A 55,490-nucleotide genomic window follows, 5' to 3' on the forward strand; every position below is an offset into this window, starting at 1 on the left:
GGCACGATCTCGTCGCGGTAGGCCTGCAGGTTGCCGAACGCGGCCGGGCTGTCGCGCGACACGATCGCCGAGCCGGCCGTCATGGTCAGCGCCATGCCGCCCTTCGCCTTTTCGGCGTGGTAGAGGCGGTAGCGCTCCTTGGGCATGCCGTCCTCGGAATAGGCCGGCTCGTGGCTGCTCGACATGACGCGGTTCTTCAGCGTCAGGTGCTTGAGCCGGAAGGGCTGGAGGAGCGGATCGCTGGTCATCGGGTTCGCTCCTGCTCGGCGGCCGTCCCGAGACCTTGATTGCAATGGGCTCGCAGACCTATTCGCACTGGAAACGGCTCAGCGCCCAGTCCTTGGACATCGAGATCATGTCGGAGATGCGCCAGGTCTCGCCGATCTGCCTCAGACGCCACTGGACTGCCTGCTCCTCGCCTTCGGCCATGAACTTCGCGACGACCGTCGCTTCCGTTCCGCTGACGAGTTCCTCGAGCTTCAGGCTGCCGGCGACTTCGGCCGGGTCGAAATTGGTGTCGTTGAACGGAAGCGACGGGTCGAGGCAGCCCTCCTCCCCGCCCTGCCTGATCGCGTCGTTCTGGATGAGTACCTTGCGCGCCGGATCGATGAAGTAGGAGCGGCTCGACTGTTCGAGTTCCAGCCCCGGCTGCAGGTAGAACCGCTTCACGACATCGCTCGGCGCTTCGGCGGCGGCCGCCGACGCGGTCGACATGACTATTCCGATCCCGATTCCGATCCCACCCCGCATGGCGCCCTCCTCCAGGAAGCATCCGCTGAGACTAGTTCAGGGGCAGGCGGCGGTAGCGGCCTGCCCTTCCCGGATCGTGAAAATGCCCCATCGGTCCATGTTCGGTAAAGTGGGTCGCCCACTTCTTCATCGCGGCCGGATCGAGTTCGACGCCGAGCCCCGGCCCTTCCGGCACCCGCACGGTGTTGTTGACCTGCCGGAACGGCCCGTCCCTGATGACGTCGCCCACCTGCCAGCGGAACAGCGACTGCGACGCCTCGGTGATCCACTGCGTCGCCGCCGTCACGTGCAGATAGGCGGCGGTCATGATGCCGAGATCGTTCGAGTAGCACCAGAAGCCCTTGCCCATGGCCTCGCAGGCGGCGATGAACTTCAGCGTCTTGGACAGGCCGCCGAGCGCCGCGAAATTGCACACGAACGTATCGGGCGCGCCGAGCGCGACAGCCCGCCTGAGGTCGGGCACATGCGTCGAGAACGGGATGCGCGAATGCTGCCTTAGCGCCGCCATCTCCTCGAAGGTGGCGACCGGATCCTCGTAGTTGCGGATGTTGTAGGGCTCGATCTCCCGCAGGATCCAGCGCGCCGCGGTCAGCGACCACTGCATGTTGGAATCGAGCTTGATCTGCGGCCCCTCGCCCAGCGCCTCGCGCAGCATCCTGACGGTCCTGATCTCCAGCGCCGGATCGCCCATGATCAGCTTGCCCTCGAAAATCGTCGAGCCGTGCTCTTCGCGCATCCTCAGGCAGTAGTCGACGATCGCTTCCGGCGTCATCTCGCCGCCGGCGCCGCCTTGCTCCGGGCGGAAGGCGAAATATTCCGAGAACGGGATGTCCTTGCGCACCGCGCCGCCCAGCATCTTGTAGAGCGGCTCGCCCTGCACCTTGCCGCGGATATCCCACAGCGCCAGTTCCACCGACCCGAAGGCGACCGAGGACGCGTTTTCGCCTGTGTTCGCCGTGATCTGCCACGGCGGCACGCAGCGGCTTTCGCAGTCGGCGATGTCGAGCGGATCGGCGCCGATCAACGCCGGTGCGATCTCCGCCTTGATGACCTCGCCGAAATGCCACCACGGCGCCTCGCCGAGACCGACCACGCCGGCGTCCGTCTCCACCTCGACGATCGATTTCGACGCGCCGCCATAGAGGCCGGCGGTCCACCAGAACGGCGCATCGAGCGGCACGTTGACATGGGTGACCTTGACGCCGGTGATCTTCATCTCAGTACCACGCGTCCGCCATCGACGCCTTCTTGCGCGCGATGAAGTCCTTCAGGGCATCGTCGATCGCCGCGTCGAGCGGCGGCGGCTGGTACTCCGCCAATGCCTGCTTCCAGCGCCTGTTGGCGCGGGTCGCCGCATCCTCCGAGCCCGCCGCCTCCCACTTCTCGAACGGCTCGTTGTCGGCGATCTCCGAGCCCCAGAAGGCGGTTTCGTAGTTCTGGATGGTGTGGGAGCAGCCGAAGAAATGGTTGCCGGGCCCGACCTCCAGGAAGGCGTCGAGCGCAAGCTGGTTGTCGTCCACCTTCACGCCGTCGAGATAGGTGTGCAGGGCGCCGCAGAAATCCGCGTCCATGACGAACTTCTCGTAGGACATCGACAAAAGGCCATCGAGGAAGCCGGCCGAATGCAGGATGAAATTCGCCCCGCAATGCACCGCCGCCAGCATCGACATCGTGCCTTCGTTCATGGCGTGGGCGTCGGGCAGCTTCGACGTCGTGAAGTTGCCCGAGCAGCGCAGCGGCAGGTTCAGGCGCCGCGCCAGCTGCCCGACGACCATCGAGCCGATCGCCGGTTCCGGCGTCCCGAAGGTCGGCGACCCCGATTTCAGGGACATCGACGACAGGAAGTTGCCGAAGACCACCGGCGCGCCGGGTCGCTCCAGTTGCGTCAGGGCGCAGCCGGCCATGGTTTCGGCGAGCGACTGCGCGATCGCGCCGGCGTTGGTCACCGGGCCCATCGCGCCGCCGAGGATGAAGGGCACGATCACCGCCGCCTGGTTGGCGCGGGCATAGGCGCGCAGCGCCGTGGTCATCGTCGCGTCCCAGACCAGCGGCGAATTGACGTTGACGTTGCCGAGGATCACGCAGTTCTCGTCGACGAAGCTCTCGCCGAAGACGATGCGCGCCATGTCGACCGAGTCCTCGGCGCGGCTTTCGGCCGTCACCGAGCCCATGAAGCCGCGGTCGGAATAGCGGATATGCGCGTAGACCATGTCGAGATGGCGCTTGTTGACCGGAACGTCGACCGGTTCGCAGATCGTGCCGCCGGAATGGTGCAGCCAGGGCGACGACTGCGCCAGCTTCACGAAATTGCGGAAGTCCTCCATCGTCCCGTAGCGTCGCCCCCGGTCGAGGTCCATCACGAAGGGCGACCCGTAGGCCGGCGAAAAGACGACGCTTTTGCCGCCGATCAGCACGGAATTTTCGGGGTTGCGCGCATGCTGCGTGAACGCGGTCGGCGCGCTTCGCAGGATCTCGCGCAGCATGCCCGGCTCGAACTTCACCAGCGCGCCATCGATGCTGGCGCCGGCCCGCCGCCAGTGGTCCAGCGTGGCCGGATCGTCGCGGAACTCGATGCCGATTTCGGCCAGGATGCGGTCGGCCGCCTGTTCGATACGGACCAGGTTTTCCTCGGAGAGGATATCGTAGGTCGGAATGTTGCGGACGATATAGGGGCGGCCAAGCCCTTCCGCTCCGTGCGAGCGCAGTTCGCGACGGGCGACGCGCCCTCCGGCGCGCTCGCGCCGCTTGCCCGCATCAACGCCTTGTCCGGCCGCAACCACTTCCATTCGACGTCTCCCTGGCTGGGAACGCTCGCACGGTAGCCCGCCCTGCGGCTTCGGGATTTCCGTTTCGCGCCCAACTCTGCCTGTTAAGCGACGCCGGCGGCGTGCTGCGGGGCTGGCCGTGCTATCCTGCGACAGGCGCGTTCCGTCTTGACGGGGGGAGTTGCATGGACACCGACGTCCTGATTGTCGGGGCCGGACCGACCGGCCTCATGCTGGCCAACCAGTTGGCGCGGCGCGGCGTGCGGGTCGAGATCGTCGACCGCCACGACGGACCCGCCCGCCAGACCCGGGCGCTCGGCGTGCAGGCCCGCACGCTGGAAATCTACGCGCATCTCGGCATCGTCGACCGCGCGCTCGAACTCGGCAAGCGCGGCACGGGAGCGACGCTCTGGGCGCAGGGACGGCGCATGGCGCATGTGCCGCTCGGCGACGCCGGCCGCATGACCACGCCCTATCCCTTCGTGCTGGTGCTCGGCCAGGACGACAACGAGATGATCATGGGCGAACGGTTGGCCGAACTCGGTGTTTCCGTTCGGTGGAACACGGAACTGATCGACTTCACGCAGGATGCGGACGGCGTGACGGCCGTGCTGACGACGCCCGGCGGCCGCATGCGCAGCCTCACCGCCGCCTACGTCGCCGGCTGCGACGGCGCGCACAGCGCCGTGCGCAAGATCGCGGGCATCAGCTTTCCCGGAGCGCCCTACGAGCATGTCTTCTTCGTCGCCGACGTCGAGATGACCGGCACGATGGTTCCGGACGAGGTCAACGTGTACCTGTGGCGGACAGGCTTTCACCTGCTCTTCCCGATGCGCGGACGAGACCACTGGCGCATCGTCGGCATCGTCCCGCCCGAACAGCGGGGCGCCGGCGAAATCGACCTCGACGCGGTCATGCCCTCGCTCCGCGACGAGGCCGGGGCCGAACTCTCGATCACGCGCTGCAGCTGGTTCTCGTCCTACCGCATCCACCACCGGGCGGCCGAGCGTTTCCGCGACCGCCGGGCATTCCTGCTCGGCGACGCCGCGCACATCCACAGCCCGGCCGGCGCACAGGGCATGAACACCGGCCTGCAGGACGCCTACAACCTGGCCTGGAAGCTGGCGCTGGTCTGCGGCGGCGAAGCCGATCCGGCCTTGCTCGACAGCTATGGCGGCGAGCGCCTGCCGGTCGCAAGGCGTCTACTCGCCACCACGGATCGCGCCTTCAAGCTTGCCGTGGCCGACGGGTGGTTGGCCGGCCTCATGCGAACCCGCGTCCTCGCCCGCATCGCCGCCTTCGCCATGTCCGTCCCACGCATACAGGACCTCGCCTTCAGGACGGTTTCGCAGACGGCCATCCGCTACCGCGCAAGCCCGCTCTCCGCGAACGTCGAGGCGTTGCCGGCCGCCGCACCGCAATCCGGCGACCGCTTTCCCTGGCTTCGCCTGCGGTTGCGCGACGGCGGGCCGGTGGAAGACCTTTTCCAGGCCCTTGACGACACCTGTTTCAATCTTGTCGCATTTGGACAGGGCGCACCCACCGCCGACGCGATCGGCTTCGGCGACCGCGTCCGGACGTGGACGGTGCCCCACGATCCGCACAACGACGCCGAACTGGCGCGCCTGGCGATCCCGCGCCCCTCGTTCTACCTGATCCGGCCGGACGGCCATGTCGGCCTCTGCGGCCGGACGGCCGATGCTGCGGCGGCAAGGCGCTACCTTGCCGGAACCGTGGGCCTGCGCGCCAGGCCGGCGGGATGACGCAAGGAAATGCGGGCCGCCGCATGATCATGTGATCATCGGCTTGCGGTCGCTACGCGGCCATCCGAATCCCTGTATAATCGGCGAATGCCGATCCGACAGCTTTCAGAAACGATGATCAACCAGATCGCCGCCGGCGAGGTCATCGAGCGACCGGCAAGCGTCGCCAAGGAACTGGTCGAGAATGCGCTCGACGCCGGGGCCTCCCGCGTCGAGGTCGCCACCGGCGGCGGCGGCCTTTCGCTGGTGCGCGTGGTGGACGATGGCGCGGGCATCCCTGCCGGAGAGCTGGCGCTCGCCGTTTCGCGCCACTGCACCTCCAAGCTGTCGACCGACATCCACGACATCCGCTCGCTCGGATTTCGCGGCGAGGCCCTGCCGTCGATCGGCTCCGTCTCCCGGCTGGCCATCCGCTCGCGAACCGCCGATGCCGACGCGGCCGCCGAAATCTCCGTCGAAGGCGGCGACGTTTCTGCAATCCGGCCCGCCGCCGCCAATCGCGGGACCTCGGTCGAGGTGCGCGACCTCTTCTTCGCGACTCCGGCCCGCCTGAAGTTCATGAAGGGCGAGCGCGCGGAAAGTTCGGCGATCACCGACGTCGTCAAGCGCATCGCCATCGCGTTTCCGGCGGTTCGCTTCACGCTCTCCGGGACCGACCGTTCGACGCTCGACCTGCCGGCGAACGAAGCTTCCCCCCACGGGCAGCTGGCCCGGATCGCCCAGGTCATGGGGTCCGATTTTCCCGACAACGCCATTGCGGTCGACGCCGGTCGGGACGGCGTCGGCCTGACCGGCTACATCTCTATCCCCTCCTACAACCGCGCCAACGCCCTGCAGCAATATGCCTATGTGAACGGCCGGCCGGTGCGCGACAAGCTGATCGCCGGGGCGATCAGGGGCGCCTACGCCGACGTGCTGCCGCGCGACCGCCACGCCGTCACCGTTCTCTTCCTGGCGCTCGATCCGGCGCTGGTCGACGTCAACGTCCACCCGGCCAAGTCCGATGTGCGCTTCCGCGACCCCGGCCTTGTGCGCGGGCTGATCGTCGGCGCGCTCAGGCAGGCGCTGGCCGCTGCCGGCATCCGTTCGGCCACCACCGGCGCGGCCGGCCTGGCCGACGCATTCCGTCCGAGCACGGCCGCCAGCGGCCAGGGCGCGGCCGCCGGCTGGGAGGGCGGCAGCAGCCGGCATTTCGACGGCGCCGCCGGCTTCAATGCCGCGAGGTCCCCCTACCGGCCGCTCGACCTCGGCTTCGGCGAAGCCCCCCAGGCGGCTTTCGGCGGCGCGCCGATGCCCAGCGCGGACGCCCGCGCCGGCGTCGGAACCGCCGACGATGCGTTGCTCGGCGCGGAACTCGGAGCCGCCCGGGCGCAGGTGCACGAAAACTACATCGTCGCGCAGACCCGGGATTCGCTGGTCATCGTCGACCAGCACGCGGCGCATGAACGCCTCGTCTACGAGGCGCTCAAGCAGGCGCTCCATTCGCGGCCGATCCCCGCGCAGATGCTGCTGATGCCTGAGATCGTGGACCTCCCCGAGGAAGACGCCGACCGGCTGGCCACGCATGCCGAAACGCTGGCCCGCTTCGGCCTCGGCATCGAGCGTTTCGGCCCGGGCGCGGTCGCGGTGCGCGAAACGCCCTCGATGCTCGGAGAGACCAATGTCGGCGATCTCGTGCGCGACCTCGCCGACGAGATTGCCGACAACGACACCGTCGACACGCTGAAGGACCGGCTCGACCGCATCGCCGCCACGATGGCCTGCCACGGATCGGTGCGCTCGGGCCGGCTGATGAAGGCCGAGGAGATGAACGCGCTGCTGCGCCAGATGGAGGCGACGCCCGGCTCGGGCACCTGCAACCACGGCCGCCCGACCTATATCGAGCTCAAGCTCGCCGATATCGAGCGGCTGTTCGGCCGGCGGTAGCCTGCGCAGACGCCCGATGTAGCGGCGGCGGGCCAGTGCTTCGCCCGCTTGACCTGCAAGGGGTTTTGTGGCGGAAGAAGGCGATGATGAACCGTTTCGAGGGCCCTGGCGCCAGGGAAGCCCGCATCCGCTATCTCGACGGAGACTTCCAGGTGACGAGCCCGGGGTCGTTCGTGCGCTGCGCCGTCACCGGCGAGTCCATCCCGATCGACGAGCTGAAATACTGGAGCGTGGCCCGCCAGGAGGCCTACGTGAACGCAGCCGCATCGCTGAAGCGCGAGATGGAGGCGAACCCGGAGCTGCGCCGCGGGTGACCGCCGGACGTAGCTAGGTGTCGAGCCGGCGCTCGCGCCAGGCGTCCTGCGCTTCCTCGATGATGCGCCTCGTCGCGTTGGCGTTCTCGAACACCGCGTCGATCTCCAGGACATTCAGCTTGCCGAGCAGTCCGGCCGGCGTGATGCTGTTGCGCAGCCTGGCCACGTCCTTGGCCGTTGTGACAAGTTCCAGGTCGGCCGCGGCGGCCGTCTGGACGAGTTCCCTCAGCTCGTCGTTCGAATAGAAATGATGGTCCGCGAAGGGGCGCGCCATCACCACTTCGCCGCCGGCCTGCGCCACCGTGTCGAAGAACTTGTCCGGGTGGCCGATGCCGGCGAAGGCAAGAAACCGCCGTCCGGCGATCTTTTCCACGCCGACCGGGCGCTGCCACGCCTCGAAGATCGGCCGGCCCGCCCGCGCCGCCTGCCTGACGACCGCCTCGCCCGCCTTGTCCTCGCCCATCCGCACGATGCCGGTCGCATAGCGCACCTGGTCGATCAGCGGCGCACGCAGCGGTCCGGCCGGCAGAACATGGCCGTTGCCGACGCCATAGCGTCCGTCGACCACCACCAGCGCATAGTCCATGTGGATCTGCGCGCTCTGGAAGCCGTCGTCCATGATCAGCAGGTCGCAGCCCATCTGCATCAGCAGCCTGGCGCCGGCCACCCGGTTCGGCGTCGTCGCCGTCAGCGCGTGGTCCGACAGCAGCAGCGGCTCGTCGCCGACCTGCCGGGCGCTGTCGCGCTTGCCGTCGACCACATGCGGCTCGTGAATGCTGCCGCCATAGCCGCGCGACAGGAACCCCGGCGTCAGGTGCATCTTCTTCGCCTGCCTGGCGAGCGCGATGGCGACCGGCGTCTTGCCGGTGCCGCCGACCGTGAAGTTGCCGACGCAGATCACCGGAACGTCGAGCTTCTCGCGCCGCGCATCGATCAAGCGTCGCCTGGCGACGAACCCGTACACCGCCGAGAGCGGGTAGAGCCCGTAGGCGCGCCAGTCGGGCTTTTCCCACCAGAACGGAGGCGCCTCGCTCGCCATCAGCGCACGCCCTTCAGCCGTGCCTTCACGACCAGCGGATGGATGAACGGCTCCAGCGCCTTCAGCGTCTTTCCCAGCGCGCCGCGCATGTCCTCGACCGTCGCCGCGCCGGCCGCCATCATCTTGCGGCGCGTGGCGTCGTTGAGGAGCAGGAAGTTCACGGCGCCGGCCAGCATGTCGCGGTTGGCGACCAGCTTTGCCGCGCCGCCGTCGATCAGCCGCTGGTAGGCCTCGCGAAAATTCTGGACGTTGCGGCCGGCGAGGACCGCCGTCTCCAGCATCGCCGGCTCCAGCGGGTTCTGCCCGCCCTCGGCGGTCAGCGAGCGGCCGACGAAGGCGATCTCGGTCAGCCTGAGGTAGAGCCCCATTTCGCCGATCGTGTCGCCGAGCAGGATGTCGGTGTCCGAGCGGATGCGGTCTCCTGAGCTGCGCGTCACGGAGCGCAGCCCCATCGCCGCGAACTCATCGGCGAGCGCCGCGGCCCGTTCGGGGTGGCGCGGCACGATGATGGTGAGCAGGCCCGGATGGCGCGAGCGCAACATCAGGTGGATTTCCGCCGCCATGCGTTCCTCGCCCTCATGCGTCGAGACCGCGGCCCAGGTGGGACGCAGGCTGAGCTGGCGCGAAATCGCGTGCAGCGCGCGCCCGTCCACGGGCGGCGGGTTGGTGTCGACCTTGAGATTGCCCGACACCGTCACCGGCCGCGCGCCGAGCGCCTCGAACCGCTCGGCGTCGACCTCGGATTGCGCCACGACATGCGACAGGTTCTCGAACAGCGCCTCGGCGATGTTTGCCCGCTTCTTCCAGGACTGGAAGGACCGCTCGGACAGGCGGCCATTCACCAGGACCTGCGGAATCCTGCGGTACCCGAGTTCCATGATCGTCATCGGCCAGATCTCGGATTCGGCGATGATGGCGAGATCGGGCTGCCAGTGGTTGAGAAAGCGGCCGATCGCCGGCTTGAGGTCGAGCGGCACGAACTGGTGGATGATGCTGTCGCCGAGGCGTTCCTCGGCGACCTGCGCCGAGGTCACCGTCCCCGTCGTCAGCACGACGTTGACGCCGTAGCCGAGGATGCTCTCGATCAGCGGCACGATGGCGATGGTCTCGCCCACGCTGGCCGCATGCGCCCAGATCAGCGGGCCTTCCGGACGTGGCTTGCCGGCATAGCCGGATCGCTCATAGCGCCGGGTGGGGTCTTCCTTCCCCTTGGTGGCGCGCCATGCCACGTAGGGGCCGACCAGCGGGAAGGCCGCAGCACCCGCGAACCGATACGCCGCCAGCACGGTTCGCGCCCAACGCTCGCTCATCGCACACCGTCGGCGAGCGCGTAGGCCTTCTCGGTGGCGGCATTGAGGGTGTCGGTTAGATGTTGGCGGATGCGCTCCATTTCCGCCTCATCGGCGTTCTTGGGCACATGGACCAGGTCGCCGACCGCCACTGCGCTGCGCCCGAAGGGCAGGCTGATGGTCGTCTTGTCCCAGCTCTGCTCGAGCACCTTGCGGCGGCTCGTCGCGATCGCCGCGGGGATGATCGGACGACCCGAAAGACGAGCCAGAAGAATGATCCCCATGCCGGCGTCGCGCGGCTTGCCGTGCGGTATGTCCGCTATCATGGCGACGTTCTTGCCCGCATCGAGCGACTTTTTCAGGGCAATCAGGGCCTTGGCGCCGCCCTTGTCGAGATGGCGGCTGTCGTGGCGTCCGCCGGAGCCGCGCACCGCCTCGATGCCGAACTTCTCGACGACCATGGCATTCAGTTCGGCGTCCGCGCTCCGCGACACCATGGCGACCAGCCGGCGCTTGCTCGGATAGAACACCGGCGCGAGCAGGTGCTGGCCGTGCCAGAGCGCGATGATGCCGGGCTCGTCGGCCTCATAGGCTCCGGCGAGCCTCGCCGACCCGGCGACCACCGGGTTGGTCAGCCTGATGAAGCGAAGCGCCTGTGCAAACAGCGAGGTCACGACCGCCTTGGCGACGCGCGACTGCGCAAGCGGTTCGCGGATGCGCACCCAGAGGGCCTTTGGCCGTGACACGTTCTTATCCTTGGCCGCACGCCGGACGGCCGGCTGCGTTGCGGTCTGCTCGTCCATGCTTATTCCGATCCGGAACCCTTCAGCTCCGGCTCGAGCAGCCGGTGCAGGTGGACGACGTAGTAGCGCATGTGGGCGTTGTCCACGCTGGCCTGTGCCTTTGCCTTCCATGCGGCGTGCGCCGTCTTGTAGTTCGGGTAGATGCCCACGATGTCGAGCGCGTCGAGATCCCGGAACTCGTTGCCGCCGAGCTTCTTGAGCTCGCCGCCGAATACCAGATGGAGAAGCTGCTGTTCGCCGTCTTTGCCGGACATTTTTCGCAACCTTGTCTTCGGTTTCGTCGCCTGTCTAACGCATCGCCGGGGGAATCGGAATCGAATTCTGGACGTTACGTTCCGCCAACCCCGCCTCCCGCAACGTCAGCCGGCGGGCCGCCGGATGAACGCCGCTTCGGCCGGAAACGCCGGGCCGCGCAGCAGGCCGGGGGCCGCTCAGTCGCCGGCGCGGATGGTTTTCGCCATCGCCTCCAGAAGCGCGCCGCTTCCGCAGACCATGGCGCCGTGCAGTGTATCCCATGCGCCGTAGGTCGGCGCCATCCCCTGCACGTCGAGAATCCGGCCGCCCGCCTCGTGCAGGATCAGGTCGGCGGCCGCAAGGTCCCAGTCGCGCGAGTTCGGCTTGATGAAGGTCGCGTCGAGCGTCCCGTCGGCCACAAGGCCGATCCTGTAGGCCAGCGACGGAATGTAGGGGCTGCGCCTGACGCTTGCGCGCATCGGCTTCGGCAAGGCGCCGACCATGGTGACAGGACCGCCGACCAGCGGGCTGGCGCGGGTTTCCCCCACGGCAAGGCGCGCGCCGTTCTTGAAGGCGCCGCCGCCGAGCGTCGCCGAATAGGTCTCCCCCCTCGCCGGGCATTCCAGGACCGCGGCGATCGAGCGCCCGCCCTCGACCACGGCGGCCGACACGCACCATTCGCTGCGGCCGTCGAGGAAGCCGCGTGTTCCGTCGATCGGATCGACGATGAAGGTGCGGCGCATGCCGAGCCGCGCGGCGTCGTCGGCGGTTTCCTCGGAGAGCCAGCCGTATCCGGCGCGCGCGGCGAGCAGGGTTTCGCGCAGGTAGCTGTCCGCGGCATAGTCTGCCTCGCTCACCGGCGAGGTGCCGCCCTTCAGCCAGACCTCGGGATCGCGCCGGAAGTAGCGCATCGCGATGCGCCCGGCTTCGCGGGCCGCTTCGACCAGGAGCGCCAGTTCGCCGGCCAGGTCGGCGTCTTCGAGGGGCTCAACTGCCGGCAAGTGTCATGCCTTCGATGAAGAGCGTCGGGCTCGCCGTGGCGAAGTTGCGGTCGAGATCGCTCGCCGGCGTCATGCGCAGGAACATGTCCTTCAGGTTCGAGGCGATCGTCACCTCCGATACGGGATGGGTCAGTTGCCCGTTCTCGATCCAGAAGCCGGAGGCCCCGCGGCTGTAGTCGCCGGTGACCATGTCCACGCCCTGCCCGAACACTTCCGTCACGTAGAAGCCCGACTTCATCGACCTGATGATCTCGTCGGGGTCCCTTTCGCCGGGCTCGATCGTGAGATTGGTCGACGACGGCGACACCGACGACCCGCCGCGCGCCCCGCGCCCGTTGGTCGCCAGGCCGAGTTCCCTGGCGGTCGAGGTCGACAGGAACCAATGGTTAAGGACGCCCTTTTCGACCATCACCAGCTTCTCGCCGCCGACGCCCTCGCCGTCGAACGGTCGTGACGCCTGGCCGCGCAGTTTCATCGGTTCGTCGATCACCGTTATCGCCGCCGAGGCCACCTGCTGGCCCATCCGGTCGCGCAGGAAGCTGGTCTTTCTGGCGACTGCGGCGCCGTTGATCGCGCCTGCGAGATGGCCGGCGACGCCGCGCGCCACGCGCGGATCGAAGACGACGTCGACCGTCCCGGTCCTTGCCTTGCGCGCGTTCAGCCGGCGCACCGTCCGCTCGCCGGCCTTCCGCCCAATGTCCTCGGCTGCCTCGAGGTCCACGAAATGCAGGCGCGACGAGTATTCGTAGTCGCGTTCCATGCCGGTGCCCTCTCCGGCGATGACGCTCGCCGAGCGCCCGAAGCGCGAACCGACATAGTGGCCGACAAACCCCTGCGAGGTCGCGAGCACCAGGCCGGCGAGCCCCGCGCTGGCGCCGCTGCCACCCGAATTGGTGACGCCGGGCACTGCAAGCGCGGCCTCTTCGGCGGCCAGCGCCGCCTCGCGCAGCTGATCGGCCGTAACCTCGGTCGAATCGTAGAGATCCAGGTCGCGAACCGTCTTTACGAGGAGTTCGGCGTCGGCGAGCCCCTGGAACGGATCTTCGGGCGACACCCTTGCCATGGCGACCGCCCGTTCGGCCAGCGCAGCCGGGTCCGAAGACGCCGTCGCCGAGATGCTGGCGACGCGCTTGCCGACGAACACCCGAAGCGACATGTCGTCGCCTTCGGCGGCGTTGGTCGATTCCACCTTGCCGAGGCGAACAGACACGCTGGTCGAGCGCCCGCGCACGGCGACGGCGTCGGCGGCGTCCGCGCCGGCCTTCCGGGCGGCCTCGACGAGGGCCGCGACACGGTCGGTCAGTCGCGCGGCGTCGGGTGCATCGGTCATCGTCAGTCCTGATCGTTCATGGGGGTCGGCATCGGGGAACTTCCGTCCTCCCATCTATTGTCGCTGCGCCGCTTCTGCAATGGCGCGGGGCCGGTTGGGTCAGGCCCGGGCTCGGGCCCGGGACGCCATCGCCGCCTCCACCGCGCGCTTCACCTCGTCCTTGATCGAGGCGGTCTCCGACATCAGCGCATCGATCTTCAGGAAGTCGAGCGCCCGGTACTTGGATACCGGCGGGCGCAGCAGGATGTCGGGGGCGCACTGCTCGACCTTGTGGGCGATGATCGACTGCATGAGGATCTGCGTGGAGCCGAACATCAGGTCGATCGATGTCGGCTTGCGTCCCTCCACCTCCTCGGGCGCGCCGACGACATCGATGGCCATGACGATGTCGGCGAGCCCCTTGAGCAGGTCGAACGGCACCGGATTGTAGATGCCGCCGTCGATATAGGTGCGCCCGTCGCGGATGACCGGGGAGAACACGGCCGGGATCGCCGCCGACGCCGCCAGGGCCGGGCGCAGTTCGCCCTCCGAAAACACCTTCACATGGTGCCCGTAATAGTCAGTCGCCGTCACCTGCAGGGGAATGGCGAGGTCCTCGAAGCCGTGCGGGATCTGGTGCGGCAGGAAGGCGTGCAGGATGCGCTCGATGCTGAACTGCGACACTTTCAGCCCGCCGACCATTTCGGTGAACGACGTCGGCCTTGCGCTCCACATGCGGCCGATGAACTCGGCCCGGCGCGACAGGATCGACCGGGCATAGTCGCCGATCTGCCTGCCGGTCATGCCGGCGGCCATGCCCGCGCCCATGATCGCGCCGATCGACGTGCCGGCGATCGCCACCGGGCGGACGCCCAGTTCGTCGAGCGCCTCGATGACGTGGATATGCGCGAGCCCCCGCGCGCCGCCGCCGCCGAAGGCGACGGCTACGGTCGGCCCCGCCTGTCCGTCGACCACCGTGGCGCTCATCCCTTCGGTTCCGGCGTGGCTGGCGGACCGACCACCAGCACGGCCGGTTCGGCGTTCAGCAGCCTGCGCGCCGCCGCCCTGACCTGCTCGATCGTCACCGCATCGATCTGCGCCACCCGCTTCTGCATGTAGTCGATGCCCAGGTTTTCCTCCTGCAACTGCAGCAATGTCGTCGCGATGGCGCCGGAAGTATCGAGGTTGTTCATGGCATAGGCGCCGATGACATACTTCTTGGCGGCCGCGAGTTCGGCCTCCGTCGGACCGTCCTCGGCCATCTTGTGAACCACGTCGCGGATGACGTCGAGCGTCTCGCCTGCCCGGTCGGAGCGGGTCGCCGTGGAGACGACGAGACCCGAGGAGTATTTGTTGGTGACAAGGTAGGAGGTCACGCTGTAGGCGAGGCCGCGCTTCTCGCGCACCTCGTCGAACAGCCGCGAGGTGAAGGTGCCGCCACCGAGAATGTGGTTCATCAGGTGCGCCGCGAAGAACTCCGGGTCGGAGCGCGGCACGCCCGGATAGGCAAGCTGCAGCGAGGTCTGCGGCAGATCGTAGTCGAACCGCACCTCCTGGCTGAGCTTGGGGGCGACCGTCTCGACAGGACGCAGGTTCGACGTCTCCGGCAGGTTTCCGAACAGGTCGTCAAGCTTGCGCTTCAGCGTCTCCGCGTCGATCGCCCCGACCACGGCGACCTTCAGCGTGTCACGGGCGAACACCGCCTTGTGGTAGGCGCGCAAGTCGTCGGCGGTGATGGCCGCCAGCGAGGCCTCCGTTCCCACTTCCGGCCGCGCATAGGGGTGGTCGCCGTAGAGCGCAACCTGCCATCTCCGCTGCGCCGCCGTATCGGGATCGCGCTCGGAGGCGACGATGCCCGCCACGATCTGCGCCCGGATGCGGTCGATCGGCGCGGCGTCGAAGCGCGGCTGCTCGACGGCGAGCCTGAGCAGGTCGAACGCCTCGTCCTTCGTGTCGGCCAGCGTCCGCATCCAGCCGTACACCGTGTCGCGATCGGCCCCGAAGCGCATTTCCGCGCCGCCCTCGTCGAGTTGCGTCTGGAACGCGTCCGAATCGAGGTCGCCTGCCCCCTCGTCGAACAGGCCGCTCATCAGTTCCGACAGGCCCTCCTTGCCGGGCGGGTCCTGGGTGTGACCGCCCTGGAAGGAGAAACGGATCGTCACGATGGGCACCGAATAGTCCTCGACCAGCCAGGCGGTGATGCCCTTGCTGCTGGTGACGGGCTGGATCGCGACCTCCGCCCCGACCGGCGACGCCAGGAAAGTGGCGGCGGCGAGGAAGAGGGCTGCGGCGAAAACGCGAGTCTTCCCAAGGCAATCTGTCATGACGCTCATCTCAGTTCTGAACCGGTTCTGCCGGCAGCAGGTAGCCGGTCACGGATCCGCTCGAGCGCAGATACTTGGCGGCGGCCTTGACGAGGTCGGCTGACGTGACCTTCCTGATCCTGTCCGGCCATCCCAGGATGTCGTCCACGGTGCCGCCGGTCGCCAGCGCGGTGCCGTAGATGTTGGCCATCGACGACTGGCTGTCCTGGGCGAAGATCATCGAGCGCAGGAAGCGGTTCTTGGCCGCCTCAAGTTCCTCCTCGGTCACGCCGTCCTTCACCACCGCCGCAATCTCCGCGTCGATCGCCGCCTGCACCTCTTCGAGCTTGGCGTCGCCGCGCGGCGCGCCGTAGACGACGAAGGAGCCGGTATCGAGCTTGGTGCCGTCGTAGTAGGCGCCGGCCGTCGAGGCGATGCCGGCCTTCACCACCAGCGCCTGGTAGATGCGGCTGCGCACCCCGCCGCCAAGGATCTCCGAAAGCAGGTCCAGCGCCTCGCCCTCGCCCGGTTCGGCCGTATTGTAGGACGGCGCCAGCCAGGACTTCGAGAAACTCGGCGTCGTGACGCGCGGATCGCTCAGCGTCACCGTGCGGGCGGTGTTCTGCTCGGGCTCCTGCGGGCGCAGGCGCGGCGGCAGGTCCGGCCCGCGTGCAACCTTGCCGTAGGTCGCCTCGGCCAGGGTCCGCACCGTGTTCGCATCGACGTCGCCGGCGACGACGAGGATCGCATTGTTCGGCGCATAGTAACGATCGTAGAAGGCGACGGCGTCGGCGCGGTTCAGCTTCTCCATCTCGTGCATCCAGCCGATGACCGGGATGCGGTAGGGATGGTTCTGGTAGAGCGTGGCGTCGATCTCCTCGGCCAGCAGCGCATCCGGGCTGGTTTCGATGCGCGACCGGCGTTCCTCCAGCACCACGTCGCGTTCCGGCCCGATCACGGCGTCGGTCAGGATGAGGTTGCGCATCCGGTCGGCTTCGTAGTCCATCATCGTGCCCAGCGCATCCGGGCTGACGGTCTGGAAATAGGCGGTGAAGTCGTCTGAGGTGAAGGCGTTCTCGCTGCCGCCGATCTCGGCGATCTTCGCGCCGAACTCGCCGGCCTTGTGCTTCTCGGTTCCCTTGAACATCAGGTGTTCGAAGAAATGCGCGATGCCCGACTTGCCGGGCGGCTCGTCGGCGCTGCCCACCTTGTACCAGACCATGTGCGTGACGATGGGCGCGCGATGGTCGGGGATGACGACGACTTCCATGCCGTTGCCGAGCAGGAAATGGGAGATTTCCTCGCCCGCCGGCTTCTTGCCGGCGTCGGCAAAGGCCGGACCGGCTGCCAGGACGAGCGCAAGCACAACGCCCCTGAGGACGCGCCGTGTGTTCGTATTCAACTTCATGTGCTCCGATGACTCGCGGCCAAACTACACGGGCAACCCGCGCGCCTTAAGTTAATTGTTGGTCATCTGGAGGCCAAAAGCGGCCGAATTCCGGGCGGCTAGGCGCCCGGCGCCATGATGAAGCGGACCACGGTGTCGCCGTAGCTGCGCTGGTCGACCTCGGTGAAGCCGTCGCCGCAGGCGAATGGCGCTGCCGCGGCCTCCTCGACAACGCAGAGCGCACCGGGCAGCAGCCAGCCGCCCGCGAGCGCGGAGCGCAGGGCCAGTTCGCCGAGCCCCCTGCCATAGGGCGGGTCGGCGAACACCAGTCCGAACGGCTGGATCGTGCCGGCATCGCCCAGTCCGGTCGCGTCGCGCCGGAAGATCTTGGTCCGCCCCTGCAGGCCAAAGGCCTCGACATTGGTGCGGATCAGGCCGCGGCCTTCCGCCGATTCCTCGATGAACAGGCAGTGGGCCGCGCCGCGCGACAGCGCCTCGAGCCCGAGCGCGCCGGTGCCGGCGAACAGGTCGAGCACGCGCGCACCATCGAGCTTTTCGGGAAAGCGGTGCGCGAGCACGTTGAAGACGGCCTCGCGCGTGCGGTCGCTGGTCGGGCGGATGGACTGGGTGCGCGGCGCCGCCAGCGGCCGGCCGCGAAAGTCACCGCCGACGATCCGCATCCCTGCCCCGTGGTCCGCCCCTGCCTCCGCTCGGCCGGTCGCCGCGCGGGCGCTCCTGCCGGTCGCCATGCGGCTTTCCAGGCTTCCCGCCCGGCTTGCCGTGCGCCTTCCTGGCCGCCCGCTTCGCCTCGACCTCGGCCTTTTCGGCCGCCGCCCTGCCTGCCCCGATGGGGCGCGCGCCGGGCGCCATCCAGACATTCGCCTTTCGCTGGCCCGGCGGGTCCATGGGCCGTTCCGGCTTGCCGCCGCGCATCGGCTTGCGGTCTGCGCCCTGCGCGAACGTGTCGGGCCGGTCGCCGCGACGCGGCGGCCCCCTGTCGGATCGCTCCGGCCGCGTCGAAAGCTTGCCGAGCGCCTCGTCGCGCGCACCCTCGCGCCGGTGCCGCTTCTTGATCAGGCCGCCCTCGCCGATCCTGCCGCGCTCGCCGTCGCGCGTCACCCGTGGCCGTTCGGTCGGCTCGGGCTTCGCTTCCGGCGCGCGCTTGACCGGCTGGTTGGGGAACTGGCTGACGACGGGCGCCTCGAAATTGGCGCCCGCCTCTTCGATCAGGCGCTCGCCGAGCTGGTCGCGCAGCATGCGGCCCTTGATCTCGAGCACGTGCCCCTCGGGCAGGTCCGCCAGCTGGAACGGGCCGTAGGAGATACGGATCAGCCTGGACACGTCGAGCCCGAGCGCGCCCAGGATGTTCTTCACCTCGCGGTTCTTGCCCTCGCGCAGGCCGATCGAAAGCCAGGCATTGGTGCCCTGCTCGCGATCGAGCGAGGCTTCGACCGCACCGTAGAACACGCCATCGACGGCGATGCCGTCCTTCAGCGCCGCCAGCGCCTTCTCGTCGACCTTGCCGTGGACGCGCACCCGGTAGCGCCGCAGCCAGCCTGTCGCCGGCAGTTCCAGCACGCGCGAAAGCCCGCCGTCATTGGTGAGCAGCAGCAGGCCCTCGGTGTTGATGTCGAGCCGGCCGATGGTCATCAGGCGGGGCAGGTCGGCGGGCAGCACGTCGAAGACGGTCTTGCGGCCCTCGGGATCCCGGTTGGTGGTGACCACGCCGGCCGGCTTGTGGAACAGGAAGAGCCGGGTGCGCTCGATTGCGGGGATCGCGGTGCCGTCGACCTCGATCCGGTCGTCGGCCGTCACGTTGAACGCCGGCGAATCCAGCTTGCGTCCGTTGACGCTCACCCGCCCGGAGGCGATCAGTTCTTCGGCGTCGCGGCGCGACGCGATGCCGGCCCGCGCGAGGCGCTTGGCGATCCGCTCGCCGGCCTCCGTTTCGGCAGCCTCGGCCCGTTTCCGGAATGGCGCCTTCGCCGCGCCGTCGCCATGGCTTTTCATGCCGGCAGGGCGTTCGCGACGCTTGAAGCCTCCGTCGCGCGGCGCACCGTCATCGCGCCTGAAATCGCGCTTCGGCCTTTCGCCGTCCTCGCGACGCTCGAACGGCTTGCGGTCGCCCTCGGCGCGCCGGACGAACGGCTTGCGCCCCTCGCCGTCCTCGCGCTTGGCAAAGGGTCGGTCGCCGCGCGGTGGTCCCTTGCCCGCCGGTCCTCCGGCCGGGCGTTCGCGACGCTTGAAGCCTGCGTCGCGGCCGGCGCCGTCATCGCGCCTGAAATCGCGCTTCGGCCTTTCGCCGTCCTCGCGACGCTCGAACGGCTTGCGGTCGCCGTCGGCGCGCCGGACGAACGGCTTGCGTCCCTCGCCGTCCTCGCGCTTGGCAAAGGGTCGGTCGCCGCGTGGCGCCCCCTTGCGGAATGGCTTTGGCCCGCCCGCCGGTCGCTCGGAACCGTCCCGCGACGGGCGCCCGCCGGCCGCGAAGTCGCGCTTCTTCCGCTCGCCGGGCTCGCCGCCGGCCTCCGGTCCACGCTTGGCGTAGGGCTTCTTGCCGACGGGGCGCGGCGCGCCGTCGCCATGTCGGCGCGGGCCGCCCGGCTTGCCGCCGGTCCTGCGCGGAGGTTTCTTTCGATCGTCGTCCATGTGGCCTTTGCCTCTTTGCGCGCGTAGATATCAGGATCGTTTCAGGCTTGCGAGGAAATTGAATTGAGTTCGCGCGCGGATTTCATGGGGGCGGCGCTCGCCGAGGCTGAAGCCGCCGGCGCCCGCGGCGAAGTCCCGATCGGCGCGGTGCTGGTCGTCGGCGGCGAGATCGTCGCCCGCTCCGGCAACCGCACGCGCGAGCTTTCCGACGCCACCGCGCATGCCGAAATGCTGGTGATCAGCGAGGCGTCCCGCAAGCTGTCCGCCGAACGGCTCGGCGAAGCCGACCTCTACGTCACGCTCGAGCCCTGCACGATGTGCGCGGGCGCCATCTCCTTCGCCCGCATCCGCAGGCTCTATTTCGGGGCGACCGACGAAAAGGGCGGCGCGGTGGTCAGCGGCGTGCGCTTCTTCGCGGCGCCGGCCTGCCACCATCGCCCGGACGTCTATCCCGGCCTCGGCGAAAGGGAAGCAGCGGAAATCCTGAGGCGATTCTTCCGCGACCGGCGGACGGCCTAGGCTTCGCCGGCGCGGGCGTCGAGCCGCGCGCGGCCTAGAGCCAGGGGATGAGGTCTTTCCAGCTCTTGCTGCCGGACGCCTTGCGCGCCTCGGCCTTCAGCCTGCGCTGCTTCTTGAACTCGTCCTCGCCGAGCTCGTCGGTCGGCGCGGACTCGGCCGGCTTGCGATAGTCGAGCGGCGGCTCCGACAGCGTGCGGCGCACGGTCGGGCTGCCCTGCTTGGTCATCGCCAGTTCCTGCTTGAACTGGGCGCCCTTCTTGTTGAGGTCTTCGCCGCCGCCGGCCGGCGCCACGCCGGACTCCGAGCTGCGGGACGACGAGCCGAACTTCGGCTTGTTTGACGACTTGTCGACGCTCAGGTCGTTGATGACCTCGGGCGACCACCCGGCAGTATCGCGATTCTCGGTGGCGTCGGCGCGGATGCGCGCGCGGCGCTGCTCGGGCGACTCGGGCCATTGGGAGGCGTCGGCGGTGACGATGTTCTCCTGCGGAGCCGGCAGGTCGGTCGTCCCCTTGGTCGGCTTCACCAGTTCGGGCCGAGGCGTATAGTCGGAGGCGAACTGCTTCTTGGGCTTCAGCGAAAACATGCTGCTGAGATCGGTCGTCAGCTGCTCGTTCTGCGACACGCCGGTGCCGTAGGTCGGCGAACTCATGCAACCGGAGACAAGCAGGCCGGAGACGACAAGCGGCGCGACAGCGACGACGCGCCCGCTATTTCGATTCTTCATCGATACAAGTCCCACTGAAACCACCTCTCCGTCGCCCGGACGCTGTCCAGCCACGCGTCTTTTGCATATCGGACGGAAATCCGGCCACAATTTGTCGGCCGGATAGTCCCCTATTTACCTTAAGCGTCCGTCAAGAGCAACGATCGGCGGGAAACCCCGCCGATCGCGGCCGTCAAAGGCGGCCGAGCCGCGCCAGTTCGTGCAGCACGCCGGCGTCGCGGGCCGAAACGTCCGGATAGGCCGGATCGCTGCCGACATCCGCGGTGTAGCGCCAGGACCGCGCGCATTTTTTCAGGCCCCGCGCCTCCGCGCGCTCCACGACGACGGCTACGCCCGCGACGTCGGGCAGCGTGAACGCACCCGCCGGCGCCTCGCCATCGGCGAAGTCGACGCCGCTGGTGATGGCGATCTCCGCCATGTCGAGGCCGCTGATGGCCTCGCGGTGCGCGGCGTCCGCCAGATAGACCACCGGAACCGCCTCCAGCGACGCACCGATCGTCTTGCCGGCGCGGGCGATTTCCAGCGCGCCGGTGACGACGCGGCGGACATCCCTGACCTTGCGCCACTTCTTTTCCAGCGCATCGTCGCGCCAGGCGGCGGGCACCGCAGGAAACTGCTCCAGATGCACCGAATGCCGGTCCGGATAGCGATCGAGCCATGCCTCTTCCGTGGTGAAGGGCAGCATCGGCGCAAGCCAGGTCAACATGCATTCGAACAGGTGCCGGACCACCTGCACCGCCGCCTTGCGCTTCAGGCTCGACGGTCCTTCGCAGTAGAGCGCGTCCTTGCGGATGTCGAAATAGAAGGCGCTGAGCTCGACGTTCATGAAGTCGGACAGCGCGCGCGCCACCCGCTTGAAGTCGAAGGCGTCGTAGCCGGCGCGGACCAGCTCGTCCAGTTCGGCCAGCCGGTGCAGCATCAGCCGCTCCAGCTCCGGCATCGTCTCCACCGGCACCGTCTCGCCGTCGTCATGCGCCAGCGTGCCGAGCATCCAGCGGATGGTGTTGCGCAGCTTGCGGTAGGCGTCGATGTTGGTCTGCAGGATGGTCTTGCCGAGCCGCTGGTCCTCCCAGTAGTCGGTCGTCACCACCCAAAGGCGCAAAATGTCGGCGCCCGACTGCTTGATGACGTCCTGCGGCACCACCGTGTTGCCGAGCGACTTCGACATCTTGCGGCCTTCCTCGTCCATGGTGAAGCCATGGGTGATGACCGCGTTGTAGGGCGCCCTGCCCCTGGTGCCGCAGCTTTCCAGCAGCGACGAGTGGAACCAGCCGCGATGCTGGTCGGATCCCTCGAGATAGACGTCCGCCGGCCATTTCAGGTCCGGCCGGTCCTCCAGCGTGAAGGCATGCGTCGAGCCCGAATCGAACCAGACGTCGAGGATGTCCTTCACCATCGACCACTTCGCCGGATCGTGGTTGCCGAGGAAACGCTCCTTCGCGCCTTCCGCGAACCAGGCGTCCGCGCCCTCGGCCTCGAAGGCCTCGACGATCCGCAGATTGACCGCTTCGTCCTTCAGCACGTTGCCGTCCTCGTCGACGAAGACGCAGATCGGCACGCCCCAGGCGCGCTGGCGCGACAGCACCCAGTCCGGGCGCTCCTCGATCATCGCCCGCAAACGGGTTTGCCCGGCCGCCGGCACGAACCGCGTGTCGTCGATCGCCTTGAGCGCGCGCGAACGCAGCGTCGTGCCGTCCTTGAGGTCGTAGTCCATGTGGACGAACCACTGCGGCGTGTTGCGGAAGATGATCGGCTTCTTCGAACGCCAGCTGTGCGGATACTGGTGCTTCAGCCGCCCGCGCGCGAACAGCATGTTCTTGGCGATCAGCGCCTCGATGACGGCCTTGTTGGCGTCGCCCTTCTTGCCGTTGTCGTCGATGACGCGCGCCGCGCCGCCCTCGCGGTCGGGGCCAAAGCCCGGCGCGTCCTTGGTGAAATAGCCGGCGTCGTCGACCGTGAACGGGATCAGCGTCTCGATGCCGCGCGAGCGCAGCTCCGGCGCCGCGTCCATCCAGGCGTCGAAGTCCTCGCGGCCGTGGCCGGGCGCGGTGTGCACGAAGCCGGTGCCGGCGTCATCGGTGACATGGTCGCCTGCGAGAACCGGAACGTCGAAGTCGTAGCCGCCTCCGAGCCCGCGCAGCGGATGGGAAAGCACAAGGCTTCCAAGCTCTTCCGCCGAGACGTTGCGGAGGCGATTCAACGTTACCTTCGCCTTGGCCGCCGCCTCCCCCGCCAGCGCGTCGGCGAAGACAAGCTTTTCGCCAGGCTGCGGCCCGAAGTCGTTTTCTGCTTCGGTCACCTCGTAGAGCCCATACTCCACGCGTGGCGAATAGGCGACGGCGCGGTTGCCGGGGATGGTCCAGGGCGTCGTCGTCCAGATAACGATCAAGGCTCCTTCGCGGACAAGCGGAGGCGCAACTTCATCTTCTGTCGGCAGACGGCGGTCAACATAAGCTTCAGCAGGCCGCCGACTTCCGCGAACAACAGGAAACTTCACCCAGATCGTGTCGCTCTCGTAGTCGTCATACTCGATCTCGGCCTCGGCCAGCGCCGTGCGCTCCACCACGCTCCACATCACCGGCTTGGAGCCGCGATAGAGCTGGCCGCTCATGGCGAATTTCAGGAGTTCGCCGGCAATGCGGGATTCCGCGTGGTAGGCCATGGTCAGGTACGGGTTGTCGAAGTCGCCGACCACGCCGAGCCTCTGGAACTCCTCGCCCTGCACCGTGATCCACTTTTCCGCATAGGCGCGGCACTCCTTGCGGAACGCCACCATCGCCGCCGGGTCGGAGAGGTCGGGCTTCGACTTGCCCTTGGAGCGATAGTTCTCCTCCTCGATCTTCCATTCGATCGGCAGGCCGTGGCAGTCCCAGCCGGGCACGTAGTTGGAATCGTAGCCGCGCATCTGGAAGGAGCGCGTGATGACGTCCTTCAGCACCTTGTTCAGCGCGTGGCCGATATGGATGTTGCCGTTGGCGTAGGGCGGGCCGTCGTGCAGCACGAATTTGTCGCGGCCGGCCGCGTCCTCGCGCAGCTTGCGGTACATGCCCATCTCCTGCCAGCGCTTGACGATCGCCGGCTCCTTCTCGGGCAGCCCGGCGCGCATCGGGAAATCCGTCCGCGGCAGGTTCAGCGTCTTCGAATAGTCGAGTTTGTCGGTCGTGTCGGTCATACGGCTTGCCATGAGATTTGCCCGTCCACGGACGGTCCGGGCGTTGAACTATCACGATTTCGGAAAAGCGCGAGGTTTTTGCGCGCACAGGCTCCCGGCGGCTCCGGCGGCGCTCAGGCCGCCCGGAACACCGGGCCGGTAATTCGTATCGCCGAAGCGAGGCTGCGCATGGGGCGCGTCATGGCGCTGCGTCTAGCCGAAACCGGCGCCGGAATAAAGCGCTTAGTGGCGCCGCCGGCCGGGCCGATTGACGTTCGCGACCGTTCCGCTAGGTTCATGCCGACGCGGTCGCCAGAGCCGCGCGGGGATAGGGAGACGCGGCATGATCCTGTCCGGAGCAATCCTGCTCGGCCTTCTGGCCCTTTGGGTCGTGGCCGCGGCGTTCGAGGCGCACCGGCTGGGCATCGGGCTGCGGCAGGCCTTCCTCTACCTTCCCTTCAGGCTGGCCTACCGGATCGACGATTCCAGGCTGCGCGCCGTCGCCAGGGCCGAAGCGCCTGTCATCTACGTGGTCTGGCACCAGTCGCGCCTCGATCCGGCCCTCATGCTGTCGCTGCTGCCCGAGCAGACGCTGCACATCCTCGACGAGGAGGCCGCCAAGTCGATCTGGCTCGAGCCGTGGCGCGAGCTTGCCCGAACGATCACCTTCAACGCCAAGCATGTGTTCGTCAGCCGCCGCCTGGTCAGGGTGCTCAAGGGCAAGGGGCGCATCGCCGTCTACATGCCCGACGAGGTCGAGCCGGACGTCAAGACGTTCCGCCTCTACCGCGCCGTCGGGCGCATCGCCGCGCAGGCCGGAGCGCGGGTCGTCCCCGTCTTCGTCTCCGGCGGACGCTTCGTGCATGGCTCGCTGACGCCCCGACAACAGGCGCCGCGCCGCTGGTTCCCGAAACTTTCGATCGCGGCGCTGTCGCCGATGACCATCGCCGAACTGGTCGAGCGGTCCGGCGGCCCTTCGGCGATCACCGCGTCCAACGCGCTGTTCGACAGGATGGCCGAGGCGCGGCTCGCCGGGGCCGATCTCGACCGCAGCCTGTTTTCGGCGGTGCGCGACGCCGCCTTGCGATTCGGGCCGTCGCGGACGATCGTCGAGGATGTGCTGACCGGCGCGCTCAGCTACCGCCGCCTGCTGACCGGGGCGCGCGTGCTCGGCAAGCGCTTCGAGGCGATGACCAGCCCCGGCGAGGCGGTCGGCGTGCTCCTGCCCAACACCAACGGCGTGCTGCTGTCGCTGATCGGCCTCTCCTCGGCGGGCCGCGCCGCCGCCATGATGAACTACACGGCCGGCCCGGCGAACCTCGCGGCCGCGACGCAGACCGCTGCGATCCGGGTCGTCGTCTCCTCGCGCGCCTTCGTCGAGAAGGCCGCCCTCGCCGACATCGTCGAGGCGATCGAGAAGGCCGGCGCCAGGCTGGTCTGGCTCGAGGACGTGCGCGCCGGCGTCGGCGCGCTGGAAAAGCTTGCCGCGGCGCTTCTGTGGCGCGTGCCCATCGCCCGCCAGTCGGCGACCGATCCGGCTGTCATCCTGTTCACCTCCGGCTCGGAAGGCACGCCGAAGGCGGTCGTGCTGTCGAGCAGGAGCCTGATCGCCAACGCCATGCAGGCAGAGGCGCGCGTTTCCTTCTCGCCCGCGGACCGGCTGCTCAACGTCCTGCCGGTCTTCCATTCGTTCGGCCTGACCGGCGGCGCGATCCTGCCGCTCATCAACGGCGTGCCGCTGTTCCTCTATCCCTCGCCGCTGCACTACAAGATCATCCCGGAGATCGCGCGCAAGGCGCGGCCGACCATCATGTTCGGCACCGATACCTTCCTCGCCGCCTATGCGCGCACGGCCAAGGACGACGATTTCTCGAGCCTGCGCTTCGTCGTCGCGGGGGCCGAGGCGGTCAAGCCGGACACGCGCAAAACCTGGCGCGACCGGTTCGGCGCCGAGATCGTCGAAGGCTACGGGTTGACCGAGGCCGCGCCCGTGGCGGCCGTCAACAGCGCGTCGCACGGCCGCGACGGCACCGTCGGGCGCCTGCTGCCGGGGATGCGCAAGCGCACCGAACCGGTCGAGGGCATCGCCGAAGGCGGCAGGCTGTGGCTGTCCGGGCCGAACCTGATGACCGGCTACATGACGCTCGACCGTCCGGGCGAACTGCAGCCGCTCGCGGACGACTGGCTGGACACCGGCGACATCGTCTCGGTCGATCGCGAAGGCTTCATCACGATCAGCGGCCGGGCGAAGCGTTTTGCAAAAATCGCCGGCGAGATGATCTCGCTCGGCGCCGTCGAGATGATGGTCACCGCGCTGTGGCCGGAGCACAACCACGCGGCGGTCGCGGTCCCCGACAAGCGGCGCGGCGAACGCATCGTGCTCGTCACGACGGCGGAAGGCGTCGATGCGGACGCCCTGCGCCGCTGCGGCAAGCAGGCCGGCGCGGCCGAAATCATGATTCCCGATGGCGTCGTCAAGGTGACGGAGATGCCGCTGCTCGGCTCCGGCAAGACCGACTACGTCGCGGCGCGAAAGATGGCGATGGAAAGCCTGGGGCTCGGGCTGGCGGCCTGACGCCGGCAGCCTCGCACCCCTAGAGCTCGGCCTGCTCGCCGTCCGGGCCGGCGACGTCCGCGGGCGCTTGCGCGGCGGCCGCCTTCGCCTCCTCGATCACGCTGCGCTTCGCGTAGGCGCGCGCCGACAGCGGCAGGAACAGCAGATAGGCGATGACGCCGGCCGACAGCGTGTGCCACGGATAGCTGAACAGCAGCAGCAGCACGAGCGCGACGGCGAGGATCAGCGGCAGCACGCGGTCGCGGCGCACCCTCAGCTTCTTGCCGGAATAGACAGGCACGCGGCTGACCAGCAGGAAGGCGGCCAGCACCGTGAAGCCGCTGGCCGCGAGGGCCGCGACGCGGCCAGGCTCGTAGGCGCCGAGGAAACCGAGATAGACCGGCAGCAGCACCAGCACCGCGCCGGCGGGCGCCGGCACGCCGACGAAATACTCCGACTGCCAGGCCGGGCGCTCCAGATCCTCGTCGAGCACGTTGAAGCGCGCCAGCCTGAGCCCGCAGGCGATCGCGAACAGAAGCGCCGCGATCCAGCCGGGCGAGCCGGCGCGATCGAGCAGGAACGCATAGAGCACCAGCGCAGGCGCGACGCCGAAATTCACGATGTCGGCCAGCGAATCCATCTGCGCGCCGAATTTCGAGGTCGCCTTCATCATGCGCGCGAGCCGGCCGTCGATACCGTCGAGGAAGGCCGCGAACAGCACCATCGCGATCGCCGTCTCGAACCTTCCCTCGAAGGCGAGGCGGATGCCCGACAGGCCGGCGCAGATCGCCAGCACCGTCACCAGGTTGGGCAGCACCATGCGCAGCGGGATCTCGCGGATGCGCGGTCCGCCCTGCCCGTGTGGCGGGAAGCGTTTGAAGCCCATCAGTCTATGCGCACCAGCGGCGTCGCCGCATGGCCGCCGAACTCGGCGATCACCGTTTCGCCCGCCACGGCGGTCTGGCCGACCGCAACGCGCGGCGTCGCGTCCTTGGGCAGGAACACGTCGACGCGCGAACCGAAGCGGATGAGGCCGAAGCGCTCGCCGACCGCGATGTTCTCGCCGGCCTGCGTCCAGCAGACGATGCGGCGCGCCACGAGACCCGCCACCTGCACGGCGGCGACCGTCCCGTTCGGGCTGTCGATGACCAGGCCGTTGCGTTCGTTCTCCTGGCTCGCCTTGTCGAGCTCCGCGTTGAGGAACTTGCCCGGCCGGTATTCGATGCGCGTGATCTTGCCGCGCACGGGCGCGCGGTTCACGTGGCAGGAGAAGACGTTCATGAACACCGAGATGCGCGTCAGCTCGGCGGTTCCGAGGCCGAGCTCGCGCGGCGGAACCGCGGGGCCGACGGTCGACACCACGCCGTCGGCCGGGCTGATCACCAGCCGGTCGTCGGTCGGCGTGACGCGCACCGGGTCGCGGAAGAAGTAGGCGCACCAGCCGGTCAGGATCACGCCGATCCAGAACAGGTTGGTCGAAAACAGCCCCAGCAGCAGCGTCACCACGGCGAAGGCGCCGATGAACGGGTAACCTTCCTTGTGGACGGGTACGAACGCGTTCTTGATCGTGTCGACCAGGTTCATGTCTCGGGGCTCATCGTTCGGGGCCGGGGTTCGCGCCTCATAAAGGAAACGACCCGCGCCCGCAACGCGCGATCGGCCGCGCCGGCCCCTGGGCAGGGCCAGCCGCCCCGGTCGGCAGCCGCGCCCTTTGCTATCCCTGAGAGTTGCCTATCCAGCTGCCGCCGTCGTTCCCGCGATCGGCGCATAGGTGCCCATCTCGGCGGAAATGCCGAGGCGCGCCATCGTCTCGCGCGCATCGAACCCCATGCGCGCGTGCGCCGCGCGGACCACCGGCACGACGCGCTCGACCGTTTCCCTGCTATCCCACTCGACCAGCGTCACGATGACGCTCGCTCCCGCATCGCCCGGTCTTTCGAGCAGCAGGTCGCGGATGAAGCCGTCCTGGGTTCGCAGGATGTCGTGGGTCTGGCCGACGCGCATCAGGAACTCGTCGCGGGCTGCGCCGGGAACGACGAACCGGTCGAGCCGGACCACCGCGCACCGCATGTTCCTGTCTTGTAAACCGTCCATGACCGCCTCCGTGCGACGCGGCCGCCGGGCCGCGAACCAGTGTCGCCCGGATGCGTAAGACCTCTACCTAAGTTGAGGTCAAGCGGCTATTCGCCGGGCGCCACCTCCGGCGTGCGGCGGCGCACGATCACGCCTTCCTCGTCCTCCTCGCGGGCGATGCGCAGGCGCTCCTCCGCTTCGCTCGCCTCGCGCTGGCGGTTCCACATCGACGCGTAGAGCCCGCGCTCGGCGAGCAGCGCTGCGTGGCGGCCGCGCTCGGCGATCTGGCCGTCTTTCAGCACGATGATCTCGTCGGCCGAGACGATCGTCGAAAGCCGGTGCGCGATGACGATCGTCGTGCGTCCCTTGCTGACCAGGTCGAGAGCCGACTGGATTTCGCGCTCCGTGTGCGAATCCAGCGCCGACGTCGCCTCGTCGAGGATCAGGATGGGCGGCGCCTTGAGGATCGTCCGGGCGATCGCCACGCGCTGCTTCTCTCCGCCAGACAGCTTCAGCCCGCGCTCGCCGACCGTGGTGTCGTAGCCATCGGGAAGGCGCTGGATGAAGGCGCCGATCTGCGCGAGGTCGGCGGCCTGCCTGACCTCCTCCGGCGCGGCGTCGACGCGGCCGTAGCGGATGTTGTAGGCGATCGTGTCGTTGAACAGCACCGTGTCCTGCGGCACCATGCCGATCGCCGCGCGCAGGCTGTCCTGCGTCACCGCGCCGATCTCCTGGCCGTCGATCAGGATGTTCCCGGACTGCACGTCGTAGAAGCGGAACAGGAGGCGCGAGATGGTCGACTTGCCCGCGCCGGACGGGCCGACGATGGCGACCGTCTTGCCGGCCGGCACCTCGAAGGAGACGCCTTTCAGGATCGGCCGCTCGGGATCGTAGGCGAAACGGACGTCGCGGAACTCGACCCGCCCGCTCGTCACCTCGAGTGGCACGGCATCCGGCCGGTCGAACACCTCGCGCCGGACGGCGAGCAGGTCGAACATCTTCTCGATGTCGGTCAGGCCCTGGCGGATCTCGCGGTAGATCATGCCGATGAAGTTGAGCGGCTGGGCGAGTTGCATCAGCATGGCGTTGACGAAGACGAAGTCGCCGACCGTCTGCGTGCCGGCCATGACCTCGCGCGCCGACAGCACCATGATCGCGGTCATTCCGCCGCCGAAGATGACGCCCTGGCCGAAGTTCAGCCAGCCGATCGACACCCAGGTCATAGTCGCCGCCTTCTCATAGCGCGCCATGGAGCGGTCGAAACGCTCGGCTTCCATCTTCTCGTTGTTGAAATACTTGACCGTCTCGTAGTTCAGGAGCGAGTCGATCGCCTTGGTGTTGGCCTCGGTGTCGCTGTCGTTCATCTCGCGGCGGATGCCGATGCGCCAGTCGCTGACCTTCACTGTGAACCACACGTAGAGCCACACCGTGACCGCGATCACTGCGACGTAGGTCCAGCCATAGGCGAAGGCGAAGATGCCGGCCGTGAGCGCGAATTCGAGTACGGTCGGGGCCATGGCCAGCATTGTGTAGCGCACGATCGTCTCGATGCCCTTGGTGCCGCGCTCGATGATGCGCGACAGGCCGCCGGTGCGCCGCTCCAGATGGAAGCGCAGCGACAACTCGTGCATGTGGACGAAGGTTCGGTAGGCGAGTTGGCGCACCGCGTGCTGGCCGACCCGCGCAAACAGCGCGTCGCGCAGCTGGTTGAATCCGAGCTGGATGATCCTCAGCGCATTGTAGGCGATGACCAGCATCACCGGTACGAGCAGGAAGTCCGGCAGCGGCGGCCGCGTCGTGGCGTCGCCCGCCAGCGCATCGGTCGCCCATTTGAAGAAATAGGGCACCAGCACCAGCACGGCCTTGGCGACGAACAGCAGCACCGTCGCCCAGACGAGGCGCATCTTGAGGTCTGGACGGTCCGGCGGCCACATGTAGGGCCAGAGGCTTTTCAGCGCGCTGTAGGTCGAGTCGGAATCGCCGGATACGGGTTGTTGGGTCGTCAAAGCGACTTGCCTTGTCTTGCGGTGCTGCTCAGCAGCAGGATTTCACGAGCGTGTCGACGGACTGCGAGAAGGCGGCGAGCGCCTCGCGGTCGATGCGGTAGCGCGAGCGGCGGCGGTCGGGTTCGAAGATGACGAGGCCGGCATCGACCAGCACCTTCAGGTGCTGCGAAACCGTCGATTGCGCAAGGTCGAGCTTTTCCACCACGTCGCCGCAGCAGCAGGATTCCGCCCGCGCCAGGTGGCGCAGGATTGTTATGCGCGCCGGATGCGACAGGGCCGCGAACCCGGCCACCATGCAGCCCGGGCCGCCATGGCCATCGGGAGTATCAGAAGGAACGGTATTCATCGTTTATCGGCGATAAACGATGAAATGTGTTCGCGCAACCCCTCGGTCGCTTTCGGCAGCGGCCAGGCGACTACTGCGGGGACGGCGGCGCCTCGCCCTCGCCTTGCGCCGGAACGGTCGTCAGGCGGTTGCCGAGCGTCGTGTAGTCGGCGTCGGCCTTGCCGTCCGACGACTTCTCGGGAACCTTGAAGACCTGTCCCGGCCAGATGCGGTCCGGATCCTCGATCTGGTCCTCGTTGGCGAGATAGATCGTCGAATAGCGGATGCCGCGCCCGTAGACGCGCCTGGAGATGCGCCACAGCGTGTCGCCGCGCCGGATGATGACGGCGCTGTCGACCGACTGCAGTTTCGGCGCGAGCACTTCGGTCACGCCTGCGGCGGGCGGCGGCGCGGGAAGGTCGGCCGCCGGCGCGGACGCGACGTCGGAGGCAGCGGCCGGCGCTTCGGTCGCAGCCGGCGCTTCGGCGGCCGCCGGAGCTTCAGGCTGCTGCGTGGCCGGTGCCTCGGCGACGGCCGGCGGCGATGCCGGCGTTTCGGTGGCAGGAGCCGCGGTGGGCGTCTCGGCCGCGGCATTGGCAGCGGGCGTCTCGGCCGATGGGGCCGGCGCAGGCGCTTCGGCGGCGGCCGGCGGCTCCGCTGCGGCCACGTCGGGCGCTTCTCCCGCCGGCGTTTCCGCCATCGGCGCAGCGGGAACCTCGGCCGGAGCTTCCGCGGCGGGAGCAGCGGGGGTTTCCGTCGCTGCCGCCGACTGCGCCGGCGCTTCCGCGGTCGGCGCCGGCTGGCTTTCGGCGATCGGCGCGGCGGCAGCCTGTGTCTCGGCCGCGGGAGTCGCAGGCGCTCCTACAGCCGGCGCCTCCGCCGCAGGAGCCGCAGGCGTTTCAACAGCCGGCGCCTCGGCCACGGCAGCCGGTGTTTCAGCCTGCGGCTGCGCAGCCTGCTGCTGGCCGGCCGGTTCCGTCGCCGGGGCCGTCGTGGCCGGGGCTTCGCCGGCCGGCGGCGTGGTCGACACGGCGGCCGGCGCTTCGGCAACGGCGGCCGGAGGCTCGGCTGCTGTTGCCGCGGCCGGCGTCTCGCTGCCCGCCGGGGCCGGCGTGGGCGTCTCCGCCGTTGCCCCAGCGGACTGTTCGGTCGTCTGCGCAGGCGCTGGCGCGGCGGCCTGCGCCGCAGGAGTTTCAGCAGCGGGCGCGGACGCGGCCGGCGTTTCGGCCGGGCTGGCCGGCGCAGCGGCTTCAGCAGCCGGCGCTGCAACTTCGGGTGCCGGCGCAACCGGCTCTGGCGGCGGCGGGGCGACCGCGGCGAGCGTCTCGCCGGGCTCGCGCTCGAACGGCACCGCCGCGCGGGCCGCCACCTTGACGCCGTCAGGCTCCAGCGCATCGACGCGGATGATGTAGTCGCCAACCGGCAGGTCGCGGTCGGCCTCGATCAGGAAGCTGCCGTCCGGCGCGGCCTTGGCGTCGCCGAGCAGGATCTCGTTGGCGTAGCCGCGCACGATGCGTCCCGCGTCGGCGGTGCCGGCCACGAAGATCTTGCGGCCGTCGATCTCGACGGCCTCGACCCTGACCGCCGGCCCCTTCGCGGTCGCCGGTGCGGGCGTGGCGACCGGCGCCTTTTCCGCCGGCAACGCGGCCTGCGCCTCGGCGGGCTTCTCGGCGGCCGGCTCCTCGGCGGCCGGCGCGGGCTGGGCGGCGGCCGGCGTCTCTGCAGGCGCCGCCGGCGCGACGGCGGGCGCCGGTGCCTGCGGCTTCGGCACGATGATCATCTGCGAGGGTTTGCCGGGCTCCTCGACGAGCGCCAGCACCTGCCCCTCCGGCGTCTCGGGAACCGAGACGACCGCCGTTTCCACCGACATCGCGACAACGTTGTCCGGCGCTGTCGCGCGCAGCACGATCTGGTAGTCGCCGGGCTTCAGCGGCTCGTCCAGGACGACGGCGAAGTCGCCGGTCTCCTCGGCCGTGGCCGAGCCGATCACGTTCGAGCCGACCAGCAGGTCGACCTTCGCGTTCGGCGCCGCCTTGCCGGCGATCACGATCGAGCCGTTGCTCTCGACGCGCACCACGTCGAAGCTCGGCGCCACCACCGCGGCGTCCGCCGGCGTCCCTTCGGCCGTCGCCGGTGGCTGCGTCTCGGGCTCGGCCGTGGCCGCCTCGGGAGCGGCGGGCGCTTCCGGCTCGGCCTTCACGGCCGGCGCGGCCGCCGGCTGCTGCGTCTCGGGCAGGCGCGCATCCTTGGCGTCGGGCTCCTGTCCGGCCTCGGGCAAGGCGGCGATCGTCGACGGCGCCTGCCAGAACGGCGGGCCGAAGGCGCCGGCAACATAGGCCACTGCCGCCGCGGCAGCCGCGCCGCCGGCCAGAAACAGCAATGATTTCTTCGTCGTAACTGCCATCGAACCTGCCCCGAACCCAAGTCCCGCGCCCAATTCGGCATAGCCTGTTTCGTTCGCACCGACAAGAAAGACGCGATCCGGGTCTTGACCAGGCGGTAGCGAAAATACCCAATCGTCCGCATGAACAAGATTCGTTCCGTATGCGTCTACTGCGGCTCATCGCCCGGCAACGACGAGCTCTACGTCAAGGCAGGCCACGCGCTCGGCCGGTCGATCGCCCAGGCAGGCCTCGAGCTTATCTATGGCGGCGGCAACAAGGGCATCATGGGAGCGGTGGCGGACGGCGCCCTTCGCGCCGGCGGCAAGGTCACCGGCATCATCCCGCGCTTCCTCATGACCAAGGAATCGTCCCAGGCCGCGCTGCAGCGCCTCGACAGCCTGATCGTCACCGAAAACATGCACGAGCGCAAGCACGCCATGTTCGAGCGCTCCGACGCCTTCGTCGCCCTGCCCGGCGGCATCGGCACCGTCGAGGAAATCATCGAGATCATGACCTGGGCGCAGCTCGGTCATCACCGCAAGCCCATCGTCTTCGGCAATATCGGCGGCTTCTGGAACCCGATGGTCGCGCTGCTCGACCACATGCGGGCGCAGGGCTTCATCCACACCGGCCACCTGGTGCAGCCGCTGGTGATCGATTCGGCCGAGGCGATCGTGCCCGCCATCCTGGTCGCGGCATCGACCGACAGCGCGCCCACCGAAGGCGTGCAGGCGGTGATCGACAAGATGTAGCGCCCGGCGGTCAGCCTGACGCAAGGCGCTACCTCGATATTGGCCCCAAGCTCCCGGTCGCCGCCAGGCGTCGGCGGACCGGTTCGTCAGTCAGCCTAAGGCAGGGGGTGCCGGGAATGCTGACCTTGAAACGGGTGCTCTACGCGATCTCGGCAGCGGCCATCGTGCTGGTGGCCGGATCGTTCCTGTTGCCGGCCGAAGCGGTCGTGTCGCGCTCCATCGCCATCGCCGCGCCGCCCGAACGGGTGTTCGCGATCGTCGGCGACCTCAGGAACTTCAACGCGTTCTCGCCTTCCGCCCAGATCGACCCCGACATCCGCTATGCCTTCGAAGGCACCGAAAGCGGCATCGGCCAGAAGATGGTCTGGCAATCCGACAACGTCGAGGTTGGCACCGGCGCGCAGACCATCACGCTCTACGAACCGCCCGGGCGCGTCGAGTTCCGCGTCATCTCCGGCCGCCGCGACCGCTCGAACACCGCGTTCGAGCTTGCGGCCTCCGACGTCGGAACCGACGTCACCTGGACCTTCAGGACGAGCCTGAAAGGCATCCCGGCGCGGTGGTCCGGCCTGCTGTTCGAAGGGCGCGTCGGCCCCGAATACGAGGCCGCCCTGGCCAGGCTGAAGGCCATCGCCGAGCGGCCAGAACAAGGCGCCGATCCGGCCTCGCCCGCGCCGTAGCTCCCTACCGGCCGACTGCCTCCGGCGCGAACTGGGCGAGGAACTCGGCGCTCGGCGGGATCGGTTTGATCACGTCGATCAGAACGCCGTTCGGGTCGCGAGTGATGAAGTGGCGCTGGCCGAACGGTTCGTCGCGCAGCGTCCTCAGGATCGGCAGGCCGGCCGCCTGCAGCCTTTCATAGAGCGCGTCCGGATCCTCGACCTCGAAGTTGATCAGCATGCCGCGCGCGCGGCCCCTGCCCTCCGGCGGAATGGTTTCGTGGTCGCCCTGCAGGATGGCGAGGTTGACGGTCTCGTCGTCGGCCTGTTGCAGGTGCACGTACCAGTCGCTTTCGAACAGCGGCCGGAAGCCGAAATGCTCGACATAGAATGCGGCGGCCGGCGCGACCTCGTCGACCATCAGCACGGGATAGTAGCTCGTGGTTTTCATGGCTTTGCTTTCCCTTCTCGATTAACATACAATCTGCATGTATCTGTGAATTAACATACAGGCTGCATGTATGCAAGAACGAAAAGAACGCCGCTCCAACCGCGACCGCACCGACGCCACGCGACGCCACCTGATCGCGGCGGCGCGCCGCCTCTTCACGGAAAAGTCCTATGCGGAGACCAGCACGCCCGAGATCGTCGCCGCGGCCGGGGTGACGCGCGGCGCGCTCTACCACCACTTCGCCGACAAGCAGGCGCTGTTCCGGGCGGTGATCGAACAGGAGGCCGCCGATGTCGGCGCCGAGATCGAGGCGTCGACGCCGGCCGGCGCGCCCGATCCCCGCGCCGCCCTGATCGCCGGCTCCGACGCCTACTTCCTGGCGATGCGCGTTCCCGGCCGGACGCGGCTGCTGCTGCTCGACGGGCCGGCGGTGCTCGGGCGCACGGTCCTCGACGACATCGACGGCAGGAACGCCAACCGCACGCTGCGCGATGCCCTCGCCGCCATGATGCAGTCCGGAGCCATCAAATCGCTGCCCGTCGCCGCGCTCGCCGAAATCCTCGGCGCGGCCTTCGACCGGGCAGCGCTCGCCATCGAGGCCGGCGCGCCGGTCGGCGACTATCGCCAGGCGATTGTCGCGCTGATCGACGGACTTGGCCCGCATCCGGGCTCCGGCTCCTGAATCAGGAAACGGCGGCAAGCGCCTGCCGGCGTTGACTTTTCGATGCTCGCGATTCTGCCTGGCGGCGACGGTGACTTGCTAGCAGGCGAGCGGCGGCAGCGAGACCATGCCGCGGAACCGGTCGACCGCCGTCCGGTCCCCCGAGATCGTCACCCTGCCCTCGCCGAGGGGATCGCCGGCCGCCAGCCCGTAGACGAAGCCGGCGATCTCGCCCGGCTCTCCGGCAATCACCGCATCGGCCGCGCCACTGCCGCCGCGCTCGATCGCGATGCGGCCGTTCGATACCTGGAGCGTGAAGCGGTCGCGCGGCGTCTCGAGGCCGAGCGTCAGCTGCGTGCCGATGGCGCGTTCCGGCAGGAACATCGCGCGGAACGACAGCGCCATGCCGACCGCGCTCAGCGGCAGGTCCGGGTCCTGCAGCGGCGAGCGCGCGCCCCAGCGGCCGAGCGCCAGGATCACCGGTTCGGCGTCGAGCCCCCACTCCGTGAGTTCGTAGATCTGCGCCGGGGCCGGCGGCGGCAGCTTGCGCCGGCGCACGACGCCCGCCTGCTCCAGCCCCTCGAGCCGCTGCGTCAGCACGTTGGCGCTGACGCCGGGCAGGCTTTCGCGCAAATCGGAAAAGCGCCTGGGGCCAAGCATCAGTTCGCGCATGACCAGAAGCGCCCAGCGCTCGCCGATCAGGTCCAGCGCATGGGCCGTCCCGCAGGCGTCCTCATAGCTGCGTCTCGTCTTAGTTATTTTTTCTAACTTCATTGTTGCAATTTATAACTTGCGATGGCAGGTATCTCAAGGCTCGGGAAACAAACTATTCTGGAGGAAGCAATGAAAGTCGTGGCAAACATCGATTTCGGCGGCGATTGCCGGGAAGCGTTCACGGAGTATGCGCGCATCCTCGGCGGCATGATCCGCGCCATGTTCAGCCATCGCGACATGCCTGGCGTCGCGGACGACGTGCCGGAGGATCACAAGGACCGCATCCTCCACGCCTGGATCGACATCGGCGACCAGGCCCTGATGGGCCAGGACATGCAGCAGTTCTCCGGCCGCAAAGGCATGAGCGTAACGGTCGCTGCCGGTACGCTGGAGGAAGCGCGCCGCATCTTCGACGAACTCGCCAAGGGCGGCGCGGCCGGCATCCCGTTCGGACCGCAGCCATGGTCGAAGGGCTTCGGGATGGTGACGGACAGGTTCGGCGTGACCTGGGTCATCGACACCGCAAGCGAGTCGTGACGAGCCTGCCCGCCGCGCCTGGCAGCGGCCGCGCGCGGCGGCGGCCGTTTGCCGGACCTGGTCCGGCAACCACGCGCGTCAGGAGGAACCGAACATCCGTTCGCCCTGCTCGTCGACGAGCTGCTGGCCTTTCCTGAGCGACACCTCCACCGCATCGTCGAGTCCGGCGAAGCGGTCCGCGCGCACGAAGCGGTGTTCCTTCATCACGCCGTCGATCTCCTTCGAGACCACGCCGCAGGTCTGGTACTGGCCGTCGTTCTTGTAGGGCATGGCCACGATCGTGAAGCCCTTGTGCTCGATCTGCTTGGCGGCCTTGCCGGCGGCCTCCTCGGTTGAGCCGCCGCCGCCGAAAAGACGCTTGAGAAATGACATCGCGTTTCCGCCCTCTTGTTTTGCGTTGAAGGTAATGGCTGCGGCCGCCCCCGTCGAGGCCGCTTCAGTCGCTCAGGTGCAGCACGACCTCGCGGCGGTGCGGCGCATCCCTGTGCTCGAACAGGTAGTGCCCCTGCCAGGCCCCGAGCGCCAGCCTGCCGGCGGTCACCGGGATGGACAGCGACGTCGCCGTCAGCGCCGACTTGATGTGCGCGGGCATGTCGTCGGGTCCTTCCAGGCGATGCACCAGATAGCGCATCGATGGATCGTCCGCCGGCGGCGCGAGGCGTCGGAAGAAGGCGTCGAGATCGCGACGCACGTCGGGGTCGGCATTTTCCTGGATCAGCAGCGAGCAGGAGGTGTGGCGCACGAATGCGGTCAGCAGCCCGATGTCGGCCGCCGCCTCGCGCACGAAGGCCGCAGCATCCGCGGTGAATTCGTAGAGCCCCTGCCCTCTGGTCGGGACGACCAGTCGCGCCTGGGCGGACATCAGCGCTCGGTCAGCGCCAGCCTCGCACCGAGCGCGACGAACGCCGCGGCGAAGCTGCGCCGCATCCACGCCATCACCACGGGGCTGCCGACCACGCGGTCGCGCATGGCGGCTGCGAAGACGCCGTAGATCGCGAAAACGATGAAGGTCGCCGCCATGAACACGCCGGAGAGTTCCAGCATCCGGGCCAGCGGGCTCGGGTCGCCCGGCGTGATGAACTGCGGCAGGAAGGCGACGAAGAAGATCGACAGCTTCGGGTTCAGGATGTTCACCAGCACGCCGTCGGTGACGATCCTGAGCGAAGAGCGCTGGTCGGCGCCCGCCTCGACCTTCAGCACGCCGTTGGCGCGAAGCGTCTGCCAGGCCATGTAGAGCAGGTAGGCGACGCCGGCATATTTCACGATCTCGAAGGCGAGCGCGCTGGCATGCAGCAGTGCCGCCAGGCCGGTCAGCGCCGCGACCAGGTGCGGCACGATGCCGAGCGTGCACGCAAACGCCGCGAGCACGCTCGCCCGCGCGCCGCGCGACAGCCCGGCGGCCAGCGTGTAGACGACGCCGGTTCCGGGCGACGCGACGATGATCAGGGTGGTCAGGAAAAACTCGATGCTCATCTGGCGAAAGAGCCACCGCTCCCGCGCCTGTGTCAAGCCGCGACGAACGGACGGCGGCATTGCGCGCTGTGGTCTCTTTTCTGCTTAGTGCTGGACCAATTGCTCCAGCGCGATGGCGGCCTGGCTTTCCGGCCGCGACACGTGCAGTTCGGCGAGATACCAGCCCTCCCGTTCCGCCTGCTCAGGCGCCACGCCGCGCCTGCTCAGGTTTTCCAGCACGTGGTCCTGCTCTTCGGTCGACACGAAACGGCGCTGCGGAAAAAACGTCCCGTCGAGCCGCTCGGTCACGTATCCGCGCTCGGCCAGCATATCTTCGATCGGCTGGTAGTCGAACATGCGCAGCACGAAATTGGCCATCCAGGCCTGCCCGTCGCGGCTGGCATCGACGAGTTGTTCGAGCGAGGTCTCGGTGACGTAGCCGACACAGCCGGTCGAGATGATCATGTCTGCACCCCCGATTGCCTGGAGGTCGGCCTCGGTCGGCTTCCGGCGCTCCAGGTTTGTCGACACGCCGGCATCCAGAATGCCGGCATCGACCGCGTAGGCGATGGCGTTCTGCGCGGCATCGACGCCGACCACGGACAGCGCCTCGTCCGCCCCTGAAAACAGCACGCGGTCGCGGGCGAGAAGCGCCCTCTGGTCGTCCGGCGCGTCCGCGCTGTAGAGTTGGTAGAGGTCGTCGAGCGACATGTCATGCTTGAGCAAGGCTGCGTTCACCCCATAGGAGCAGCCGACGTCCACGATTTTGGCGTCCGCGCTGTCGCTAGCCGCGCGCCTGGCTTCGAGGAGCCGTTTGAAGAAGGGTTTCGCCAGTTCCGGCACGCGGTAGCCGAGCTTGGACAGGGTCGAAAAATAGTCCCTCGGATCCGGCTTGTTGTAGACGTGGTCGAGGCTGAGCTTGCCAGTGCGGTCGAAGGTCGGCGCGTGCGGGCTCGAAGGGGGCGAGGTGTCCATCGTTCGGCATTCTCCAGGAATAAAATAGGGGATTCGCGCGCCACGGCGCGAAAGCGGAACTCCATGTGAGTTGGATGCCGCAGCATACGCCGCAGCTTCGGGTGAATAAACCCCGAATGTCGCATTTTGCCGTTTCGTGTCGCAATCAGGAGATGGAGGCGCACCACTCGGCGGCCCGCGCGCAACAAAAAAGGCCGGGCGTGAACCCGGCCTTCTTCAAAAAAAAATCGTCCTTGCGCACTCAGCTGTCGAGGAAGCTTCTCAGCTTCCTGGAGCGGCTCGGGTGCTTCAGCTTGCGCAGCGCCTTCGCCTCGATCTGGCGGATACGCTCGCGCGTCACCGAGAACTGCTGGCCGACCTCCTCGAGCGTATGGTCGGTGTTCATGCCGATGCCGAAGCGCATTCTGAGCACGCGCTCCTCGCGCGGGGTGAGCGAGGCGAGCACGCGCGTGGTCGTCTCGCGCAGGTTGGCCTGGATCGCCGCATCGATCGGCAGGATCGCCATCTTGTCCTCGATGAAATCGCCGAGGTGCGAATCCTCCTCGTCGCCGACAGGCGTTTCGAGCGAGATCGGTTCCTTGGCGATCTTCAGCACCTTGCGCACCTTTTCGAGCGGCATGGCGAGCTTTTCGGCCAGTTCCTCCGGCGTCGGCTCGCGGCCGATCTCGTGCAGCATCTGGCGCGAGGTGCGGACGATCTTGTTGATCGTCTCGATCATGTGCACCGGGATGCGGATGGTGCGCGCCTGGTCGGCGATCGAGCGGGTAATCGCCTGCCGGATCCACCATGTCGCGTAGGTCGAGAACTTGTAGCCGCGGCGGTACTCGAACTTGTCGACCGCCTTCATCAGGCCGATGTTGCCTTCCTGAATCAGATCAAGGAACTGCAGGCCGCGGTTCGTGTACTTCTTCGCGATGGAGATGACGAGGCGCAGGTTGGCCTCGACCATTTCCTTCTTGGCGATCGCCGCCTCGCGCTCGCCCTTCTGCACCTGGTTGACGATCCGGCGGAACTCGAGGATCGAGATCGCCGTCTCGGTGGCGAGGCTCTGGATCTCGGAACGGATCGACTTGATCGTCTCCTTCTCGTTCTTGGTGAACTCCTTCCAGCCCTTGGCCGAAAGGTTGGAGATCGACTTGATCCAGTTGGGGTCGAGCTCGGAGCCCTGGTAGTGCTCCAGGAAGGCGTCGCGCTTGACGCCGTAGCTCTCGGCCAGGCGCAAGAGCTTGCCCTCGTTCTGAACCAGCCGCTTGTTGATGTCGTAGAGCTGCTCGACAAGCGACTCGATGCGCGCCTGGTTGAGCGACAGCGACTTGACCGCCTTGATCAGGCTGTCCTTCAGCTCCTTGTAGCGGCGCTCCTGGCTGGGCGACAGCGTGCCCGACGCGGCCAGCCGGTTCTCGACCTGCTGGTCCTGCAGCTTGCGCAGCTTCTTGTAGGTGTCGGCGATGACGTCGAGCGTCTCCATTACCTGCGGGCGCAGCTCGGCTTCCATCGCCGCCAGCGACAGGTTGGCCTCGTCCTCGTCGTCCTCTTCGTCTTCCATGCCGCGCGTGTCGCCGCCGACATTGGTGATGTCGTCGTCCTCGCGCGAACCCCGGCCGCGACCCTTTTCCTCCTGCGCGGGCTTGGCGTCCTCGTCCGGGCGCGCAACCACGGGCGCCTGCTTGGCCTCGGGGCCGGCATAGGTCGCCTCGAGATCGATGATCTCGCGCATCAGGATCTTGGCTTCGTTGAGCTCGTCGCGCCAGATGATGATGGCCTGGAAGGTCAGCGGGCTTTCGCAGAGGCCCGCGATCATCGTCTCGCGGCCGGCCTCGATGCGCTTGGCGATGGCGATTTCGCCCTCGCGCGACAGCAGTTCGACCGACCCCATCTCGCGCAGGTACATGCGCACCGGGTCGTCGGTACGGTCGGTCGGTTCCTTCTTGGTGGTGGTCGCCGCGACCGCCGTGCCGGTCTGCTCGGCAAGTTCGTTGGCGTCCTCTTCGGCGTCGGCGGCGGCCGGCTCGCCTTCGCCGTCATCGGCGTTCTCGTCGTCCTCGACGACGTTGATGCCCATGTCGGAGAGCATCGACATGGTGTCCTCGATCTGCTCGGAGGTCACCTCCTCCGAGGGCAGCACCGAGTTCAGTTCGTCCATCGTCACGTAGCCGCGCTTCTTGGCGGCCTTGATCATCTTCTTGACGGCATCATCGGAAAGGTCGAGAAGCGGTCCGTCGGTAGCGCCCTCGCGCTCGGTTTCCGCCTCTTCCTTTTCCTTGGTCTTGGTGGCCATTCTGTCAGCTTCTCCAAAAGGTCCGATCCGTTCGTCGGTCAGAACGGATATACCCCGACGCACTCGCCAAACCCGGGCTCTCGAGCCGTTACCGTGCGTATCCTAAGTACCGATTAACTCTGTCAGATGGGGCGGGCACCCACGCTCGTCCACCCAGCCGGCAAACAAATCCCGCATACAGTCCAGGGCGCGGCCTTCCACAGGTTAACGTTTCGATTCGACCTGATTCCGGCATTCTCGCCGAAGGTCAAGCGCCTGTCGCATGATTCGCGTTAAAAAAGCGAATCAAATGCCAGAGGTCGATGCCTCAAACGCCGCGCCCCGCCCTTCCGGACGGAATGCCGAACCCTTCGATCAACGCTTCGGTGGCCTGGACGTCGCGGAACTGCGCCTGGATTTCGACCAGATGACGGTAGTTTTCGTCGGTTGGTTCCGTTGCGAGCGCCATCTCGGCCGCCTTCAGCTCCTTATGTAGAGTGCCGGCGCTGCGGTGCAAGTGCAGCGCCTGGGCGAAGGCTTCCCTGGCGTCGTCGACGGCGGCGTCCTCAAGCACCGGCCACAGCCGCGCCTTGCGGATCAGGCCGACCGCCCGCTCCCAGATGTCCGTCTGGCCCGCCGCGGCGATGCGCTCCAGCACCTCGCTGCGCTCGTTGGCCGCATCGTGCGCCATCGCGTCGAGGATCGTCGCGTGCAGGCGGCGCAGGTCCGGATGCGACAGTTCGAGGAACTCGGCGTGCTCGAAATTCTCGTCGATCAGCTGGGGATGGTTGACCAGCGCCACGACGATCGCCGCTTCCCTGAGCGACATCACGCCGCCGGCCCGCTTGACCAGCGCCGAGCGCGCCAGGCTTTCGGACACCGCGAAGCGGCTGGCGCCGGCGCCCGGCCGGGCAAACTGGCCGCCCTGCCCCTGCTGGCCCTGGGCGCCGGGGCCGCGCCGCTCCCATTCGCCGGCGCGCAGCGGTTTCGGCTTGGTGCGGCCGAAGAAGGTCTGCACCCGCTCGCGCATCTCCTGGGCGTAGTGGAAGCGCACGTTCTCGTCGCGGATGCGCGCCGTCAGCTCGCGCAGCGTCTTTTCCAGTTCCGCCTTGCGTTCGGGCGTGTCGAACACGCCGCCCGAGGTCTCGCGCAGCCACAGCATGTCGGCGAGCGGCCGTGCATCGGCAAGAACCTGGCGGAAGGCGTCGGCTCCTTCCGACTTCACGAGGTCGTCGGGGTCCTTGCCTTCCGGAAGCAGCGCGAAGCGGGCCGTTTTCCCCGGCTGTATCCCCGGCAGCAGCAGGTCGGCGGCGCGCCAGGCCGCCTTCAGCCCGGCTGCGTCGCCGTCGAAGCACAGCACCGGCTCCGGCGACATGCGCCAAAGGAGCTCGAGCTGGTTCTCGGTCAGCGCCGTGCCGAGCGGCGCCACCGCGTTCTCGAAACCCGCCTGCGCCAGCGCGATGACGTCCATGTAGCCTTCGACGGCGATCACCGCGCCGCCGCGCGCGACCGCCTTGCGGGCGCGGGCATAGTTGTAGAGCACGTTGCCCTTGTGGAAGAGCTCGGTCTCCGGGGAGTTCATGTACTTGGCGAGCGCATCGGGCGACAGCGCGCGCCCGCCGAAGGCGATGATGCGGCCGCGCGCATCAGGGATCGGAAACATGATGCGGTCGCGGAAATAGTCGTAGGAAACCGGGATGTCGCTGCCGTGGCGCACCAGCCCACAGGCCTCGATCTGCGCCTTCTCGACGCCCCTCGACGCCAGGTGCTCCTTCAGCGCATTGCGGCTTTCGGGCGCATAGCCGAGCCGGAACGCCTGCTGCGTGGCAAGGGTCAGGCCGCGGTCGCGCAGATAGGCCCGCGCGCGGGCGCCGGCGGCCGACTGCAACTGGTCCTGGAAGAACGCCGTCGCCATTTCCATGACGTCGATCAGGCTGGTGCGCTCCCGCTCGCGCGCCTCCGCCCGCTCGTCGCGCGCCGGCATGGGCACGCCGGCCAGCCCCGCGATGCGCTCCACCGCCTCTGGAAAGCTCACTCCCTCCAACTCGGTCAGGAAGCGGAAGTGATCGCCCGAGACGCCGCAGCCGAAGCAATGATAGCGGCCCTTCTTGTCCTCGCAGTGGAAGGACGGCGTCTTTTCGCCATGGAACGGGCAGCAGCCCCAGTAGTCGCCGCGCGAGGCGTTCGTCTTCTTCCTGTCCCATGCGACGCGCTGCCCGATCACCGATGATATCGGCACGCGGTCGCGGATCTCGTCGAGAAAGGCATTGTCGAAGCGCATCGGCGGAAGGGTCTCTTTGCGCCCATATAAGCACGGGCGGCCGCCGGCACGACTCCTATCGTGCACCTTGCCCGGTTTTCACAGGCGACCGTCCGCCCGGCGCTTCCGTCAGAATCGCGCGAGGATCGTCTTGATCTGCCAGCTTCCGTCACCCTCGTTCATGGTTGCGCTCATGATCCGGCGGCCGTCGGTGCGCACGTTCACCAGCCCGTAGATTTGCCCGGCGACGACGTAGGTCTGGCCGAGGCGCCGCCGTTTCGATTCGGGATTGAGCGCGCCGGGCTTGGTTTCCCGGAAGTGGATGGTGCTGGCCTCGAAGGCATCGCCGTCGAGCGTCGCGGTCGCGCCGGCCGGCCCGCTGACCACCTTGTAGGGATCGCCAAGGCTGACGCTGCGCGCCAGTTCGGTCGAATAGACCAGCGGCGTCAGGATCTCGTCGTCCTTCACCGTCAGGTATCCGGTGACGCCGCTCGCCCCGACGATCGCCGGCCGCGGATGGTCGTGACCTTCCCCGTCGCCGGAAGAGATCACCGTGATGGCGGGTTTCATCGCAGCCAGGAACTCGAACGACACGTCCTCGCTACCGTGATGGCAGGACTTGGCGACGTCCGAGAGGAACGCCGTTTCCCGACCGCTGTAGGCCTCGAGCAGGACGCGCTGGCTGTTCTTGTTGAGGTCGCCGGTCAACAGCACGCGCGATCCCCCGTAATCGACTCGCAGCAGGACGCTGTGACCGTTGGTGTTCTTGCTGGTGCTGGTGTCGAGCTTGCGCAGACCGGGACCGGCCGGCGTCGGCGATTCGACCGGGGCGAGGACGGCGATCGACACCGGCCCGGCGGCGAAGCCGGGCAGCGCGCCCGACATCTGGCTGAGCCTGGTGAACGGCGTAGGGTCGCCGGCCGCCGTTCTTGCAGCCGTCGCTGCCTGGATGAATTTTCGCCACTGTCCCTGCAGCGCCTTCGGCGACGCTCCGGAGAGGCCGGCCACGGCCGACGCCCTGTCGCCGAGCAGTTCGACGAAGTAGGACGAACTGCCGACCCGTTCCGTGTCGCCGAGCACGCGCCTTCCGCCCGCGTCCTTCCACCAGGAAAGTCCGGCATGAAAGAACTGCTCGACCGTGATGCCCGTGCAGTCGAGTTCCCTCTGCTCCGCCGTCGCCACGTCCAGCAGATCAGTCAGGCCGCCATAGTGGTCCTCGTCGTTGTGCGAGCAGATCATTGCGTCGAGCGCGATCGTGTCGCTCGCATAGTCCTCGAAGAACTTCCAGTCGACGAAGTCGGCGGCGCTCTTGCCGGTGTTCTGCTTCAGGCGCGGATATCCCCCGTCGATCAGGATGTGCCGGCGGTCGGGCGTCACGATGAGGATGCCGTCGCCCTGGCCGACGTCGATGAAGTAGAATTCCAGCAGCGCCTGCCCGCCGAGTGCGGCCGTGTCGACGAACCCTGTCCGGGCGCGGCTGCGCGCCCTCACCTCGGTCATCGCGCCCGACACGCCGAGCACCTCGACGCGATCGCCCCACAGAAGATCGCGGATGCGTTTTTCTTTAGCCGGAGATGTATAGACGGTCGCGGTGTCGGAGGACACGAAATCGAAATTTGCCATTTTACTCCCCTCTTTCTCTGCCGTTGCTGGAACGACCTATGGTAATGCCCGGTCAACTTCTCGCCTAGGCTCCTTGTGTTGCGGCGATGTGGCAGAGCGTCTGCGCAAAAAAAAGGCGGCCCTTGCGGGCCGCCAGGTGGAGGCAGACGTTGTCCGGGGGTCAGTACTGGCTGGCGATGATGCCGCCGATGATGCCCGAGGCGATCGAGATCAGCAGGAAGTCGTTGTCGACCCGCACCCACTGCTGGCCGTAGCCGGGCCGGCGCAGCCCGTGCCGGTGATAGTCGCGCACCACATGATTGCGCTGCCACTCCGGAACCCGGTTGCCGCGTTCCCAGCGGTGCTTCTTCACCGCGTGACGCCCGTCGTAGCCATAGCGCCTGCTTGAGTCGTAGCCGGGCTTCTTTTTCCAGTACTGCTGCTCGTAGCGCTGCGGTTCGTGCCGCGGACCGGCCTGCGCCTGGGCGACGGGAAGCGCGAGCATGGAAAGTGCCACGGCGGAAAGGACGAGACGTTTCATGGCGGATGTTCCTTGTTGTCGATGACCAAGGACTATCGCCGCCCACATGAACCGCAACTGAACGCCATGTTACATTTCCGTAATGATTTCAGCCCCTTGAAACCTCCGATTTACGTCCGAATTCAAACTCTCCCCGGTGGCTGGGGGCCGAAGCGCCCACGCTCCGGATGGTCGGAGGCCCCGCTTCGATGTTCGTCGCGCGCCCCGTTCCCCGACCAAGAACGGCCTAGCGAAAAGCCCACAAACTTGTTATCCGGCTAAAATAGTCAGATGATTGCAATGGCCCCTACCCTCATGCCTTTTCCCACCGGTTTTCACCCCCGGACCGCTTTGCGGCGGCCAGCCCCATGAGCGGCTCCCTTGTCCTGCTGCACCTTGCCGGCGCCGTGGCGCTGCTGCTGTTTGCGACACGGCAGGTGCGAACCGGAGTCGAGCGGGCCTATGGCGACGTGCTGCGCCTCAAGCTGCGGTCCATCCTCAAGAACCCGCTTCTCGCCGTGGGCGCCGGCGCGGCGCTTGCCATCTGCCTGCAGAGCGCCACGGCCGTCGCGCTGATCGTCGGTTCCTTCGCGGGCTCGGGCATCGTCGGAGGCACCGCTGGCCTGCTTGCCGTACTGGGCGCGGACGTCGGCTCCTCGCTGGTGGTCAAGCTGCTCAGTTTCGACCTCGAGGTCCTGACACCGATCTGCCTCGTCGCGGGCACCGTCCTGTTCATGGCCACGTCGCGGCGCGACCTGCTGCAGCTCGGCCGCATTTTGATCGGCATCGGCCTGCTGATCCTGTCGCTCAGGCTGATCGGCGAAGCGTCAGAGCCGCTGCGCGAAAGCAGCATCCTGCCCGTCGTCGTCAACTACCTCAGCGGCGACCCGGTCACCGCCTTCCTGATCGCCGCGATCATGACCTGGCTGTTCCACTCCAGCGTCGCCGCCATCCTGCTGGTCGTGGCGCTGGCCGCGCGCGGGCTGGTGCCGGCCGAACTCGGCGTGGTGCTGGTGCTCGGCGCCAACATCGGCGGCGGCATCATCGCCGTGGTGCTGTCGCGCGCCGCCCCGCGCAAGGCGCGCACGGTGCCGCTCGGCAACCTCATCATGCGCGGCGCCGGTGCGCTGCTGGCGCTCACAGCCTTCATCCTGGTCGACCCGCCCCTCGACCTGCTCGGCGCGACCGTCCCCGAGCAGCTGGTCAACGCCCACATCGCCTTCAACCTGGCGCTCGTCGCCCTCGGCATGCCGCTCGCAGGTCTCGTCTACAGGCTTGCCGAGCGGCTGACCGAGATCAACGCGCCGGCCAGCGAGGACGACCTCGCCACCGCCGAAATCTCGGCCCTTTCGGAAGCGGCGCTCGACAGCCCGGCCCAGGCGCTTGCCAACGCGACCCGCGAGGTGGTGCGCGTATGCGAGACGGTCGAGGTCATGCTCGCCAACATCATGGAGCTCTACGCGCAAGCCGATGCCGACAAGATCAAGGCGCTCGCCGCCCTCGACGACCGCGTCGACCGCAAGCATGCCGCGATCAAGCTCTACCTCGCAAAGGTCACCAGCCGCTCCCTGACCGAGCAGGAGGCGCTGCGGTGCCAGGAACTGATCGGCGCCTGCGTCAAGCTGGAGCAGGTCGGCGACATCATCGTGCGCAACATGCTGGTGCATGTCGCAAAGAAGATGGAGCGCGGGCTTGAATTCACGCCGGAGGGCTGGCGCGAACTGACCGGCTTCCACGCCTCGGTCCTGGCCAATGCGAGCCTGGCGTTCAACGTGCTGGTCTCGCGCGATCCGGCGACCGCCCGCCAACTGGTGGAGGAAAAGGACCGGCTGCGCGACGTCGAGAAGATCGCGAGCAGGAGCCATTTTGCCAGGCTGCGCGAGGGAACGGTGAAGAGCCTCGAAACCAGCACCATCCACCTCGACACCATCCGCGACCTCAAGCAGATCAACTCGCTGCTGGCCTCGATCGCCTATCCGGTCCTCGAGGAGCATGGGCTGCTGAAGGGATCCCGCCTGGCGGCCGGCTGACCGACCGCCCGCGCCGGCAACGCGCAAGCCGCGCGCGGCACTTCCCATCATCGGACTGCCGGTTCCCGGCAACGTTTCGGCCGCGGCCATCGGCGGCGCGTTCCCTTTCGGCTTGTAAAGTGGCATTTCATCTGCCACTTTTCGGAGCGGCGATGGAGGAATGGTCATGAGCCGGAGCAAAGAACCCGTCATCCTTTCGGGCGACCAGGCGAGCGGCCGGGATTCGCACGGCAGCAGCCTTGTCCCGATGCTGGTCGCCGGACTGCTGCTGATCGCGGTCGGGTCGGTGGTGGTGATGACCTTCGTCTAGGATCGCCGGGCGGCCGCGCAGGGCAATCCAGCGCGGGCGGCGCCATCGCGGGGCGCGCCAATCGCCGGCCGGGCCCGTCGCCACGGCAGCGCCATCCAGAAAATCTGAAGCCACGTCGACAAAATCTCGGTTGCGGGGCCGCGCCTGTTCGTGGTTAGTCGCCGCTCCCGCAAACCGTGGCCGCCCGCATGCCGCTTCCGCTCATCGCCCTGTTCATCGCCGCCTTCGCCTTCGGCACGACCGAGTTCGTCATCGCCGGCGTGCTGCCCGAAGTGGCCGCCGGCCTCGGCGTCTCGATTCCCAATGCGGGCTACCTCGTCTCCGGCTACGCGGCCGGCATCGCGGTCGGCGGGCCGCTTCTCACCATCGCGACGGCCAGGCTTTCGCGCAAGGCGCTGCTCATCGGGCTGACCGTCGCCTTCACGGTGGGACAGGCGGCCTGCGCGCTCGCGCCCGACTTCTTCTCGATGCTCTTGCTGCGCATCGCCATCGCGGTCGCGCACGGAACCTATTTCGGCGTCGCCATGGTGGTCGCTGTCGGCCTGGTGCGGCCGGACCAGCGCGGCATGGCGGTCGCGCTCATCCTCGCCGGCCTCACCGTGTCGGGCATCATCGGCGTGCCGATCGGCACCGCGATCGGCAACGGCTTCGGCTGGCGCGCCACCTTCTGGGCGATGTTCGGGCTCGGCATCGTGGCGATCGCGGCGATGGCCATGCTGCTGCCGCGCGGCAACGGCGGCGCGGCCCCGCCCGCAGGCCTGCGCAAGGAGGTGCGGGTGCTCGGCCGCCAGCAGGTCTGGACCTGCCTCATCATGATGCTCATGCTGATGCTCTGCCAGTTCGTGCCCTACACCTACATCGCGCCGCTGCTGCAGGAGGTGACCGGCCTCGACGCCGGCATGGTGCCCTGGGTGCTGCTGCTCAACGGGCTCGGCGCCACCGCCGGCGTGTTCATCGGCGGCAGGCTCGCCGGTTGGCGGCTGATGCCCTCGCTGATCGCCCTGCTGGCCTTGCAGGCCGTCGTGCTGGCCGTGATCTATGCCGTCAGCCCCTATCCGCTGCCGATGATCGTCGCGCTGACGGTCTGGGGCGGCATCAACTTCGCCGTCGGCACGCCGATCCAGACGCGCATCCTCGCCTGGACGGCCGACGCGCCCAACCTGGCCTCCGCGCTCATCCCGGCCGGGTTCAACGTCGGCATCGCGATTGCCGCGTCGGTCGGCGCGACGATGCTTTCGGCCGGCCTGCCCTACCGCAGCCTGCCGCTGGTCGGCGTCGTGTCGATGGCCGTGGCGACGCTTGTCGCCATCGCCTCCTACGCCTGGGAAAAGCGCAGCGGCCAGGTCCCGCCGCTGGTATCGGCCGCCGCTGCATAGGCCTGCGAACGGCCCGCGCCTCAGATCATCGGCAGGCCCTTCGGCCGGCCGAGCGGAAACGCCTTGTCGATCCGCTCGATGTCCGCGTCGGAGAGCGCGAGGTCGCCGGCGCCGGCATTGTCGGCCGCATGCTGCGCCTTCGACGCCTTGGGGATGGCGAAGACGGCGGGGCGCCGCGTCAGGAAGGCGAGCGCGACCTGACGCGGCGTCGCGCCATGGCGATCGGCGATCTCCTGAAGCGCCCGCCCGCCAGCCGACGACGGGCCTGGAAAGTCGCCCTGGCCGAACGGACTGTAGGCGACCACGGCGACGCCGTGCCGCTCGCACCAAGGGATCACCGCGTGTTCGATCGCGCGCTCCTGCACATGGTAGAGCACCTGGTTGCAGGCGATCCTGCCCGCGCCGGCCACCGCCAGCGCCTCGTCGAGATCGTCGGCGTCGAAATTGCTGACGCCCCACGACAGGATCTTGCCGGCCGCCTGCAGGTCCTCGAAGGCGCGGAACGTCTCCTCCAGCGGCACGCGGCCGCGCCAGTGCAGCAGGTAGCAGTCGAGCCGGTCGGTCTTCAGCCGCGCCAGCGAGCGCTCGCAGGCCGCCATCGTGCCGGCGCGGGAGGCGTTGCTTGGCAGCACCTTGGAGACGAGGAACACCGCGTCCCGCCGCCCCTCGATCGCCCTGGCGACAAGCGGTTCGGCCTCGCCGTACATCTCCGCCGTGTCGATGTGCGACATGTCGAGGTCGAGTCCGCGCCGCAGCGCCTCGATGGCGCCGGCGTCGTTGCGGCCGTCCATCTGCCAGGTGCCCTGCCCGATGACGGAGACCCGCGCATCGTGGTTCCCGAAAATTCGTGTCTGCATGCGCCGTCACCCGGTTTCAATGTTGCGTCGCCGCCAGCAAACCACGCCCGCCGCGCCGACGCCACCTCAGCCGAACAGGCCCGCGGTCGCCAGGGCCAGCACGACGTAGCGGCCGGTCTTGGCGATCGCGACCAGCATGAGGAAGCTCCAGAACGGCTCCCTGAGCGCACCGGCGGCGACGGTGAGCGCATCGCCGCCGATCGGGGCCCAGGACAGGAGCAGGCTCCAGCGCCCCCATTTGCCGTACCACCGCGTGGCCCGCTCGAGCGCCGCGCCGGAAACCGGGAACCACGCCCGGTCGCGCTGGCTCTCGACGGCGCGCCCCAGCAGCCAGTTGACGACGGCGCCCAGCGTGTTTCCGAGACTGGCCACGGCGATCAGCAGCAGCACCGGGTAGCCGGCGAGCTGCATGCCGACAAGCGCCGCCTCCGACTGCGCCGGAAGGATGGTCGCCGCGACGAAGGCGATGGCGAACAGGCCGCCCAGCGCCAGCACCATGTCCATCGGCGGCAGTCCGCGGCGCGGTTAGGTCAGCAGGTCCTTGACCCAGCCGCTCGCCTTGCCGAAATCCATGCTGCCGGCATGTTTCGCCTTCAGTTCGGCCATGACCTTGCCCATGTCGCGCGGCCCGGCCGCACCGGTGTCGCGAATCGCCTGGGCGATCGCCGCCTTGGCTTCGGCCTCGTCCATCTGCCTGGGCAGGAATTCGGAGATGATCGCGATTTCTGCGTTCTCGGCCGCCGCCAGTTCGGGGCGGTTGCCCTGCTCGAAGGCTTTTGCCGATTCCTGGCGCTGCTTCACCATCTTGGTCAGGATCTGCAGCACTTCGTCCTCGCCGGCCGGCTCCTTGCCGGCGCCGCGATTGGCGATGTCGCGGTCCTGGATCGCCGCATTGACCATCCTGAGCGTCGAGGCGCGCAGCCTGTCGCCGCTCTTCAGGGCCGTCTTCAGCGCCGTCGTGATCGTCTCGCGCATCGCAAATCTCCTTCGGCAGGGCTGGCGGGAACCTGTCCCGCGGGCCGCCCGGCAGCACTGCCACGCAAGCATCGCGAATGCAACGCACCCGCCCCGCGCAGCCGCGCATCCTCCATTGACGCCCGCGCCCCGTTCCCCTATTGACCGGGCCTTGCACGACCAAGAATTGGACTTGCGCGGGGGCGGAACGCCGGCCCGCGCCTTTGTCGCACCGATTGTCCGGGACGCAGCCCGCCGCCTCGCGAGGAGAGCAGCCATGACCACGACCGCCCCAGGGGCCGAACACGCCACCGCGCCCTGGTCCACCGAAAAGCCGACTGCGCTGCTCGTCCTCGCCGACGGCACGGTCATCGAGGGTCGCGGGCTCGGCGCGACCGGAAGCGCGGTCGCCGAGGTCTGCTTCAACACGGCGCTGACCGGCTACCAGGAAATCCTCACCGATCCGTCCTACGCCGGCCAGATCGTGACCTTCACCTTCCCGCACATCGGCAACATCGGCGCCAATGACGAGGACCAGGAAGACCTGACGCCCGCCGCCCGCCACGGCGCGGTCGGCGCGGTGTTCAAGGCCGACGTCACCAGCCCCTCCAACTACCGCGCGGCCAGCGATCTGGACGAGTGGCTGAAGCGGCGCGGCGTCATCGCCATGTCGGGCATCGACACCCGCGCGCTGACCGCGCTGATCCGCGAGAAGGGCATGCCGAACGCGGTCATCGCCCACGAGCCGGACGGCATCTTCGACGTCGCCGGCATGAAGGCGCGCGCCGCCGCCTGGCACGGTCTCGTCGACCTCGACCTCGCCAGGGAGGTCACGTCGGGCCAGTCGTCGGTCTGGCGCGAGACGCCGTGGGTCTGGAACGAAGGCTATGGCGAGCAGGACGCGCCCTCGATGCATGTCGTCGCCATCGACTACGGCGTGAAGCGCAACATCCTGCGGCTGCTCGCCGGCCTCGGCGCCAAGGTGACGGTCGTGCCGGCCGAAACGCCGGCGGCCGATATCCTGGCCATGCAGCCGGACGGCATCTTCCTCTCCAACGGGCCGGGCGACCCGGCCGCGACCGGCCGCTACGCGGTGCCGGTCATCCAGGACCTGATCAAGACCGACATTCCCGTCTTCGGCATCTGCCTCGGCCACCAGATGCTGGCGCTGGCGCTCGGCGGCAGGACCGAGAAGATGCACCAGGGCCATCACGGCGCGAACCATCCCGTCAAGGACCACACCACCGGCAAGGTCGAGATCGTCTCGATGAACCACGGCTTCGCGGTCGACGCGGAGTCGCTGCCCGAGGGCGTCGAGGAGACCCATGTGTCGCTGTTCGACGGCTCCAACTGCGGCATCGCGCTGACCGGCCGGCCGGTCTTTTCGGTGCAGCATCACCCCGAGGCGTCGCCGGGGCCGCAGGATTCCCACTATCTCTTCCGCCGCTTCGCCAATCTCATCCGCGAACGGCGCGGCGAACCGGCGCTGGCGGAACGCTGAGCGAATTCTCCGCGCCCTTCCCGGCCTCGCGTCAGGAGCCGCGGGAGCCGCCTGACGTTTTGGCGGTTCTTGACCCAGCGCCGCCACAATTCTAAACAATGAATGAACGCGCGGGTGGGGGCTTGCGTGGAGAGTTCGTTGTGAAAATTCCCCTGAGGATCGGCGCATCCGCCGCGCCGAGGAGCCGTTTTCCGATCGTTTCCGTCCGGCCTGACGCCGGCAAGGCCCGGCGCGTCGCCAGCCTTTCGGCCGCCGCTGCGGTCGTCGTCGGCGTCGGCGCGGCCAGCGCGATCTTCGTCGATTATCTTGCAGACCGTGCGCTTGCGCGCGCAGCCGACGGACCGGTGACCGTCAGGCCGGTTGTCGCAAAAGCCTCCGTCGAGCCGGCGACCGCTGCAACCGCCGTCGTTGCGCAAGCGCCGGCCGGCGAACAGCCCGTCGCGGTTCCCATAGACGCACCCCTGCCCGATCCCGAAGCGGTCGCAAAGGTCGCTGCAACGGTCGGCCCGGAGCACGCGATCGAGCTCCCCACCGACGACCCGACCGCCAGCCCGATCGTCGTGATGGATGACGCCGACGATGCGCTTCCCGTCGAGATGGCGGCGCTGTCCGAGGACGGCGAAGGGGCCGACGACACGTTGACTGCGGCCATACCCGCCGACGAGGCGGAACCGGCGATCATTCCGAAGAAGAAGGCCAAGGCCGCCGCAACCGAGACCCGCCCCGCGCGGACCGAGGTCGCGTCGCTGCCGGGCGTCGACATCGGCGGCCTGGCCGGCCATCCCGCCGACGACGGCGACGCTTCCGCCAGCTCGGTTCGCACCGTCGTGAAGACGCCGAAGGCCGCCGCCGGCGCGCCCGCCGGTTCCGCGCGGATCACCTCGGCCGTCAACATGCGTTCGGCGCCGCGCAAGGGAGCCGGCGTGCTTGCGGTCGTGCCCGCCGGCGCGACGGTCGGTTTGATCTCCTGCGACGGCTGGTGCCAGATCGCCTATGGCGGACGTCAGGGCTGGGTCTACAAGAGCTTCCTGTCGACGGCCGGCGTCAAGCCGCGCAAGCAGAAGAGCGCCGAAACCGCCGACGCCGCGGCGCCGCCCCAGCCGGCGCGCGTCGCGCAGTCGCCCAGGCTGAACTGACCGGCCCGCCGGGGCCGGCCACGGTCCTAGACGGACCTTCCGCCCGATCTCAGATCGGGTTGTTGAACGTATCGCAGGACGAAAGCTTGCCTGACTGCAGCCCGGCGGCGAACCAGCGCTGGCGCTGCGCCGACGTGCCGTGGTTGAAGCTTTCCGGCACGACATAGCCCTGCATGCGCTTCTGCAGCGTATCGTCGCCGATCTTCTGCGCCGCGTTCAGCGCTTCCTCGACGTCGCCTTCCTCGAGCAGGCCCTTCTGCGCCGTATAGTGGGCCCAGACGCCGGCGAAACAGTCGGCCTGGAGTTCGACGCGCATCGACATCTGGTTCGCTTCGATCTCGCTCATCTGCTGCCGCATCTGGTTGAACTTCGGCAGGATGCCGGTGAGGTTCTGGATGTGGTGGCCGACCTCATGCGCGATGACATAGGCCTGCGCGAAATCGCCCGATGCGCCGAACTGGCGGTCGAGCTGGTCGAAGAAGGTGGTGTCGAGATAGACCTTGCGGTCGCCCGGGCAGTAGAACGGGCCGGAGGCCGAGGAGGCAAAGCCGCAGGCCGAACGCACCTGCCCCGAGAACAGTTCGAGCGTCGGCTCTTCGTATTTCAACCCTTCGGCCTGGAAGATGCCGTTCCAGACGTCCTCGGTCTCGGCCAGCACGACGCTGACGAACTGTGTCATCTCGTCGGAGGCCTTGGGCTGGCCCTGCGTCACCTGGCCGCCGCCGCCCGGCGCAGTGGAAGGCCCGCCGTCGCCGCCGGCGAGGATCTGCAGCGGATCGATGCCGCAGGCCTTGAGCGCAAAAAACAGCACGACCAGGATGATGATCGTCGAGAGCCCGCCACCGCCTGCGCGCCCTCCCATTGGGATGCGGATCGGATTGCGCCCGAGCCCGCCGCCCCCCGGCATGCCGCGACCGAAGCCGCCCTGCCCGCGGCTGTCCTGAACGTTGTCGCTCTGGCGACGGCCTCTCCAACGCATGGGTATTCCTCAAAGACGATGCGCTCCGGGCCGAAACTAGCCGAAGCGACAGGGTGAGTCACAGGGTTTTTCCGCCGGTCCGCGCTGCGGAACTCAGCGCTGCTTGCTGCCGGCGCTCTTGCCGTCGGAACTGCGCGAACGTTCGTCGAAACGGGCGGCGCCCTTCTTCAGGTCGCTGCCCTTCTGTGCCTCGACCTTTCGCTCCTCGTTGGCCGAGGCCTTGCGCAGTCCCCGCGCCG

The 55,490-nt window shown here is 68.3% G+C and carries 52 protein-coding genes (2 of these 52 only partly in view); 14 read left to right on the top strand and 38 right to left on the bottom strand.

The window, feature by feature from the left end:
• The 4 genes from ABUE31_RS11420 to ABUE31_RS11435 all read right to left on the bottom strand — a co-directional run.
• Positions 1–248 carry the start of an oxidoreductase gene (locus tag ABUE31_RS11420; protein ID WP_367723729.1) on the bottom strand. The gene continues 1,795 nt to the left of window position 1, outside the view, so the window shows 248 of its 2,043 coding nt (coding positions 1–248); it begins with the start codon at positions 246–248; its stop codon lies beyond the left edge, outside the window.
• A gap of 58 nt (positions 249–306) precedes the next feature.
• Positions 307–714, bottom strand: a complete 408-nt coding sequence (locus tag ABUE31_RS11425) for a hypothetical protein (RefSeq protein WP_367723730.1) — start codon at positions 712–714, stop codon at positions 307–309.
• Between the two features lie 67 nt (positions 715–781).
• Positions 782–1,966 (bottom strand): mandelate racemase/muconate lactonizing enzyme family protein, encoded by a 1,185-nt coding sequence (locus ABUE31_RS11430; RefSeq protein ID WP_367723731.1) that lies wholly within the window; start codon positions 1,964–1,966, stop codon positions 782–784.
• Between the two features lies 1 nt (position 1,967).
• Complete coding sequence (locus tag ABUE31_RS11435) at positions 1,968–3,536, bottom strand: trimethylamine methyltransferase family protein (protein WP_367723732.1); 1,569 nt, start codon at positions 3,534–3,536, stop codon at positions 1,968–1,970.
• A gap of 164 nt (positions 3,537–3,700) precedes the next feature.
• Here ABUE31_RS11435 and ABUE31_RS11440 point away from each other — a divergent pair, with 164 nt between their 5' ends.
• The 3 genes from ABUE31_RS11440 to ABUE31_RS11450 all read left to right on the top strand — a co-directional run bounded on the left by ABUE31_RS11440 (position 3,701) and on the right by ABUE31_RS11450 (position 7,518).
• Positions 3,701–5,278: an FAD-dependent oxidoreductase gene (locus tag ABUE31_RS11440; RefSeq protein WP_367723733.1), complete on the top strand. Its 1,578-nt coding sequence runs from the start codon at positions 3,701–3,703 to the stop codon at positions 5,276–5,278.
• Between the two features lie 87 nt (positions 5,279–5,365).
• Positions 5,366–7,204, top strand: a complete 1,839-nt coding sequence (gene mutL, locus ABUE31_RS11445; RefSeq protein ID WP_367723734.1) for a DNA mismatch repair endonuclease MutL — start codon at positions 5,366–5,368, stop codon at positions 7,202–7,204.
• Between the two features lie 83 nt (positions 7,205–7,287).
• Positions 7,288–7,518: a DUF2093 domain-containing protein gene (locus ABUE31_RS11450; RefSeq protein ID WP_367723735.1), complete on the top strand. Its 231-nt coding sequence runs from the start codon at positions 7,288–7,290 to the stop codon at positions 7,516–7,518.
• 13 nt (positions 7,519–7,531) lie between these two features.
• Here ABUE31_RS11450 and lpxK read toward each other — a convergent pair whose 3' ends face one another.
• The 11 genes from lpxK to ABUE31_RS11505 all read right to left on the bottom strand — a co-directional run bounded on the left by lpxK (position 7,532) and on the right by ABUE31_RS11505 (position 19,529).
• The gene (gene lpxK, locus ABUE31_RS11455; RefSeq protein ID WP_367723736.1) at positions 7,532–8,557 is read right to left on the bottom strand and encodes a tetraacyldisaccharide 4'-kinase; all 1,026 of its coding nucleotides are present in this window, start codon (positions 8,555–8,557) and stop codon (positions 7,532–7,534) included.
• A complete protein-coding gene (waaA, locus tag ABUE31_RS11460; protein WP_367723737.1) occupies positions 8,557–9,867 on the bottom strand; it encodes a lipid IV(A) 3-deoxy-D-manno-octulosonic acid transferase in 1,311 nt (436 codons plus the stop codon). The genes lpxK and waaA overlap by 1 nt, the downstream gene beginning before the upstream one ends.
• Positions 9,864–10,649 (bottom strand): lysophospholipid acyltransferase family protein, encoded by a 786-nt coding sequence (locus ABUE31_RS11465; protein ID WP_367723738.1) that lies wholly within the window; start codon positions 10,647–10,649, stop codon positions 9,864–9,866. The genes waaA and ABUE31_RS11465 overlap by 4 nt, the downstream gene beginning before the upstream one ends.
• 2 nt (positions 10,650–10,651) lie before the next feature.
• The gene (locus ABUE31_RS11470; RefSeq protein ID WP_367723739.1) at positions 10,652–10,903 is read right to left on the bottom strand and encodes a DUF4170 domain-containing protein; all 252 of its coding nucleotides are present in this window, start codon (positions 10,901–10,903) and stop codon (positions 10,652–10,654) included.
• 177 nt (positions 10,904–11,080) lie between these two features.
• Complete coding sequence (locus ABUE31_RS11475; RefSeq protein WP_367723740.1) at positions 11,081–11,884, bottom strand: 3'(2'),5'-bisphosphate nucleotidase CysQ; 804 nt, start codon at positions 11,882–11,884, stop codon at positions 11,081–11,083.
• Positions 11,871–13,214, bottom strand: coding sequence for a TldD/PmbA family protein (locus ABUE31_RS11480; RefSeq protein ID WP_367723741.1), 1,344 nt, complete (start codon positions 13,212–13,214; stop codon positions 11,871–11,873). Before ABUE31_RS11480 ends, ABUE31_RS11475 begins: the two co-directional genes overlap by 14 nt.
• Positions 13,215–13,313: 99 nt before the next feature.
• Positions 13,314–14,180 carry a patatin-like phospholipase family protein gene (locus ABUE31_RS11485; RefSeq protein WP_367723742.1) on the bottom strand — a complete coding sequence of 289 codons (867 nt, stop codon included), beginning with the start codon at positions 14,178–14,180 and terminating at the stop codon, positions 13,314–13,316.
• Positions 14,177–15,517 (bottom strand): M16 family metallopeptidase, encoded by a 1,341-nt coding sequence (locus ABUE31_RS11490; protein WP_367723743.1) that lies wholly within the window; start codon positions 15,515–15,517, stop codon positions 14,177–14,179. The genes ABUE31_RS11485 and ABUE31_RS11490 overlap by 4 nt, the downstream gene beginning before the upstream one ends.
• 10 nt (positions 15,518–15,527) lie before the next feature.
• Entirely contained in the window at positions 15,528–16,898 is a 1,371-nt protein-coding gene (locus tag ABUE31_RS11495) for a M16 family metallopeptidase (protein ID WP_437344111.1), read from the bottom strand.
• A 104-nt stretch (positions 16,899–17,002) separates the two neighbouring features.
• A complete protein-coding gene (gene rsmD, locus ABUE31_RS11500) occupies positions 17,003–17,563 on the bottom strand; it encodes a 16S rRNA (guanine(966)-N(2))-methyltransferase RsmD (protein ID WP_367723744.1) in 561 nt (186 codons plus the stop codon).
• Complete coding sequence (locus tag ABUE31_RS11505) at positions 17,544–19,529, bottom strand: pseudouridine synthase (protein WP_367723745.1); 1,986 nt, start codon at positions 19,527–19,529, stop codon at positions 17,544–17,546. Before ABUE31_RS11505 ends, rsmD begins: the two co-directional genes overlap by 20 nt.
• A gap of 84 nt (positions 19,530–19,613) precedes the next feature.
• Here ABUE31_RS11505 and ABUE31_RS11510 point away from each other — a divergent pair, with 84 nt between their 5' ends.
• A complete protein-coding gene (locus ABUE31_RS11510) occupies positions 19,614–20,048 on the top strand; it encodes a nucleoside deaminase (RefSeq protein WP_367724156.1) in 435 nt (144 codons plus the stop codon).
• Between the two features lie 34 nt (positions 20,049–20,082).
• On the opposite strand, the gene ABUE31_RS11515 is transcribed toward ABUE31_RS11510, so the two are convergent.
• Complete coding sequence (locus ABUE31_RS11515; RefSeq protein ID WP_367723746.1) at positions 20,083–20,775, bottom strand: hypothetical protein; 693 nt, start codon at positions 20,773–20,775, stop codon at positions 20,083–20,085.
• 172 nt (positions 20,776–20,947) lie between these two features.
• On the bottom strand, positions 20,948–23,947 hold the full coding sequence (gene ileS, locus ABUE31_RS11520) for an isoleucine--tRNA ligase (RefSeq protein ID WP_367723747.1): 3,000 nt from the start codon (positions 23,945–23,947) through the stop codon (positions 20,948–20,950).
• 322 nt (positions 23,948–24,269) lie between these two features.
• On the opposite strand from ileS, the gene ABUE31_RS11525 reads away from it, so the two are divergent.
• On the top strand, positions 24,270–26,501 hold the full coding sequence (locus tag ABUE31_RS11525) for an AMP-binding protein (protein WP_367723748.1): 2,232 nt from the start codon (positions 24,270–24,272) through the stop codon (positions 26,499–26,501).
• Positions 26,502–26,520: 19 nt separating this feature from the next.
• Here the strand turns inward: ABUE31_RS11525 and ABUE31_RS11530 are convergent, their stop codons facing one another.
• The 6 genes from ABUE31_RS11530 to ABUE31_RS11555 all read right to left on the bottom strand — a co-directional run bounded on the left by ABUE31_RS11530 (position 26,521) and on the right by ABUE31_RS11555 (position 33,288).
• The gene (locus tag ABUE31_RS11530) at positions 26,521–27,366 is read right to left on the bottom strand and encodes a CDP-alcohol phosphatidyltransferase family protein (RefSeq protein ID WP_367723749.1); all 846 of its coding nucleotides are present in this window, start codon (positions 27,364–27,366) and stop codon (positions 26,521–26,523) included.
• Entirely contained in the window at positions 27,366–28,166 is an 801-nt protein-coding gene (locus ABUE31_RS11535; RefSeq protein WP_367724157.1) for a phosphatidylserine decarboxylase, read from the bottom strand. The genes ABUE31_RS11530 and ABUE31_RS11535 overlap by 1 nt, the downstream gene beginning before the upstream one ends.
• A gap of 45 nt (positions 28,167–28,211) precedes the next feature.
• Positions 28,212–28,574, bottom strand: coding sequence for an antibiotic biosynthesis monooxygenase family protein (locus tag ABUE31_RS11540; RefSeq protein ID WP_367723750.1), 363 nt, complete (start codon positions 28,572–28,574; stop codon positions 28,212–28,214).
• Between the two features lie 86 nt (positions 28,575–28,660).
• Positions 28,661–30,487 (bottom strand): ABCB family ABC transporter ATP-binding protein/permease, encoded by a 1,827-nt coding sequence (locus ABUE31_RS11545; protein ID WP_367724158.1) that lies wholly within the window; start codon positions 30,485–30,487, stop codon positions 28,661–28,663.
• Between the two features lie 100 nt (positions 30,488–30,587).
• On the bottom strand, positions 30,588–30,905 hold the full coding sequence (locus ABUE31_RS11550; RefSeq protein WP_437344112.1) for an ArsR/SmtB family transcription factor: 318 nt from the start codon (positions 30,903–30,905) through the stop codon (positions 30,588–30,590).
• A 70-nt stretch (positions 30,906–30,975) separates the two neighbouring features.
• Positions 30,976–33,288 (bottom strand): LysM peptidoglycan-binding domain-containing protein, encoded by a 2,313-nt coding sequence (locus ABUE31_RS11555; protein WP_367723751.1) that lies wholly within the window; start codon positions 33,286–33,288, stop codon positions 30,976–30,978.
• Positions 33,289–33,408: 120 nt separating this feature from the next.
• Here ABUE31_RS11555 and ABUE31_RS11560 point away from each other — a divergent pair, with 120 nt between their 5' ends.
• Both ABUE31_RS11560 and ABUE31_RS11565 read left to right on the top strand, forming a co-directional pair.
• Entirely contained in the window at positions 33,409–34,020 is a 612-nt protein-coding gene (locus ABUE31_RS11560) for an LOG family protein (protein WP_367723752.1), read from the top strand.
• 116 nt (positions 34,021–34,136) lie between these two features.
• Positions 34,137–34,700 carry an SRPBCC family protein gene (locus ABUE31_RS11565; protein ID WP_367723753.1) on the top strand — a complete coding sequence of 188 codons (564 nt, stop codon included), beginning with the start codon at positions 34,137–34,139 and terminating at the stop codon, positions 34,698–34,700.
• Positions 34,701–34,704: 4 nt separating this feature from the next.
• Here the strand turns inward: ABUE31_RS11565 and ABUE31_RS11570 are convergent, their stop codons facing one another.
• Entirely contained in the window at positions 34,705–35,130 is a 426-nt protein-coding gene (locus tag ABUE31_RS11570; RefSeq protein ID WP_367723754.1) for a VOC family protein, read from the bottom strand.
• 70 nt (positions 35,131–35,200) lie between these two features.
• Between ABUE31_RS11570 and ABUE31_RS11575 the strand changes: the two genes are divergently transcribed.
• Complete coding sequence (locus ABUE31_RS11575) at positions 35,201–35,812, top strand: TetR/AcrR family transcriptional regulator (protein WP_367723755.1); 612 nt, start codon at positions 35,201–35,203, stop codon at positions 35,810–35,812.
• Positions 35,813–35,890: 78 nt separating this feature from the next.
• On the opposite strand, the gene ABUE31_RS11580 is transcribed toward ABUE31_RS11575, so the two are convergent.
• Positions 35,891–36,565: a winged helix-turn-helix transcriptional regulator gene (locus tag ABUE31_RS11580; protein ID WP_367723756.1), complete on the bottom strand. Its 675-nt coding sequence runs from the start codon at positions 36,563–36,565 to the stop codon at positions 35,891–35,893.
• Between the two features lie 69 nt (positions 36,566–36,634).
• On the opposite strand from ABUE31_RS11580, the gene ABUE31_RS11585 reads away from it, so the two are divergent.
• A complete protein-coding gene (locus ABUE31_RS11585; protein WP_367723757.1) occupies positions 36,635–37,042 on the top strand; it encodes a VOC family protein in 408 nt (135 codons plus the stop codon).
• Between the two features lie 78 nt (positions 37,043–37,120).
• Here ABUE31_RS11585 and ABUE31_RS11590 read toward each other — a convergent pair whose 3' ends face one another.
• The 8 genes from ABUE31_RS11590 to ABUE31_RS11625 form a co-directional block, all read right to left on the bottom strand.
• Entirely contained in the window at positions 37,121–37,414 is a 294-nt protein-coding gene (locus tag ABUE31_RS11590) for an HlyU family transcriptional regulator (RefSeq protein WP_367723760.1), read from the bottom strand.
• Positions 37,415–37,478: 64 nt separating this feature from the next.
• A complete protein-coding gene (locus tag ABUE31_RS11595; protein ID WP_367723761.1) occupies positions 37,479–37,904 on the bottom strand; it encodes a secondary thiamine-phosphate synthase enzyme YjbQ in 426 nt (141 codons plus the stop codon).
• Entirely contained in the window at positions 37,904–38,515 is a 612-nt protein-coding gene (locus tag ABUE31_RS11600) for a LysE family translocator (RefSeq protein WP_367723762.1), read from the bottom strand. Before ABUE31_RS11600 ends, ABUE31_RS11595 begins: the two co-directional genes overlap by 1 nt.
• Before the next feature lie 84 nt (positions 38,516–38,599).
• Positions 38,600–39,469, bottom strand: a complete 870-nt coding sequence (locus tag ABUE31_RS11605) for a hypothetical protein (RefSeq protein ID WP_367723763.1) — start codon at positions 39,467–39,469, stop codon at positions 38,600–38,602.
• Between the two features lie 241 nt (positions 39,470–39,710).
• Positions 39,711–41,747, bottom strand: coding sequence for an RNA polymerase sigma factor RpoD (gene rpoD / locus ABUE31_RS11610; RefSeq protein ID WP_367723764.1), 2,037 nt, complete (start codon positions 41,745–41,747; stop codon positions 39,711–39,713).
• 307 nt (positions 41,748–42,054) lie between these two features.
• Positions 42,055–44,007: a DNA primase gene (gene dnaG, locus ABUE31_RS11615; RefSeq protein ID WP_367723765.1), complete on the bottom strand. Its 1,953-nt coding sequence runs from the start codon at positions 44,005–44,007 to the stop codon at positions 42,055–42,057.
• Positions 44,008–44,115: 108 nt separating this feature from the next.
• The gene (locus ABUE31_RS11620) at positions 44,116–45,609 is read right to left on the bottom strand and encodes a ComEC/Rec2 family competence protein (protein ID WP_367723766.1); all 1,494 of its coding nucleotides are present in this window, start codon (positions 45,607–45,609) and stop codon (positions 44,116–44,118) included.
• Between the two features lie 160 nt (positions 45,610–45,769).
• The gene (locus ABUE31_RS11625) at positions 45,770–46,129 is read right to left on the bottom strand and encodes an RcnB family protein (RefSeq protein WP_367723767.1); all 360 of its coding nucleotides are present in this window, start codon (positions 46,127–46,129) and stop codon (positions 45,770–45,772) included.
• A 347-nt stretch (positions 46,130–46,476) separates the two neighbouring features.
• Here ABUE31_RS11625 and ABUE31_RS11630 point away from each other — a divergent pair, with 347 nt between their 5' ends.
• The 3 genes from ABUE31_RS11630 (at position 46,477) to ABUE31_RS11640 (ending at position 49,824) form a co-directional block, all read left to right on the top strand.
• Entirely contained in the window at positions 46,477–48,138 is a 1,662-nt protein-coding gene (locus ABUE31_RS11630) for a Na/Pi cotransporter family protein (RefSeq protein ID WP_367723768.1), read from the top strand.
• Positions 48,139–48,304: 166 nt separating this feature from the next.
• Positions 48,305–48,448 carry a hypothetical protein gene (locus tag ABUE31_RS11635; protein ID WP_367723769.1) on the top strand — a complete coding sequence of 48 codons (144 nt, stop codon included), beginning with the start codon at positions 48,305–48,307 and terminating at the stop codon, positions 48,446–48,448.
• Between the two features lie 188 nt (positions 48,449–48,636).
• Positions 48,637–49,824: an MFS transporter gene (locus ABUE31_RS11640; protein WP_367723770.1), complete on the top strand. Its 1,188-nt coding sequence runs from the start codon at positions 48,637–48,639 to the stop codon at positions 49,822–49,824.
• A gap of 20 nt (positions 49,825–49,844) precedes the next feature.
• Here ABUE31_RS11640 and ABUE31_RS11645 read toward each other — a convergent pair whose 3' ends face one another.
• The 3 genes from ABUE31_RS11645 to ABUE31_RS11655 all read right to left on the bottom strand — a co-directional run bounded on the left by ABUE31_RS11645 (position 49,845) and on the right by ABUE31_RS11655 (position 51,656).
• Positions 49,845–50,681: an aldo/keto reductase gene (locus tag ABUE31_RS11645; RefSeq protein WP_367723771.1), complete on the bottom strand. Its 837-nt coding sequence runs from the start codon at positions 50,679–50,681 to the stop codon at positions 49,845–49,847.
• A 66-nt stretch (positions 50,682–50,747) separates the two neighbouring features.
• Positions 50,748–51,179: a YqaA family protein gene (locus tag ABUE31_RS11650; RefSeq protein WP_367724160.1), complete on the bottom strand. Its 432-nt coding sequence runs from the start codon at positions 51,177–51,179 to the stop codon at positions 50,748–50,750.
• A 27-nt stretch (positions 51,180–51,206) separates the two neighbouring features.
• On the bottom strand, positions 51,207–51,656 hold the full coding sequence (locus ABUE31_RS11655) for a GatB/YqeY domain-containing protein (RefSeq protein WP_367723772.1): 450 nt from the start codon (positions 51,654–51,656) through the stop codon (positions 51,207–51,209).
• 256 nt (positions 51,657–51,912) lie between these two features.
• On the opposite strand from ABUE31_RS11655, the gene carA reads away from it, so the two are divergent.
• Positions 51,913–53,136, top strand: coding sequence for a glutamine-hydrolyzing carbamoyl-phosphate synthase small subunit (gene carA, locus ABUE31_RS11660; protein WP_367723773.1), 1,224 nt, complete (start codon positions 51,913–51,915; stop codon positions 53,134–53,136).
• A gap of 140 nt (positions 53,137–53,276) precedes the next feature.
• Positions 53,277–54,272: an SH3 domain-containing protein gene (locus ABUE31_RS11665; RefSeq protein WP_367723774.1), complete on the top strand. Its 996-nt coding sequence runs from the start codon at positions 53,277–53,279 to the stop codon at positions 54,270–54,272.
• Positions 54,273–54,321: 49 nt separating this feature from the next.
• On the opposite strand, the gene ypfJ is transcribed toward ABUE31_RS11665, so the two are convergent.
• Positions 54,322–55,251, bottom strand: coding sequence for a KPN_02809 family neutral zinc metallopeptidase (gene ypfJ, locus ABUE31_RS11670; RefSeq protein WP_367723775.1), 930 nt, complete (start codon positions 55,249–55,251; stop codon positions 54,322–54,324).
• Between the two features lie 93 nt (positions 55,252–55,344).
• Positions 55,345–55,490: the 3' portion of a hypothetical protein gene (locus ABUE31_RS11675; protein WP_367723776.1), read on the bottom strand. The gene runs 40 nt beyond the window's last position; the window shows 146 of its 186 coding nt (coding positions 41–186); its start codon lies beyond the right edge, outside the window; its stop codon occupies positions 55,345–55,347.

The sequence above is a fragment of the Mesorhizobium marinum genome (assembly GCF_040813675.1).
Classification (GTDB): Bacteria; Pseudomonadota; Alphaproteobacteria; order Rhizobiales; family Rhizobiaceae; genus Mesorhizobium_K; species Mesorhizobium_K marinum.

What these genes read in the sequence shown, in the direction of transcription:
- ABUE31_RS11540 (WP_367723750.1), bottom strand. Translation starts at nt 28,574, where the DNA reads ATGGACGGTTTACAAGACAGGAACATGCGGTGCGCGGTGGTCCGGCTC.
- ABUE31_RS11485 (WP_367723742.1), bottom strand. Translation starts at nt 14,180, where the DNA reads ATGAGCGCCACGGTGGTCGACGGACAGGCGGGGCCGACCGTAGCCGTC.
- waaA (WP_367723737.1), bottom strand. Translation starts at nt 9,867, where the DNA reads ATGAGCGAGCGTTGGGCGCGAACCGTGCTGGCGGCGTATCGGTTCGCG.
- ABUE31_RS11435 (WP_367723732.1), bottom strand. Translation starts at nt 3,536, where the DNA reads ATGGAAGTGGTTGCGGCCGGACAAGGCGTTGATGCGGGCAAGCGGCGC.
- ABUE31_RS11555 (WP_367723751.1), bottom strand. Translation starts at nt 33,288, where the DNA reads ATGGCAGTTACGACGAAGAAATCATTGCTGTTTCTGGCCGGCGGCGCG.
- ABUE31_RS11490 (WP_367723743.1), bottom strand. Translation starts at nt 15,517, where the DNA reads ATGACAGATTGCCTTGGGAAGACTCGCGTTTTCGCCGCAGCCCTCTTC.
- ABUE31_RS11580 (WP_367723756.1), bottom strand. Translation starts at nt 36,565, where the DNA reads ATGAAGTTAGAAAAAATAACTAAGACGAGACGCAGCTATGAGGACGCC.
- mutL (WP_367723734.1), top strand. Translation starts at nt 5,366, where the DNA reads ATGCCGATCCGACAGCTTTCAGAAACGATGATCAACCAGATCGCCGCC.
- ileS (WP_367723747.1), bottom strand. Translation starts at nt 23,947, where the DNA reads ATGACCGACACGACCGACAAACTCGACTATTCGAAGACGCTGAACCTG.
- ABUE31_RS11590 (WP_367723760.1), bottom strand. Translation starts at nt 37,414, where the DNA reads ATGTCATTTCTCAAGCGTCTTTTCGGCGGCGGCGGCTCAACCGAGGAG.
- ABUE31_RS11425 (WP_367723730.1), bottom strand. Translation starts at nt 714, where the DNA reads ATGTCGACCGCGTCGGCGGCCGCCGCCGAAGCGCCGAGCGATGTCGTG.
- ABUE31_RS11560 (WP_367723752.1), top strand. Translation starts at nt 33,409, where the DNA reads ATGAACAAGATTCGTTCCGTATGCGTCTACTGCGGCTCATCGCCCGGC.
- ABUE31_RS11600 (WP_367723762.1), bottom strand. Translation starts at nt 38,515, where the DNA reads ATGAGCATCGAGTTTTTCCTGACCACCCTGATCATCGTCGCGTCGCCC.
- rpoD (WP_367723764.1), bottom strand. Translation starts at nt 41,747, where the DNA reads ATGGCCACCAAGACCAAGGAAAAGGAAGAGGCGGAAACCGAGCGCGAG.
- ABUE31_RS11620 (WP_367723766.1), bottom strand. Translation starts at nt 45,609, where the DNA reads ATGGCAAATTTCGATTTCGTGTCCTCCGACACCGCGACCGTCTATACA.
- ABUE31_RS11645 (WP_367723771.1), bottom strand. Translation starts at nt 50,681, where the DNA reads ATGCAGACACGAATTTTCGGGAACCACGATGCGCGGGTCTCCGTCATC.
- ABUE31_RS11545 (WP_367724158.1), bottom strand. Translation starts at nt 30,487, where the DNA reads ATGTGGCCGCCGGACCGTCCAGACCTCAAGATGCGCCTCGTCTGGGCG.
- ABUE31_RS11450 (WP_367723735.1), top strand. Translation starts at nt 7,288, where the DNA reads ATGATGAACCGTTTCGAGGGCCCTGGCGCCAGGGAAGCCCGCATCCGC.
- ABUE31_RS11430 (WP_367723731.1), bottom strand. Translation starts at nt 1,966, where the DNA reads ATGAAGATCACCGGCGTCAAGGTCACCCATGTCAACGTGCCGCTCGAT.
- dnaG (WP_367723765.1), bottom strand. Translation starts at nt 44,007, where the DNA reads ATGCGCTTCGACAATGCCTTTCTCGACGAGATCCGCGACCGCGTGCCG.
- lpxK (WP_367723736.1), bottom strand. Translation starts at nt 8,557, where the DNA reads ATGGCGAGCGAGGCGCCTCCGTTCTGGTGGGAAAAGCCCGACTGGCGC.
- ABUE31_RS11605 (WP_367723763.1), bottom strand. Translation starts at nt 39,469, where the DNA reads ATGGACACCTCGCCCCCTTCGAGCCCGCACGCGCCGACCTTCGACCGC.
- ABUE31_RS11465 (WP_367723738.1), bottom strand. Translation starts at nt 10,649, where the DNA reads ATGGACGAGCAGACCGCAACGCAGCCGGCCGTCCGGCGTGCGGCCAAG.
- ABUE31_RS11630 (WP_367723768.1), top strand. Translation starts at nt 46,477, where the DNA reads ATGAGCGGCTCCCTTGTCCTGCTGCACCTTGCCGGCGCCGTGGCGCTG.
- ABUE31_RS11505 (WP_367723745.1), bottom strand. Translation starts at nt 19,529, where the DNA reads ATGGACGACGATCGAAAGAAACCTCCGCGCAGGACCGGCGGCAAGCCG.
- ABUE31_RS11470 (WP_367723739.1), bottom strand. Translation starts at nt 10,903, where the DNA reads ATGTCCGGCAAAGACGGCGAACAGCAGCTTCTCCATCTGGTATTCGGC.
- rsmD (WP_367723744.1), bottom strand. Translation starts at nt 17,563, where the DNA reads ATGCGGATCGTCGGCGGTGACTTTCGCGGCCGGCCGCTGGCGGCGCCG.
- ABUE31_RS11585 (WP_367723757.1), top strand. Translation starts at nt 36,635, where the DNA reads ATGAAAGTCGTGGCAAACATCGATTTCGGCGGCGATTGCCGGGAAGCG.
- ABUE31_RS11515 (WP_367723746.1), bottom strand. Translation starts at nt 20,775, where the DNA reads ATGAAGAATCGAAATAGCGGGCGCGTCGTCGCTGTCGCGCCGCTTGTC.
- ABUE31_RS11525 (WP_367723748.1), top strand. Translation starts at nt 24,270, where the DNA reads ATGATCCTGTCCGGAGCAATCCTGCTCGGCCTTCTGGCCCTTTGGGTC.
- ABUE31_RS11480 (WP_367723741.1), bottom strand. Translation starts at nt 13,214, where the DNA reads ATGACCGATGCACCCGACGCCGCGCGACTGACCGACCGTGTCGCGGCC.
- ypfJ (WP_367723775.1), bottom strand. Translation starts at nt 55,251, where the DNA reads ATGCGTTGGAGAGGCCGTCGCCAGAGCGACAACGTTCAGGACAGCCGC.
- ABUE31_RS11530 (WP_367723749.1), bottom strand. Translation starts at nt 27,366, where the DNA reads ATGGGCTTCAAACGCTTCCCGCCACACGGGCAGGGCGGACCGCGCATC.
- ABUE31_RS11655 (WP_367723772.1), bottom strand. Translation starts at nt 51,656, where the DNA reads ATGCGCGAGACGATCACGACGGCGCTGAAGACGGCCCTGAAGAGCGGC.
- ABUE31_RS11510 (WP_367724156.1), top strand. Translation starts at nt 19,614, where the DNA reads ATGGGGGCGGCGCTCGCCGAGGCTGAAGCCGCCGGCGCCCGCGGCGAA.
- ABUE31_RS11635 (WP_367723769.1), top strand. Translation starts at nt 48,305, where the DNA reads ATGAGCCGGAGCAAAGAACCCGTCATCCTTTCGGGCGACCAGGCGAGC.
- ABUE31_RS11625 (WP_367723767.1), bottom strand. Translation starts at nt 46,129, where the DNA reads ATGAAACGTCTCGTCCTTTCCGCCGTGGCACTTTCCATGCTCGCGCTT.
- ABUE31_RS11650 (WP_367724160.1), bottom strand. Translation starts at nt 51,179, where the DNA reads ATGGTGCTGGCGCTGGGCGGCCTGTTCGCCATCGCCTTCGTCGCGGCG.
- carA (WP_367723773.1), top strand. Translation starts at nt 51,913, where the DNA reads ATGACCACGACCGCCCCAGGGGCCGAACACGCCACCGCGCCCTGGTCC.
- ABUE31_RS11640 (WP_367723770.1), top strand. Translation starts at nt 48,637, where the DNA reads ATGCCGCTTCCGCTCATCGCCCTGTTCATCGCCGCCTTCGCCTTCGGC.
- ABUE31_RS11570 (WP_367723754.1), bottom strand. Translation starts at nt 35,130, where the DNA reads ATGAAAACCACGAGCTACTATCCCGTGCTGATGGTCGACGAGGTCGCG.
- ABUE31_RS11440 (WP_367723733.1), top strand. Translation starts at nt 3,701, where the DNA reads ATGGACACCGACGTCCTGATTGTCGGGGCCGGACCGACCGGCCTCATG.
- ABUE31_RS11565 (WP_367723753.1), top strand. Translation starts at nt 34,137, where the DNA reads ATGCTGACCTTGAAACGGGTGCTCTACGCGATCTCGGCAGCGGCCATC.
- ABUE31_RS11550 (WP_437344112.1), bottom strand. Translation starts at nt 30,905, where the DNA reads ATGAATACCGTTCCTTCTGATACTCCCGATGGCCATGGCGGCCCGGGC.
- ABUE31_RS11575 (WP_367723755.1), top strand. Translation starts at nt 35,201, where the DNA reads ATGCAAGAACGAAAAGAACGCCGCTCCAACCGCGACCGCACCGACGCC.
- ABUE31_RS11595 (WP_367723761.1), bottom strand. Translation starts at nt 37,904, where the DNA reads ATGTCCGCCCAGGCGCGACTGGTCGTCCCGACCAGAGGGCAGGGGCTC.